Annotated in this window: 40 protein-coding genes and 2 pseudogenes (2 of these 42 running past the window's edge); 26 read left to right on the forward strand and 16 right to left on the reverse strand. The window is 35.9% G+C overall.

Annotated features, from left to right (window positions below; all coding sequences use genetic code 11):
- A protein-coding gene (locus tag IPK35_05780; GenBank protein MBK8052784.1) for a hypothetical protein crosses the window boundary here: on the forward strand, window positions 1–222 show its 3' portion. Its footprint begins 42 nt before the window's first position; the window shows 222 of its 264 coding nt (coding positions 43–264); its start codon lies beyond the left edge, outside the window; the stop codon is at window positions 220–222.
- A 49-nt stretch (window positions 223–271) separates the two neighbouring features.
- On the opposite strand, the gene IPK35_05785 is transcribed toward IPK35_05780, so the two are convergent.
- Entirely contained in the window at window positions 272–1,441 is a 1,170-nt protein-coding gene (locus tag IPK35_05785) for a lycopene cyclase (GenBank protein ID MBK8052785.1), read from the reverse strand.
- A gap of 361 nt (window positions 1,442–1,802) precedes the next feature.
- Between IPK35_05785 and IPK35_05790 the strand changes: the two genes are divergently transcribed.
- From IPK35_05790 to IPK35_05800, 3 genes are all read left to right on the forward strand, one after another.
- Entirely contained in the window at window positions 1,803–4,205 is a 2,403-nt protein-coding gene (locus IPK35_05790; protein ID MBK8052786.1) for a hypothetical protein, read from the forward strand.
- 96 nt (window positions 4,206–4,301) lie between these two features.
- On the forward strand, window positions 4,302–5,852 hold the full coding sequence (locus tag IPK35_05795; protein MBK8052787.1) for a metallophosphoesterase: 1,551 nt from the start codon (window positions 4,302–4,304) through the stop codon (window positions 5,850–5,852).
- A gap of 138 nt (window positions 5,853–5,990) precedes the next feature.
- Window positions 5,991–6,395 (forward strand): hypothetical protein, encoded by a 405-nt coding sequence (locus IPK35_05800; GenBank protein ID MBK8052788.1) that lies wholly within the window; start codon window positions 5,991–5,993, stop codon window positions 6,393–6,395.
- A gap of 271 nt (window positions 6,396–6,666) precedes the next feature.
- On the opposite strand, the gene IPK35_05805 is transcribed toward IPK35_05800, so the two are convergent.
- The 5 genes from IPK35_05805 to IPK35_05825 form a co-directional block, all read right to left on the reverse strand.
- A complete protein-coding gene (locus IPK35_05805) occupies window positions 6,667–7,371 on the reverse strand; it encodes a hypothetical protein (GenBank protein ID MBK8052789.1) in 705 nt (234 codons plus the stop codon).
- Window positions 7,368–7,889 (reverse strand): winged helix-turn-helix transcriptional regulator, encoded by a 522-nt coding sequence (locus tag IPK35_05810; protein ID MBK8052790.1) that lies wholly within the window; start codon window positions 7,887–7,889, stop codon window positions 7,368–7,370. Before IPK35_05810 ends, IPK35_05805 begins: the two co-directional genes overlap by 4 nt.
- Before the next feature lie 136 nt (window positions 7,890–8,025).
- Window positions 8,026–11,775, reverse strand: coding sequence for a hypothetical protein (locus tag IPK35_05815; GenBank protein MBK8052791.1), 3,750 nt, complete (start codon window positions 11,773–11,775; stop codon window positions 8,026–8,028).
- A gap of 3 nt (window positions 11,776–11,778) precedes the next feature.
- Window positions 11,779–12,684, reverse strand: a complete 906-nt coding sequence (locus IPK35_05820; GenBank protein ID MBK8052792.1) for a tetratricopeptide repeat protein — start codon at window positions 12,682–12,684, stop codon at window positions 11,779–11,781.
- A gap of 1,369 nt (window positions 12,685–14,053) precedes the next feature.
- The gene (locus tag IPK35_05825) at window positions 14,054–15,229 is read right to left on the reverse strand and encodes an ATP-binding protein (protein ID MBK8052793.1); all 1,176 of its coding nucleotides are present in this window, start codon (window positions 15,227–15,229) and stop codon (window positions 14,054–14,056) included.
- 302 nt (window positions 15,230–15,531) lie between these two features.
- Between IPK35_05825 and IPK35_05830 the strand changes: the two genes are divergently transcribed.
- Window positions 15,532–17,058 carry a hypothetical protein gene (locus IPK35_05830; protein MBK8052794.1) on the forward strand — a complete coding sequence of 509 codons (1,527 nt, stop codon included), beginning with the start codon at window positions 15,532–15,534 and terminating at the stop codon, window positions 17,056–17,058.
- 138 nt (window positions 17,059–17,196) lie between these two features.
- Here IPK35_05830 and IPK35_05835 read toward each other — a convergent pair whose 3' ends face one another.
- Complete coding sequence (locus IPK35_05835; GenBank protein MBK8052795.1) at window positions 17,197–18,459, reverse strand: hypothetical protein; 1,263 nt, start codon at window positions 18,457–18,459, stop codon at window positions 17,197–17,199.
- Between the two features lie 246 nt (window positions 18,460–18,705).
- Here IPK35_05835 and IPK35_05840 point away from each other — a divergent pair, with 246 nt between their 5' ends.
- The 11 genes and pseudogenes from IPK35_05840 to IPK35_05890 all read left to right on the forward strand — a co-directional run bounded on the left by IPK35_05840 (window position 18,706) and on the right by IPK35_05890 (window position 34,170).
- Window positions 18,706–19,542, forward strand: coding sequence for a hypothetical protein (locus IPK35_05840; protein ID MBK8052796.1), 837 nt, complete (start codon window positions 18,706–18,708; stop codon window positions 19,540–19,542).
- 258 nt (window positions 19,543–19,800) lie between these two features.
- Complete coding sequence (locus IPK35_05845; GenBank protein MBK8052797.1) at window positions 19,801–21,117, forward strand: acetylxylan esterase; 1,317 nt, start codon at window positions 19,801–19,803, stop codon at window positions 21,115–21,117.
- 102 nt (window positions 21,118–21,219) lie between these two features.
- Window positions 21,220–24,141: an FAD-binding protein gene (locus IPK35_05850; protein ID MBK8052798.1), complete on the forward strand. Its 2,922-nt coding sequence runs from the start codon at window positions 21,220–21,222 to the stop codon at window positions 24,139–24,141.
- Between the two features lie 311 nt (window positions 24,142–24,452).
- Window positions 24,453–25,676: pseudogene (locus IPK35_05855) on the forward strand (IscS subfamily cysteine desulfurase).
- A 46-nt stretch (window positions 25,677–25,722) separates the two neighbouring features.
- A complete protein-coding gene (iscU, locus tag IPK35_05860; GenBank protein ID MBK8052799.1) occupies window positions 25,723–26,118 on the forward strand; it encodes a Fe-S cluster assembly scaffold IscU in 396 nt (131 codons plus the stop codon).
- Window positions 26,119–26,153: 35 nt separating this feature from the next.
- Window positions 26,154–26,480, forward strand: a complete 327-nt coding sequence (locus tag IPK35_05865; GenBank protein MBK8052800.1) for an iron-sulfur cluster assembly accessory protein — start codon at window positions 26,154–26,156, stop codon at window positions 26,478–26,480.
- Between the two features lie 609 nt (window positions 26,481–27,089).
- Window positions 27,090–28,385, forward strand: a complete 1,296-nt coding sequence (locus IPK35_05870) for an ATP-binding protein (GenBank protein MBK8052801.1) — start codon at window positions 27,090–27,092, stop codon at window positions 28,383–28,385.
- Window positions 28,370–29,089, forward strand: coding sequence for an RloB domain-containing protein (locus IPK35_05875; GenBank protein MBK8052802.1), 720 nt, complete (start codon window positions 28,370–28,372; stop codon window positions 29,087–29,089). Before IPK35_05870 ends, IPK35_05875 begins: the two co-directional genes overlap by 16 nt.
- A 110-nt stretch (window positions 29,090–29,199) precedes the next feature.
- Window positions 29,200–29,505, forward strand: a complete 306-nt coding sequence (locus tag IPK35_05880) for a helix-turn-helix transcriptional regulator (protein ID MBK8052803.1) — start codon at window positions 29,200–29,202, stop codon at window positions 29,503–29,505.
- 146 nt (window positions 29,506–29,651) lie between these two features.
- Window positions 29,652–32,939 (forward strand): HAD-IB family hydrolase, encoded by a 3,288-nt coding sequence (locus IPK35_05885; protein MBK8052804.1) that lies wholly within the window; start codon window positions 29,652–29,654, stop codon window positions 32,937–32,939.
- A 229-nt stretch (window positions 32,940–33,168) separates the two neighbouring features.
- Window positions 33,169–34,170: an NAD(P)H-dependent glycerol-3-phosphate dehydrogenase gene (locus IPK35_05890; protein ID MBK8052805.1), complete on the forward strand. Its 1,002-nt coding sequence runs from the start codon at window positions 33,169–33,171 to the stop codon at window positions 34,168–34,170.
- Between the two features lie 339 nt (window positions 34,171–34,509).
- Here IPK35_05890 and IPK35_05895 read toward each other — a convergent pair whose 3' ends face one another.
- A complete protein-coding gene (locus IPK35_05895; GenBank protein MBK8052806.1) occupies window positions 34,510–36,390 on the reverse strand; it encodes a U32 family peptidase in 1,881 nt (626 codons plus the stop codon).
- A 168-nt stretch (window positions 36,391–36,558) separates the two neighbouring features.
- On the opposite strand from IPK35_05895, the gene IPK35_05900 reads away from it, so the two are divergent.
- On the forward strand, window positions 36,559–36,897 hold the full coding sequence (locus IPK35_05900) for a ribose-5-phosphate isomerase (GenBank protein ID MBK8052807.1): 339 nt from the start codon (window positions 36,559–36,561) through the stop codon (window positions 36,895–36,897).
- Between the two features lie 2 nt (window positions 36,898–36,899).
- Here IPK35_05900 and IPK35_05905 read toward each other — a convergent pair whose 3' ends face one another.
- From IPK35_05905 to IPK35_05915, 3 genes are all read right to left on the reverse strand, one after another.
- A complete protein-coding gene (locus tag IPK35_05905; GenBank protein ID MBK8052808.1) occupies window positions 36,900–38,090 on the reverse strand; it encodes an intradiol ring-cleavage dioxygenase in 1,191 nt (396 codons plus the stop codon).
- Window positions 38,091–38,173: 83 nt separating this feature from the next.
- Entirely contained in the window at window positions 38,174–38,959 is a 786-nt protein-coding gene (locus IPK35_05910; protein MBK8052809.1) for a LytTR family transcriptional regulator, read from the reverse strand.
- 16 nt (window positions 38,960–38,975) lie between these two features.
- Window positions 38,976–39,512, reverse strand: a complete 537-nt coding sequence (locus tag IPK35_05915; GenBank protein MBK8052810.1) for a GNAT family N-acetyltransferase — start codon at window positions 39,510–39,512, stop codon at window positions 38,976–38,978.
- Window positions 39,513–39,956: 444 nt separating this feature from the next.
- On the opposite strand from IPK35_05915, the gene IPK35_05920 reads away from it, so the two are divergent.
- Complete coding sequence (locus tag IPK35_05920; GenBank protein MBK8052811.1) at window positions 39,957–40,481, forward strand: DUF4833 domain-containing protein; 525 nt, start codon at window positions 39,957–39,959, stop codon at window positions 40,479–40,481.
- Window positions 40,482–40,622: 141 nt separating this feature from the next.
- Here the strand turns inward: IPK35_05920 and IPK35_05925 are convergent, their stop codons facing one another.
- Together IPK35_05925 and IPK35_05930 are read right to left on the reverse strand one after the other, a co-directional pair.
- Window positions 40,623–43,250 (reverse strand): TonB-dependent receptor, encoded by a 2,628-nt coding sequence (locus tag IPK35_05925; GenBank protein MBK8052812.1) that lies wholly within the window; start codon window positions 43,248–43,250, stop codon window positions 40,623–40,625.
- Window positions 43,251–43,351: 101 nt separating this feature from the next.
- The gene (locus tag IPK35_05930; protein MBK8052813.1) at window positions 43,352–43,729 is read right to left on the reverse strand and encodes a hypothetical protein; all 378 of its coding nucleotides are present in this window, start codon (window positions 43,727–43,729) and stop codon (window positions 43,352–43,354) included.
- 314 nt (window positions 43,730–44,043) lie between these two features.
- On the opposite strand from IPK35_05930, the pseudogene IPK35_05935 reads away from it, so the two are divergent.
- The 3 genes and pseudogenes from IPK35_05935 (at window position 44,044) to IPK35_05945 (ending at window position 47,773) form a co-directional block, all read left to right on the forward strand.
- A pseudogene (locus IPK35_05935) lies at window positions 44,044–45,148 on the forward strand (50S ribosome-binding GTPase).
- Window positions 45,149–45,195: 47 nt separating this feature from the next.
- Window positions 45,196–46,290, forward strand: coding sequence for an aminopeptidase (locus IPK35_05940; GenBank protein MBK8052814.1), 1,095 nt, complete (start codon window positions 45,196–45,198; stop codon window positions 46,288–46,290).
- A 169-nt stretch (window positions 46,291–46,459) separates the two neighbouring features.
- On the forward strand, window positions 46,460–47,773 hold the full coding sequence (locus IPK35_05945) for a cation:dicarboxylase symporter family transporter (protein MBK8052815.1): 1,314 nt from the start codon (window positions 46,460–46,462) through the stop codon (window positions 47,771–47,773).
- Between the two features lie 468 nt (window positions 47,774–48,241).
- Here the strand turns inward: IPK35_05945 and IPK35_05950 are convergent, their stop codons facing one another.
- The 3 genes from IPK35_05950 to IPK35_05960 form a co-directional block, all read right to left on the reverse strand.
- Window positions 48,242–48,865, reverse strand: coding sequence for a response regulator transcription factor (locus tag IPK35_05950; protein MBK8052816.1), 624 nt, complete (start codon window positions 48,863–48,865; stop codon window positions 48,242–48,244).
- 81 nt (window positions 48,866–48,946) lie between these two features.
- Window positions 48,947–51,808, reverse strand: a complete 2,862-nt coding sequence (locus IPK35_05955) for a hypothetical protein (GenBank protein MBK8052817.1) — start codon at window positions 51,806–51,808, stop codon at window positions 48,947–48,949.
- Window positions 51,805–52,416 carry a hypothetical protein gene (locus IPK35_05960; protein ID MBK8052818.1) on the reverse strand — a complete coding sequence of 204 codons (612 nt, stop codon included), beginning with the start codon at window positions 52,414–52,416 and terminating at the stop codon, window positions 51,805–51,807. Before IPK35_05960 ends, IPK35_05955 begins: the two co-directional genes overlap by 4 nt.
- Before the next feature lie 879 nt (window positions 52,417–53,295).
- Between IPK35_05960 and IPK35_05965 the strand changes: the two genes are divergently transcribed.
- The 5 genes from IPK35_05965 to IPK35_05985 all read left to right on the forward strand — a co-directional run.
- Window positions 53,296–53,514 carry a transposase gene (locus tag IPK35_05965; protein MBK8052819.1) on the forward strand — a complete coding sequence of 73 codons (219 nt, stop codon included), beginning with the start codon at window positions 53,296–53,298 and terminating at the stop codon, window positions 53,512–53,514.
- A 67-nt stretch (window positions 53,515–53,581) separates the two neighbouring features.
- Complete coding sequence (locus IPK35_05970; GenBank protein ID MBK8052820.1) at window positions 53,582–54,412, forward strand: IS3 family transposase; 831 nt, start codon at window positions 53,582–53,584, stop codon at window positions 54,410–54,412.
- A gap of 449 nt (window positions 54,413–54,861) precedes the next feature.
- Complete coding sequence (locus IPK35_05975) at window positions 54,862–55,623, forward strand: hypothetical protein (protein MBK8052821.1); 762 nt, start codon at window positions 54,862–54,864, stop codon at window positions 55,621–55,623.
- Window positions 55,624–55,722: 99 nt separating this feature from the next.
- Window positions 55,723–56,154 carry a hypothetical protein gene (locus tag IPK35_05980; protein ID MBK8052822.1) on the forward strand — a complete coding sequence of 144 codons (432 nt, stop codon included), beginning with the start codon at window positions 55,723–55,725 and terminating at the stop codon, window positions 56,152–56,154.
- 310 nt (window positions 56,155–56,464) lie between these two features.
- Window positions 56,465–57,671, forward strand: partial view of a DUF3421 domain-containing protein gene (locus IPK35_05985; protein ID MBK8052823.1) — the 5' portion only. It continues 122 nt past the right edge of the window; only the first 1,207 of its 1,329 coding nucleotides appear in the window; the start codon lies at window positions 56,465–56,467; the stop codon falls past the right edge of the window.

A 57,671-nucleotide genomic window follows, 5' to 3' on the forward strand; every position in this document is an offset into this window, starting at 1 on the left:
CAATATCCTTTAATGCTTTCAGCTGTAGGTTATTTTTATAAACCCTTTTTTACAGGGTTTGATTCTATGTGGAATGATTATAACTACGGCCTGATTTTTATGGGTTTGGCTTTTAGTTTTGCCACTTTACAGGATACTACTAAAAAGCAAAAAGAGTTTTCAAAAAAATTTTATAAAAATCCGGTTTGTTCCAGAAGATTTCTGATTTATATTATGCTTTAAGTTATAGTCTTTATTGTTGGGGGTTTATATTTTTTATATTTTATCAATCTTATCTAAGCTTATCTAAAATAATTCCTTTAAGTGATAATAAAGCAGACTTTAAAAATATAGCTTTGGGCTGTGTAGACATGATTAACCTGAGATCATTTTCAAAGGTATTTTCTTCATCAAGAAATTTGAAGACATTCTCGATACTTTGACCTTTAAATATCGAAGTAAACACTTCATGTCCTGCATCATTATGGTCTGCAAGCACCTTAATAAATATAAGATCGTAGTACCAGTACCTGTTTTTGAAAGAAAATTTGGTCAAATCAGTATGGGATTTCAGAAATTCAACCATTATTTGTGATATCTTAGTACTTCGTGCAAAAGTATAGCCTGTACTGGGTTTTGTCCACCCACCGGCACTACCTATGTACATGATGTTGGGAGTATTATGGTTTTCAAATGGATAACACGTCATGGGGATATTGCCGGACTCTTTTTCAATAATGGTGTAGTCATTAATTTTTAACTTCTCCTTGAGATAGACATTAATTTCTCTTTCATACTCATCCGGATGGAGTAGATTTTCTGAAAAAAGTGTATATTCTATCAATGCTTCATGATCTGAAGTAGGTAAAACATACATAAACCGGGTATTTCCTTTTTGGGGCAGATCAAAATCCATAAACCCTGCCACATTAGCATCAAATAGAGGACTTTCTGTCTGAACAAACCATCCTGTAAAATGTTGTTTGAGATATGGGAAATCAGTATTGTCCATGAGCCATGCAGGATTGAAAATACTGGAAAAGACTTTCCCTGCAGAATAGGAAGCCATATCTGTGATGACTTGAACCGATGACTCCATATCCTTAATGGAAAGGATATTTTCGGTACTAATTTTAATATTCTTTTTTTGAGAAAGCCTGGCATGTATATCATTATAGAAGTCCTTACTTCTGATCATTTTGTAGGTATAGTCTTTTAAATCTATAGTTTTAGCCCAATTTTTACTTCCAAAATAGATCTTCTTCCATTGTTTGGTCAAAATATGATCCCAATGACCTTGCCCTCTTTCCCAATAACACCAGGTGCGGTCATTTTGATTTTTTTCATCTCTGTCAATGATCAAAATTGATTTTGAATCAAAATACGGATCACTGCTCATGAAAAAAGCTGTCATCATTCCTGCTGCGCCACTGCCCGCGATGATAAAATCATAATGCCCCATAATTTCAGAAGTATTCAGTGGCAAATAACAAAAAAAAGAAGAAGTAGTTCTGACCAGATGGGACAGCTTGGACTACTCGACGAGTCGCCCTACGGGATACATCATATGGGTTGGTTCTTAGTAAGGAGAGAAGAAATCAAAGCCACCGAGTCTGAAAGCCTACGCATTTCAGGGCAAAGGTTGCTACATCGTATTAGGTAAGGTAGTCGATGATTTTGGCTTTGAGAGTCTGAAAGTGAGCAAGATGGAGAAATTGCTTTTTGTTATGGATGGGAGGTATTGAGGGAGGATGAGAAAAGAAGTGAAGGTAAAAATAAAAAAATTATTATTACTTTTGCAGCTTTTGCAAAACAATATATCCATGAGTAGTAAAACTACAACTGATAAGTATAATGCTTTTGAATTTTCCCCATGGCCAATACATATAGCGTTGTGTACTTATCCAAACCATGAGAATACGTCATCAACTCCTAGTACGAAAGATTTTGTGGACACTAAAAAAGATATGTATGCCAAATATAAAGACAAGACCAAAGGTTCAGCACAAAACCATCTCTACAACCCAAAAATTTATCATATTTTCGGCGCTTTTGACTTAGCTTTTATAACACTGAGAGATAGCTACAAATTTGCTCAGCGGCTTTATGAAGATAGAGACATGGATAGCACAAAAAATAAACCTGTAAGTTATCAAGTCATCGCGGGAATTGCTCCGATAGGTAATAATAAGAAATTATCAGAAATATTCCCTGCAGAACCAAAAGGAAATATTGATGAAAATTTCGTACTTATCTCAAATCTCAAGCTAAACAACGCTTTCTTAATCGGTGCGGGACATGATTTTCTGAAAGTAGTAATAGATAAAATAGAATCAATCCTTAAAAATAAAAAATTTATAGCCTTTTTTTCATACAATTGGTGTGAAATTACACTCATACAATTTGGCGCAACACCAAATGAACTATTTGCTCAACTATTAGAAATAAGAGAGCTTCACTTTTCAGAATTGGCTGATTCGAAAATTTTAAAACCAATACATAAAAAATCACTGTATGGGCTATCTGAAATGACTTATGAAATTTGTAAGGCCAAAAATGTATTTTCTGACACCAATTCATACCTTGGTGCGGAGTATTACAAATTTAAGGAAGGAAAACTTAATGATTATGATTGTATGACCGATGTAGAACTGCACATCAAACCAGGAGCCCTACATGATATTACAAAGAATACAAATTTCGAGACAGCAATTAAAGATACACCTTATTTTATAAATGGTAAGATGGATTTGCTATTTAAAGGCACTACAAGAACCAAGGTAGGCGCAAATCACATCATATATGAAAATCTACGAACGAATATAAAGGGATATGTAAGGAGACTAAAGACAAGTCCAATTTATAATAAAATGCCCACCACGAAGAAGAATCTCAATATCACTAACACAATATTCGCAAACCTGAAAGATCTCGAAATTGACTTAATGGACTTGAATGACAACTTGAGTAAACTTAAAATATCTAGGCAAATAAGAGAGAAGATTATTAAAATGTTTACCAATTATAACAATGGCATCATAGATCCTATCTCGTATGGCTACATGATCGATTTGCGTCCTACTTTATGTTGGTTTAAGAATGATATCGCCCATAATGCGGAATTAGTACAAAGCAATTTTAATAATGGTCGATCAAACTTGATAGTATATAAACTTGAGAATGAGTATAGTGAAATTATAGACATATTTGAGAGCGCTTTTACAGCACGAATATTTAATAATTACAATTTTGAAGAATTTAATGACTTCCAAATTGATTTTAACAATTCCATCACTCAATTGACATGTACTTATGACTCATTGGTGAAGATCATAAACAATACTTTTTTTAAGAACAAACAAATGATTGTTACCCATCAAAATGAGACTACTATTTCAAATTTCATCAATGTAAACTACAATGCATTTGACTTGCTGGAGCCAGCCATTGTATTTAATGCACTAATAAAAGAAGTATTTAATTTGTCAGAAAATAAGATAGAAAATACCGCCTGCAAAGAGTCTCATGATGAAGTAAAAACGCTACTTTATAAAGATTTTCCTTTTCTTGAAGTAATAGATTTTGATGTTAACTACTTCCTTTATGATTTAGTCAAATATGAATATGTCTATAACAAGTCAGCAGAGAGCTATGAATTTTGGTCTTGGGTGCACATGCTACAGCATTCCAAAAACTACGACTCTAATGGGAGTATCACAGAGTTGGCGTTTCTTAAAGAATATTATAGAATTCAGTTAGTACTACAGTATAACAATATACAAACTCAAACGTACCCTAATAAAATTAAAAAGCTCTTTAATTACTATAGTGCAGTTAAAGACCTAAAGACCATACAATTTAGCGAATCTTCAAGGGAAGAAATTGGTAAGTTTGTAAATTTGATGAATAATTATACAAACACAGCCGACACGGTGCATCAATATTGTAAGGTAAGGGAAGAAAAATTGAGCATAAACAAGTTGTCTGATGGCTATAATTATATAATATCAGGGACATCAAGCAACTACCCTGAAAAGTATTACCTTAATTTGATGTGTCATTACCTTGAACATTTAAAGATTAATATTTTCAAAAACGAAATTCAACTTCTACCTCGTTGTGCTAGTTCAGGTAAAATATTGGATAGCTTACTTTCAGAAGAAGCTACCGTATATGTAGACCCTTTTGGTGGATTTTATATTAAAAACATGAAAGTAAAAGAATAGTATCTGAAAATAAAAAATGCAACGATCTACTCATTGTGGGATGCGTCGTTGCATTTTAAACTTGATTTATTTAAAAACAATTAAACCTTTATAATTATGGTTAAGTCTTATAAAATATTATGGCTAAGTGACATTCATTATCAAACAATTTCTGATACTTCCAAGCTTGGTAAAATGTTTAAAAATTTGAATAAGTTCATTACTGAGATAAAAGATATTGATATGTGCATCATTTCTGGAGATATCGTTATGAATGGCGGCGTTTCAAAGTATTACACAGAGTTCTTTCAACAAATAAAATTTATATGTGACACCATTCCTGTCGTGGCTATTCCTGGAAATCATGATTTAAGGTGGAAAAATGCAGAAGGAAATATGCTTGAAAGACCTGAGTTAATTAATGAGATTAAAAACTTAAAAACTTATAGCAAATTTAAAGAAAAAATCGAAGGCCTTGCTGGCACAAGTTATGACTATAATTTATTTGGGTTTTTCGAAAGAGAATTCAATAATACATTAAAAGAAACTCTAAAAAGTAAATATAACAATAGGTTTCTAATTACTGAAATTGGTAATTATTTATCAAACTATTTGGTGTATGATAAGTTATATAATGTAGTCTATGTACTCATTAACTCAGCTTGGATGAGTCTGAGTAATCCTATTGCCAAAGTTCAGAAAGAAGATTATCCTTCATATGAGGAAAATGGAAATCAGTTTTATTTTAGCGAAACAGTTGAAGAAAGGCTAGAAGCGTTCCTTCAGGATAATAAGATTAGTAATGCATTTAAAATATTGGTTGCGCATCATCCACCTTCTTGGATACATTGGACGGAAAGATATAGTGCTGCTGCAAGTGAGCAAAGTCCAATTGAAATGCTTCTAGATCACATTGATTTAGTTCTGGTGGGCCATGAACATACACAACCTATGGCTGGTGATTTTGTATATGGCAAGTCATTAATGATGAGAGGGCTTAGGTTGATGCATCATAGTATTAGAGATGGCGAAACTGACATCTCAAACAATGGCTTCAAATTACTGGAGATTTCCCATGAGCGGATTATACATGAGACTAGTTACAACTACACTGATAGCAAATGGAAGGAGCATGGTAGAAAATTTACTTATGACATTCCAAACATACAGCATGTATTTGGGAAAAAGTCTACATTTCAATCTTTGACCGTAGATGATGTTTTTATGGAAGGGAGTTCATTTGTGAATGTTATAGACAATCCTGCAACCTTTACAAAGATTTGGGATGGTATTTTTTTGAAAGAGGAGAACGGTACCCAAAAAGGGCAGGAAAGAAACCTTCACATTGTTGTATTAAATCGAAAGTCATTTACGCCTGATGGTATTGAGAAATTAACTAAAAAAATGTTAAAAGAGAATACGCCGGAGCTTAAGCATATTGAGATAGAATTGCAAGAATCTTTAAAAGTCTCTGTTTGGCATAATGGCAGTCAACTGATAGAAGAGCTACATCAAAGCTCAAATAATTATCTAGCTAGGATGGAACACGATCTTTATCAAGCACTCAAATCATCAGAGCAAGACTCAGATCCCGATAAACCAGATCCTAATGCTGATGCTGTTTTTAAGAAGTGCTTCTTTAAGAATAAGTTAATGTTCGATGTTTGAAAAATTTAATGGCATAAAATTTGTTTAATAACCTAACTAATAATTATCTTTATGCGTTTTTCAGAATAGTAATAAATTATATATTTTTACAAGATTTAAATAAATGATACACAGCGTTTTACATATAATAAATATTTTATGAGTACTGAACTTACCTTAATAAGCACTACTCCTCTAGATAAAAGTTTTGAAAGTGAGGTCAAGAGACTATTAAAAGATGCGTCTTCTCATGTTAAATCACCAGCTAAAGCACTATCTGTAGAATTTGACAAATATGGTGATGCATTCTATCTTGACAAGCAAGGGTATACTACTCTATCTGACCACACCTTACTACTTGATAAATTTTTGGCAACTAATGCAAATAAGGTTAATGAGATTAAAAGGGTTCAAATAATGAGGTACTATGATTTGTTTATAGCTCACTTGTACAAAAAATCTGGTAAAAAGTATTTTGATTTGTCAAAAGCTTTAGGTTATTCGTCAAATAATGACTCAAAAGTTATTGAAGGTAAGACTTATATGATACACACAAGTAGATAAGTCTAGTATAAGTTTTTTTTCAATTTCGTTTTAATATCTTATATTTAAGTAGTTTAGTTAATCTTTCTTAGTTCTATCGATCATTTGTTCTTTCAAAAATGAAAGGTGCTATATAAGCAAAGTAGTCGATGGTTTTGGCTTTGCGATCTGGAAGTGAGCAAGATGGAGAAGCTGCCGTTTATGAAGGAGGGAGTATTGGTTTTAATTACGAATTACGAATGTGTGAATTGGGAAGGGGAAAGTATCGAATCGTTTTTGATTGATTGTATTTTTACAACACATCTGCAATCAGAATTATTTTATCTATGATGAGTTCAATGTCACGATCTGTGTAAAACGGAGGTCTTAAGTTGGCCGAGATGGCTTCTTCAAGAAAATTTAAGTCCTTGCGAAAACTGTCAAACGCGGATTTGATGAAGTCTTTCAATTCTTTTGACATAAAGGTGCTTTCATCAAACAGATCAATTTCTGAAATTATTTTCATTATGTCCTCAAAATCTCTACTCCATCTCCAATCAAACAATCGATCACCATCCAATCTTGAATGCAGTGCCGCTATCTTGGACGCTATAAAATACGGGGCGGTAAAAATTTGTATTTCCTGATCCCTTACAGATGTTTTTATTCGGTTTCTATATCCTTCATCATACCATGGGTTGGAAAAGCCAAGTATGTCGGCATCATTTGGCATGATATCAACAATAATACCTTGCACCTTCCATCTGCAAATTATATTTGACTCAGCATCTTCAATAAACCCTAATGTTCTCAACCTTTCCTGCAATAATACATATTTCCCTCTATTTGCAATTTCTATTATGACATCAATATCATCTGTCACCCTTAAATCCATAAGGTGTGGCTTTTGACTGTACAAAGAAACAACAGCTCCGCCCACAAAGACTACATCATTATTTAGTTCAGCCAAAGCTTGTGCCACTGTAGCAATTCTCAACAAATTGTGATGGTGACTCATTTTATTATTTCCTTTAGCCGACGATATGCTTCCACTCTTTCTCTCGTATGGCCTATTCTTATAGCATCTATTAATGAACATGCTTCATACATTCGGGCGTCACCAAGCACTATTGCAGGAATAGATGGATATAACGGTTCTATATTTATTCCAGTGTGCGTGGCCCTATCAGTGGCCCATACATATCCTGGTTCATTAGAAAATAACTGATTGAGCGGAAATGCACTTACACCAGTAGGTATTCCTTTGACAATACTACCTATTACTGCAGGGTAAATATATGGCAAACCATAAAATATAAACTCCAGCAACGCTTGTTTCCTTACCTGATATTTCTTTCTATCCAATAGATTTAATTCAATACACCTTTCGATTGCATATGACACCGCAGCACGGCTAATATCCAATTTCTCAGAGATTTCCTTTTGTGATGGTTTTTTGTCTTGCAAACAAAGCCAAACTAATATCAATATATCTTGCCTTTTCATAGCACAAACATACAATAATTCACAATTCATGATTCATGAATTGTGAATTATTTTTTAAATTGCAAATTCATTAGACCTAGTAGTGGATGATTTTGGCATCGCGAGTCTGGAGGTTAGCAAGATGGAGAAGCTGCCGTTTATTAAGGATGGGAGGTATTAGATGGAGTTATCTTTCTAATTTCATTTCAATACTTCTTTGTTTCCAATGATGAGCAGATCGTTCAAAGCTATCAGCTGTTTTCTCAAAACAAGATGCCACAACGCTATATTCAAATCTAATTTCGTCTGCTAAGTCTCGGTATTTTTGAGCTTTTGACAGCTCTGTCTTTCCTCCGTCCATTGCAGTAAAATAGGCTCCTGAAGGACCGTTATATAATCTTCTTTCAATTGAAGAAATCATATATTTTGAATTTATTTCCTGAATTAAGCCCATTACTTCTTTATTAAGGCTGCCATCAGGGTTCAATAATAAACTAGCCAATATTTCTCCGAACTTTGAATCTAAATATCTAAGGCGATTTGCATTTTGAGCTAATTTCCTAGACTCGAGAATAAATAACTTAGTTTGATCATTTACACCTATCAAATTACCATCTTCATCAATTAGCTTGTCCCAATTAGTCCATATTCTATGAGTCTTAGCTGCCAACTCTAAGTTAACTTCAGCTTCCTCAATTTCTGAGTCTTGACTCGAATCTGGGTCTTGTTTGAAAGTAAATTTCAGTAATTCTAGCACAAATAATGGATCAGTGCTTAAAGCATAATTTAAAGTCTTCGGCATTTTATCTGAATAACCATCAAAGAGATCGAAGAACATTAGTTCAAGTTTTAAAAGCGATTGATTATCTTTATCTTCTCTTGATCGGACCTCATCTAATAGCCATTTAATTTTAAATGGATCAACATCTAAATTATCAGATGATATCATTTTGCCATATCCAAATTTTAGTAAATTTTCAATTATTAACTTGGTACTAATTCCTTTTCTATTATTATATATAAAGAAAAATAAGTGATGAATTCTACCAGTTTTTTCAAGTCCATTTATAATAAGTAATGATTGTTTTTCATCTGCTTCAGGATAAATTGGACTGCAATATCTCCAAAAGAAATCTTTGTCTTCATCCGTTTGATCTTCAATAAAGTCAATAACTTCTGTTTTAGTGTGAAGCCCTGATAAAATTGCATAAGAATCTACAAATCCAAGATTCATTAACTTCTTAAAATATTTAAAAGCCCACTCAAGTCCTTCATTGTATACTTTTCTGTAAGTAAAGCCCGAGACAGCTTGGGGATTTAGGTTATCTCCTAAGTTTGATTTAAAGTAGGTTATTATACTATCATCAGTATGTAATAGGTTAGCAATGGTATTTCCAACATAATATTGTAGTTTGTAAAGGTTACTTTTTTTTACAAAGGTATCTAATCCATGTGAATCAATTAATTCTTTAACAATACTAACTCTAATCTTATGTTTTACATCTTCGTCATATATTTCATCTTCTTTTAAGTCATTTTGTTCAAATAAAATATAAGTCCATGGATCATTAAACCATCGCTGTACTTTTATGAATGGATCTTCAGGAGATATATACTCATGCAAATCTTTAAGCATATCAATAATATCTGAATCCAATTGATCTCTTTTATGTCTTTCAGATAACTCACTTGCCAGTAATTTCCCAATAGATTCCCATAGCTCGATCATTTCTTTATTAGCTCTTTCCTTAATCAGTTGGATAATTAAAATTTTTGTTTCTTTGAAAACCCTATAAATTGACCATAACAAAGAAATCAAATCATTTTCAGATATGTTATCAATTTTACTAATAATCTCCAAAGCTCCTTTTTGTGACAAATGCATATCAGCATAAGATTCAGAATGTTTTTCTGAATTATAAGATTCAAAGTATGGTTTTTCATTTGGAAAGACTGTGTCATTATAGTTTAAAATACTTTTACAGATTTCAAATACCTCATTAGAAAAATCAATAACAAAATTTGACAACACCTTTATTCTTACATCAGCATTCACGAATGTTTGTGGAAGCCGAGGAGAATAAATGCCTTTCAGACTATTTATAGGTCTATTAATTGTGCTACCACCAGGGTCAATCGATGCCAGTTTTATTAAACATGAAATACTTTTTTCAAAATATCGAATACTCCAAGCAGTTTTTTCAAGAGCCCATAATAAACTATTATGATAGTGATTATTGAATAACCCAAATGATTTCTCATCCACGAAAACACCTTTAATACTTGTTGAATTATTATTGAGATGATGATCCAGAGAATAAAGGAAAATTTCAGGTGAAGCTTCTACAAGAAGGTCCAATACATCATCAAGCGTTTTCCATAGATCCTTATTATCACTTCGTAAAACTTCAGCAATAATATTGTCAACCCACACTTTCGCTTGTACTTCACTAATTATACTTTCAGATTTTGAAATAAAAATTAAAGTATGACAAAGCCCTTTTTTAATATTTCTTGAACAATTAGCCTTTTTCCCATAATATGGGGCCATAAATCGTTCATTATCAGACATTTTTACAAAAGGATTAACATAAGTTAGTATATTTACAGCAATCTCTTTAAAATTTTCGAAGTAAAAGTTTGGTATTTTATTCTTTAATAAATGGAATACCAACTTTGGACTTGAAACAAAATGTTTGCCACCCGCTTTTTTAATAAGTGTGTCATTAAATCGTGCTACAACTTTAGTGATATCTTCTTTATAATTTCGCTTTGATAATTCTTCTAATGCCCATTGATCAATCTCATAACTTTCATCCCATGAATTTATTAATAGGAATGGGATTATATCATTTAAATTATCAGTAGAAGACCAATCAGGTGGTGTATTTTCATATTCTAAAATATACCTGAGTACATTTACATCTCTCAATGATTGTCCAGCTAATAACCTCACTTTTTCTCTGTTGAATCCACTTAATTCTAAAGCATTGTCAAATTCTCTTTCATCAATTGATTCTATGTCTATACTTATATATCTTTCAGGTTTTGAATTCTTATCTATAGGAATTATCACTGTGTGACCTACTGAAATTAATGCATCTATTACTTCTCTGTTATAATAAGTTGGAATTAATATCAGCCTATCTTTAATACTTAGCAAAGAACTTATATGCTTTTCAGAACTAATTATGACAGTTCTTGATGTGAACTTTTCAGATTCGTCACTATTTATAAGAGTCGCAACAATAAAATAAATCGATTCATTTGAAGAATCACTTGATATAATTGTAGCCCCTTCAAATGAACATCTTTCAAGCAATGCTAAAGTTTCATTTTCTCGACCTCCTAAAACTATATTTGGATGAATTTTTATATCTGTATCATTTGGAAATTTACTCTCCCAAAAGGTATTCAAACCAATTACATCTGATGGAAATTTTAGAAGCAATTCTTTGGCCATCCATTCTCCGACTGAAGGGCTGTATTCAAGCCATTGCTCAAGTAAAGTCGCATTAATTACCCTTACATCAGCCCAGATTCCTTCCTTTCTTTTTTCGTCAGCCCAATTCCTTCCATTCGAAAAGAGTCTTGGGGTTACAAAAATAAAAGTTGTTTCCGATGGTATTATTTCCCCCGGGTTATTAGTCCTTCCATTATAATCATTATCTGCTTTTCCCTTTATTGCATCATTGGTACCAATTTCAAACACTATCCTACCTGACGGTAAAAATTTATTACCTTTAACAAGATTTACATATCCATCATATCCACTATATGCTACTGAATCTCCACCTGTAATATCCAGTTCCAAAATGTCTTCTTTTTCTATTGATGCATATATTAGCTTTCTTAGTAAAACGGGGACATTTTCTTCCGAATGTTTTTTTTGATTAACTGGCCATTGTCTAATGTCATTTGGCGTTATCCATTTCATTTTCTAATTATTTTTACTTGTCCCATAATAAAATACCTGTCTTTCCTTCACGTAATCTATAATATTCTGCACTGTTTCTAGCATAGACTCTGGTATCATTAAATTTATATCCAACTTTGGATCTTGAAGCATTATTGCAGCAAAATACAATGGTTCATGTTCTTCTTTTAATTCTGTATTTCCAATTAAGAGATCCACAACCCAATCATATTGATAGTGGACTAATGATTCTCTTAAATAAAACTTAGGCTTGTCATTAATGTCGTGTAATGTTAGAGAATTTCTAACTTTATGGTATTCAGTTAAATTGCCTAACCACAATTGTAAGATATCATTCAGTAACTTTGGATAATCCATCCCTTTATACTTTAATAATAAATTGATTACTTTCTGTCTATTGCCATCAAAATAATAATTAAACAGAAGCATTTGGAATGCATCATTGTTCCCTTTGTCAATTGCCATAATAAAATACATTTCCGCTTTATTTCTATCATCATTTTCACTTAATAAATTTGCATAATTATATATCGAATTTGGAATATCGTGCTGAATAGCCTTTAAATACAATTTTTCAGCCTCTTCAATCTTGCCTAATTCAGCAAGTAAAATAGCATAGTTATTTAGTGCTTCGTAATCTCCATTGTCTATAGCAACCTTGTAGTATTTTTCCGCTTCATCTTTCCTATTTAAGTCCGACAGTATTGATGCATAAAGATTAAAACCGTTTGTATTTCCATTTTCTATTGCTTTAACTATAAATTTTTCAGCGTCATTTAAATTTCCAATTTCGTAGTAACATTGGCCTAAAAATCTATATATAATTTCTGATGTTTGTTCTATTGTTAGTAAGGTATTTATAGCTTCATTGTATTCATGCTGTTGATACTTTTTGAAGGCTTTTTCCATCAGTTCAACTGCCTTATCAGGCAACATACTAGTATCAGTGCCATAAAAAGATGGAGATTCTTTTACTATGTCCAATATATGATCTCTTTCTTCAGCTGAAATATATTTGCTATGTGCTAAAGCTTTTGCCCTTACTAACGTATTTGTACCAGACACTTTTCCAAACTCTTGGATAGTTTTGTAATAATAATCCTTTATTTCTTCCCCATTATACCAAACTTCCAAAAAATCAGTCAGATACCTTGCTCTTTTTTTCTGAAGTGTACCAGCTTGTGTCATGATGAGATATAGGTTAAACATGCGTTCTTTGAGTCGATAGACGGTCTTTCCTTTTTTTGGTTTTAGAGCTTCTACGATTCTGCCTTTCTGGAGTTTGTTGAGCTGGGCTGAGATGAGGCTGCTTGGCATGAGACAGGTGTGTACGAGCTGCTCCACGTTGGCTGGTTGCCAGATAGATGCAAGTTCGACTACGATTTTGCGTTGTTGTGGTGTGAGTTGTTGGAGACGTTCCTGATAGATGGATGTCGTTTTGTCTATAATGTCTTGGAGATATTCAAAACCTTGTGCGTGCGCATTATCCACCAGCAATCTGATAAACATAATCATCGTGCGTGGATTGCCACCTGTCATTTGGCGGATGGCTTCCACTTTGCCGGGATTAGTGCGAAGTATATCCTTGATTTGTGGTAGAACATTGGCTTCGCTCCAGTGGGTAAGTAAGTCTTGTACTTCTGTTTTGGATAGGTCTTCGAGCCTTACCACCTTAAAAAACTGATAAAACGGATCTCCATAATCCCAAAAATCTTCTGACATCTCCGTACTGCCACCTATGATAATAAGGTCTTTATGGTTTTGCAGCAATTCCCTCAAGAGTGCCTTGTCTTCATCAATATTCTTAAAAACCCGATCAATATTGTCCATCAAAAGGATGATTTGTTTGTTTTCCTTTTTGAGAAAGTCGCTGATGACCGTGTATCCTGTTTTTGAAAGATAAGAAAAATCTTCTTGCGATGTGTCGATTTCAGGGCGATGTATATCATAACCAAGCGCCATCATCTCATCTATGATCGCCAACCAAACATCAAATAACCTGTAAAGTCCTGGCTGCTCTTCAGGCAAATAAATTGGAATAAATCTGTCACTTTCTAAATATTCGACCTTGATTCGATTGAGCATGGATGATTTGCCACTTCCACGCGGCCCTACGAACACCGTATGTTGGATGGAATCGGTTCTATTGGTATGATTAATCTTGGTTAGTATTCTGTTCAGAAGATTTTTCCTAACGATAAATCCCTTTTTGATCTCGTCAGCTGAGAGTTGCGATACCTGATGCGTGGTAATATGATATTTTTCGACCATTATTGTATTATTTTGATAAGCTATAATGATACTTCCACCAATCCCTGAGCAATGGTGAAGCAAAAATCAATTTTCCACCTTCGTTTTTTGTAAGATATCCATCTGCCACTAAGACTTGGTGGATCATCTCTTCAAAATCTTCTACTTTGTGTTGATTGGCGATATTGAGTACTTCTTGCATGACCATTTCATCCCGATGAGCGATGGTGGTTAATACTTGCAATAAAAATTTAGAGTGATCGGAGAAGTAGGTTTTTATCCTATCTACCCAATCAATAAATTTATCATTTTCGGTGATGAGTTTTTGGTACATAAGATCCACATCAGCGACTGTGAGCATATCCCTATTATTGTCTTCGGTCCATTCGTCTCCTTTTTCGATGATAAGTTGAATATAATATGGGATAAGTTGTCTGAGTTTTGTTTGGATATGATTTCTGGTATCCATTGGTACATTCATGGTGGCTCCATCCGTTAGGAAAGAAATAAACTCATCGGTTTCTTCAGGCGTCAATGGGTCTAGTTCAATTACTTTCAGATCATTGAGCAACTTGGAGCGACCTATTTTTCTAACGATGTGAGTGAGCCCAACCGAACCAGAAAATACCAGACCAAAAGATTGCGAGAAATCTGAAGTTTGTCTCAAGCTTCGCAAAGTATGGAGTACATTTAGGGCTACTTCTGTACCTTCATTTTCAAGTATATTATTGATGACATCGGGAAACTCATCCAGAAAAAGGACTATTTTGATTTCAGATTGGCTGATTGCAGAGACTAAATCTAAAAATACTTGTTTGTAATCTATTTCTTTATCATCCAAATCAATACTTCCGTCAAGAACATTAATCCCTTTTATTTTTTTGGATGTGATGGTTGTCCATATTTTTTTGCGCCAGGTTGTGGATTTATTGATGGACTTTTCGATCAGTTTTATGAGTCTTTTGTATAAGTCGGCCGATGTTTTATCAGATTCGATATCTTCATAAATACATGCTAAGTCTTCATAAGTTTCATTGGCCAATTCTTTTAGTATAGAAGTTTTACCAGTTCTCCTTGGTGCTGTGAAGTGGACAAAATTTCCTTTTCGCAGAGCTCTCAATATGAGACTTTCGATTCTTTTTCTTTGGAAATATTTACTTCCTTCGGCAGCAGTACCGATGATTGTTTTGCATGGTATTCTCATTTTATTACAATTTACACTTATACAACAAATTGGTTGGCAAATTAGTTCACAACTAATTCGTTGGTAATATAAATAACAACGAATTTGTTGGTAAATTGAGATTTGGTCTCTATGATATATACTCCAACTTCCCTAGTCTAAAAGTGAGCAAGATGGAGAAGCTACCTTTTGTTAAGGATGGGAGGTATTGAAGCAGTATTTCTAGCATGCACCTATTATTCATATAAAATTGGTCTTGAAACTACTGCCTATTCACCCGAAACTCTTAGATTTGGACATTATTTCAAAACAAGAGGTCATCTATGTTATCAAAACAAGGGGTAGTTCAAACCATTGTGCTCATTGTCATCATGATGAGTGCTCGATTGTGCATTGGGCAATATGCAGCTACCAAGGACGAACGCGTCATGACGATTTCTGAATTTGTGCAACAAATGCAAAGTACCGAAAGCGAAAAAATTTATCTTCTAAATCTAAAAATAGTAGCTGATAGCGAAAAAGATAGCAGATACTTGCTTGGGGCAGGAAACAGCCACCAAAGGCACAACATGGATAGCCTGACGCAATCCTATCCGGTCATTACCGTAGAAAAGGAGATATATGTACAAAATGTGTATTTTACCAAACGGATGATTTTGCCCAAAATCATATTTAAGTCAAAATGTCATTTTGAAGACATCAGAGTTTATGGCGATTTGACATTCAGAACTTGTATATTTGATAAGGAGTTATATTGTGTAAAATTTGAAAGTTATTATTTTGACTTAATAGATTGCGTATTCAACGAAGCTCCGCTTTTTGAGTCTGTAGCAACTGAGCAAACCACTATTTCCAATTGCTCACTTAACGACGGGATACATTGTTATCAAAATGATGAACCACTAAATCTCTATTTTTACGGCAATGACGTGTCTGGCAATTGCTCTTTTCAATCAATAAGGGAAGGTGGGGATATGGTGCTTTCCTCCTCGACATTCAACCCTAAAAATGCAAATTCAAACGAATCCGTGCGTATTGGTGGTGGATTCGGATCACTGGATAGACTTAATATTGTTAATGATACATTCAGCTTGCCACTCAATTTTTCAGGATCAAAAATTTCAAATAATTTTATCATTTCAAATAGTCTGCTTCATGAGACCAATTCATTCAACAATATGAGTATTCCCGAAGGAAGCACTAATATCAGATGGAAATATATCAAATCTTTCAAACTTGGCGTAGAAACTAAATATGGATATTTTAATGGTACTCATGCCATAACTGATACGACAGAAGAAAATTACTTTGACCTGATAAAAGTATATTCGCAATTATTAAGGTCTTATAAAAACAATGGTGATCAGGAGTCATACAATGCATGCTATATTGAAATGAAAGATATACAAACCCAAAAAGCCAGGTATAATTTAAATAAATCGCCTTCAATAAGTAGTTTTTTTGAGTTGGGATTGAATAGGTTTTTGAAACTTTTTTGTGACTATGGTACTAATCCTGTAAAAGCCATTTTGATGTCAACCTTTGTTATTTTCTTGTTTGGAATTTTATATTTCATTTTCCCATCAGAAGGACAAAGGGTTCAATTCAGATTGATCTGGAAAGGTATTTGGTCCAAAAGAAGTCGATCACTTTTAAAAACTCAGTTGGTGCATGGTTCCAAACAATTTTTAAATGCCTTTGCACTAAGCATGAATGCGTTTGTGACTTTAGGTTATGGCGATATGCCTGCTCGGGGTGTGGCCAGATATCTTGCTGTTTTGGAAGGTCTGACAGGTTGGTTTTTACTCTCAATTTTCAGTTCCAGTCTTATAAGCCAGATTTTGCAATAATTTTAAAAGAAGCCATGTTCAGACTTGTTCTCTTTTATCGGTGTAAATTTACGAAAATTAAACATAAGGTCCATTTTTGTAAGGTTTCCTGAAATGGTTTTTACTTCTTGGTATTCGAGTTAAAGCCTCATAATTTTTTCACCTATTTGTACCTGAAAAACTATTCTTTTTCCTGATAAAGTAGAACATAGAAACCACCACCATCAAAAAGTACGCGGCGGATAAAAAGTAGGAAGCGTACATAAAAAAGGTCACATTTGGCGTGTCCGTATGGAAGAAATTTTTATAAAACAGCACAGTCAAACTACCGAAATAGGCATAATAATCTGCCAGGGTAATCATAAATCCTACAGTGGCCGTATACTTAAATGCTGCCAGCATGCGCTCGAAGTAAAGACTATTGCACATCGAATAGGCAACATAAGCTCCAAAACCTACTCCAATCAACCAGAATATCGGATTGATGATTTGCATCTGATATAATAGAGTAGACAAAGCTATAATCACGGCACCCATCAATAACAAACTCTGAATGATTAGAAATGCTTTTGTGTGATTGGTAACCCATCTCATCGAAGCCATCAATAGCAGGACAATGATGGCAATAGGCAATTCTGTTTTGGTAAAGAGAGCAGTTTGCCCACCATAACCCAGCTCATTCAGGATTTCGGGCATAAAGTTATCCCTGAATTCTCTGTATGCTGTCAGCAAAACATACGACACTATAAACAATATAAGACCCAAACCAAATTCCTTGACAAAAGCTTTCCTTTCAGCCTTATACATCGGCCGGCGTTCCACTCTGTCATCTATGTCTTCAGCATTGGGCGGAGGCATCTGATACAATAGCCAGACAGAAATACAAAGGGGTATGTACATCACGACGTCAGCTGCAAAAGGCATCATAAATTCTGAAGTGCCTAGGGCATTCATTACCCATTTGCCGATAGTTTTTGCAAAACCTGACCCTATAATAAATGAAGCTGTCAGTGCTGCTACCAATATGTCTGTATTGACTCGACCTTCTAAAAAACCAAGTATCACACCATAAAACAAACCTAATGGCAGACTGGCGAAAAATATGAAAATCAAATTGTAAGGTGCAGGAGTAAGTCCAAATAAAAGCATGCTCAATCCCGAAAGACCTGTGAATATCAATAGATTACGTGCACGCTTTTCTGGTTTCATTTCAGAAACTATTTTGACTCCTATGCCTTTAGACACTGCAAAACCCAATACCTGTGCGGTGATCATTAGGATCTTGAAGTGTACACCCCAAAAGTATAAATCATCAAAAGTTGCAGCTGTGTAAGCTCGCCTGAATGGATAGAAACAAAGGTAAGTGCAAAAAGCAGCAATCCCCAATGCCAATGTTTGATAACTTTTAGGCCATTTGGCAATTGTATTTTTTAATGATATCTCCATTTTTTATAAGAATATGTCCCGGAAAAGAAAGTATGGCCCGGGAAAATGATTTTACTAATGTTAAGTATAAAAATTGACCAAGCAAATCTAATCTAAAACTCCGTATGTTTGTTGTTAATGGTAGATAATTTGCTCTGATGAAACGGAAAGCATACCAAAATCAATCATAGTGGAATAAAATAGGATGATGCTCAATTTTTATAGTGTATAAAATGATCTTTAATGAAAAAAATACTTTGGACAGAAATTGTCTATTTAACTTTTTTTCACATGCTTTGCATAGGACAAACGACATGGAATTTTACTCATGACATACAAAAAAATAATTTTTATAAACTTTCAGGAACGATAAGTGGTAAATTTCCCATTAAAATGCATCTGGAATTGGATACTTTTCTGTGTGGAAATCCTTATGATGATGACAAAAGTCAAACACTAAAAGGATGGTATTTTTACGAAAAAACCAAAACAAAAATTCCTTTAAAAGGCGCTTACAATACGGCTGAAGGTCGCGAGTATATCGAACTGTTTGTTCCCACAAACAAAAATGAAAACCTAAATATAAAGACCTGTAAATTAAAGGAATATACCGAAATATTTATCAACAAGAAGGCATTTGATTTGACAAAGATGCAGTGGAAAATGAAAAAATCAAGTACTTTCAGCCCGGTGGATCTCATAATGGAGCATCATTCCAGCACTGAAACAAAAATTACTATTTCATTTTCTAATGGAGGCAAAAAACAAAATACAATCGACATCAGCCAATTGTCCGGGGCAAAATATTTATCCGAATTCCGTTTTTTCGATACCAAATATAAAGGCAAATTTTATTATGCGACTTTTGAATTCCAGGAATGGTCACGTCAGGATGATAATGCTAATGCGATGTGCGGAGCCGGCATCGAAAGATATTTAGGATACGTAAAATTAGACAGTTCAGGTAAGGTGGTTGATTTTAAAATATGCCTTAGAGAAAGTTGCTGGCATCATGATAAAGTGGAGGAATTAATGATAGTACTTGGTTTTCCTGAGTATGGACTTGTAAAAAGCGACTGAATTGCTGGCATCAAAGAGTCAATCATGCATTTCTCAACTAAGTCAAATTGGCAAAATACGCTGGGCTGCGTAATCATTGAGAGACAACTTGATCATGAGAATGGAAGCAAATGCTTCTGAAATGTCAAGGAGTTTAGATAAAACCTGAAAGATAAATGGAATTGTACTCCCTGAAGATAAAATTTAGGTGATATTGATATGTTTTTTGTACATACAATCAGTATTTTTTTAGACCTTTACATTAAAAAAATAGATATTATGCCTTTACAATTTATCAAAATACCCAACCGGGTTATTTCTGTTGCCTTTTTATTTTTTATTATTGTATTCAGTTACGCCCAGCCTTCAGAACAATTTGTAAAAGTTGTGGTTGCACCTGATCATAATGACTGGACCTATAAAACAGGTGAAAATGTAAAATTTACCATCAGCATCCTTCAGAACGGAAACCTCTTAAAAAATGCGGTAGTTAAATATGAGATAGGACCTGAAAAAATGGAGCTGCAAAAAAAAGATTCACTGTCCTTACCGGAAGGAAGACTGGTCGTGGATGCAGGCACCATGAAAGAGCCTGGTTTTCTGCGTTGCGTCGTTATCGCCATGGTGAATGGGAAATCTTACCGCGGATTAGCTACAGCTGCATTCAATCCATTGATGATAGAACCCGCAGTAATAAAGCCTGATGATTTTACAGCATTCTGGGATAATGCAAAAGCTGAGCTTTCTAAAATCCCTATGGACGCAAGGATGACCTTATTACCGGAACGCTGCACCGAAAATGTAAACGTATATCATGTCAACCTTCAGAACTACAGATTCAACACAAGATTGTATGGTATTTTATGTGTACCGAAAAAAGAAGGAAAGTATCCTGCTGTATTGCAGGTTCCGGGCGCTGGTGTAAGGCCATATATGGGTGATATTTCCAATGCTGAAAAGGGGTTTATTACTTTTCAGATAGGCATACATGGCATTCCTGTAAACATGGATGTATCAGTGTACAACAACCTCATGGCTGGCGCCTTGTCAGGTTACTGGAATTATAATCTGGATGACAAGGACCGGTTTTACTATAAAAGAGTGTATCTCGGTTGTGTTCGGGCCAATGATTTTATTGTTAGCCTTCCGCAGTATGACGGAAAAAATCTGGGTGTGGTAGGTGGCAGCCAGGGTGGTGCATTATCTATCATTACAGCGGCGCTCGATCAAAGTGTAAAATACTGGGCAGCCTATTATCCTGCATTGTCTGATCTCACCGGTTATCTAAAGGGCCGTGCCGGTGGCTGGCCGCATTTGTTTGACAAAAACAATCTGGCATTTAATAACACCAGGGAAAAGATAAATACTGCCGGCTATTATGATGTAGTCAACTTTGCAAAGCAACTAAAAGTACCGGGATTCTATACGATGGGATTTAATGATGAAACATGCCCGCCTACTTCCATGTATGCTGCATATAATGTCATTACAGCACCAAAAGAACTGTACATCGCACAGGAAACCGGTCATTGGACCTATCCCGAACAGAGTGAAAAATTGACCAACTGGCTGATGAATAAGTTGAAGGGGCAATAAGAACAGCATTTTACGCTATTCGGCAGACCCCAAATATCGTGAATTCGGGTAAAGCACAATTAAGAAATATAGGATGAAAGACTTTATTTTAGATATGTAATCATGTTTGATCAAATTAAAGCAAAATTTACCGGCGAATTGTATTTTAATAGTGCTGACAAAGACAACGCTATCAAAAGAGTATATGCCACCGATGCTTCTGAATATCAGGAACTTCCCCTTGCAGTAGCTTTACCAAAAACAGAAAATGATATTAAAACTTTAGTCGAATATGCTGCACAATCAGGTACTCACCTGATACCACGTGCCGCTGGAACATCACTGGCAGGACAGGTCGTGGGAAATGGGGTAGTGGTGGATATTTCAAAACATTTTACTCAGATCATCGAATTAAATCCAACAGAAAAATGGGTTCGGGTGCAACCGGGAGTCATCAGGGACGATCTCAATGTTTATCTGAAGCCCTTTGGACTCATGTATGGCCCTGAGACATCCACATCCAACAGGGCAATGATAGGTGGTATGATAGGAAACAATTCATGTGGGCTGCATTCGATCATTTGGGGTACTGCACGGGATCATTTATTGGAATGTAAGGCCATTCTTGCTGATGGGAGTGAGGTTGTTTTCAGAGATTTGACCGAAGCAGAATATTTTGAAAAATGTAATCAGAAAGACTTTGAAGGCGAGATTTACAGGAGGATAAATGGTCTTCTTACAGATCACAAAAATCAAACAACCATCCGAGAAGGTTTTCCATCAAAAAATATAAAGAGGCGCAACACAGGATATGCGCTGGATTTTTTATTAAATCAGGTGAGCTTCGATCATGCTGAGCCATTTAATTTGTGCCAACTCATCGCCGGATCAGAAGGTACGTTGTGTTTTATCACCGAGGCAAAACTACAATTATTGGATCTTCCCCCTTCGGCAGTAGCCATGGTAGCCGTACATACAGCAAGTATTCACGATGCATTGTTGGCCAATCTGGTTGCTATGGAGCATCATTGTGCCGCTTCAGAACTCGTTGACCATTTTATTCTTGAATTTACTAAAACCAATCCGCACCAGTCAAAAAACAGATCATTTATAGAAGGTGAGCGCAATGCCATTCTGATGGTTGAATTTTTTGGAACGGATGAAGCCAATCTTATAGAAAAGTGTCAACAATTGATCAGTGAATTAAAGGATAAAAAATTGGGATATGCTTACCCAATTCTGCAGGGTGAAGAGAGCAAAAAGGCTTGGGAAGTACGTAAAGGAGGCCTTGGATTGTTAAGGAACCTTCCCGGAGATGCCAAACCGGTCAATCTCATTGAGGATTTTGCAGTAGTTCCAAAGGATTTGCCGGAATATATTGAAAAATTGGAAACATTATTAAAAAAACATGGATTGCAGTACGCCATGTATGCCCATGCAGGAGCCGGAGAATTGCACGTTGAGCCGATTATCAATTTAAAAACAACAGAAGGAGTGGTGCTGTTTCGGACAATCCTGACTGAAACTGCCACTTTGGCCAAATCATATGGTGGCTCATTATCAGGAGAACACGGAGATGGCAGGCTGCGCGGCGAGTTTATACCATTTATGATGGGGCAAGATGTGTATCGGCTTTTCAAGGATGTAAAGTATGTTTTTGATCCCAAAAATGTATTCAATACGGGAAAAATTGTCGATGCTCCACCCATGGATCAGTCCCTGAGATATCAAACGGAAAGCAAAGTTAAAGAAGTAAAAACAACCTATAATTTTTCAGATCAGGGTGGTTTTTTGCGGTTGGCAGAAAAGTGTAGTGGTTCAGGCGACTGCAGAAAAACAGCCGTCAGTGGCGGTACCATGTGCCCCAGTTATATGGCGACAAGACATGAAAAAGATACCACACGTGCACGGGCGAATATCCTGAGACAATTTCTGACAAATCAGGAAACCAATGTGGTGACCGATCATGAAGTAAAAGAAATTCTCGATTTATGCCTTTCCTGCAAAGCATGTAAATCAGAATGTCCTTCCAGTGTGGACATTGCTAAAATGAAGGGTGAATTTCTTCAAAACTATTATGACCGTCATGGAGTACCTTTCAGAGCAAAGCTGATAGGTAATTTTTCAAGACAAATGGCTCTGGCATCTTATTTTCCCGGTATTTTCAATTTTTTATTTGGCACTCCTTCATTGCGAAAAATCATCAATAGAATTGTTGGATTTCATCCGGAACGCTCCATGCCGTATCTTTCACAGGAGACATTTCACCATTGGTATAAGATAAACAAACCTGAAAAAGATAGAATATCAGGCAAAAAAGTCTATGTTTTTTGTGATGAGTTTACCAATTACAATGATGCTGAAGTAGGCAAAAAACTGATACTACTCTTGCGTACGCTGGGATATAATCCTGTCATCCCTGATCACACTGAAAGTGGTCGTGCATATATGTCCAAAGGTATGATCAAACAAGCTAAAAATATTGCTGTCACCAACGTTCAAATGCTTAAAGATATCATTTCTGCCGATACACCTCTGATAGGAATAGAACCATCGGCGATTTTATCTTTCCATGATGAATATCCGGATCTGGTCCCCGAAAGTGAAAGGGAATCAGCAAAAAAACTTGGAAAGCATAGTCTTTTGTTTGAAGAGTGGTTTGCCAATGAAATAGATAAAGGAGAAATCTCAAGAGAACGATTTACAACTGTAAATAAAAAAGTCATCCTTCATGGCCACTGTCATCAAAAAGCAATAGTCGGAACAGACGCAACAAAAAAAGTGCTCTCATTTCCACAAAATTATCAGGTGATCACCCTCAATACGGGATGTTGCGGTATGGCAGGTTCATTTGGATACGAAAAAGAACATTATGATCTGTCGATGCAGGTGGGAGAGTTAGTATTATTCCCTTCTATCAGAGCAGAGGATCAAAATGTAATAGTAGCTGCTTCTGGTACCAGTTGCAGACACCAGATCAAAGATGGTACAGGGAGACATAGCCAGCATGCTATTGAGATTCTTTATGATGCTTTAGCCATCTGAACATAAACCGACTGGTAGCTTAAGAGATTAATGCTGAAAAGGCTAAAATAGGAGTATGTGTAAATTTTCAAGTTTGAACTGAACGAAAGCGAACAAATTTTATTTTTTACAAAGTGTATGGTATTCAATTTGAAGAGATAATGGTTCCTTTATGTTTTTTAGGGTTATTACAAAGACATTCAAGAACTTAAAATTTTTGGATCTATTTCCATCTATTATAACCTTATAAAAAAAAGTTTAACATAAAGTTTACTTCAGTTAAACAAAATAGGTATATCTTTGTATTTAGATTAAATATAAACAAGCTTAAAATGGCAGACAACAGACTTATATATTTGGACAATAATGCGACAACGCCCACTGACCCAAGGGCAGTAGAAGCTATGCTTCCATTTTTTTATGAAATTCCCGGCAATGCTGCCAGCAGGAATCACCCATTCGGATGGAAAGCAGAAGAAGCGGTGGATTATGCAAGAGAGCAAATCGCTGATCTCATCAATGTGGATTCAAAAGAAATCATATTTACATCAGGAGCTACAGAGTCAGATAATCTGGCTATAAAAGGTGTTTTTGAAATGTATGCTTCCAAAGGAAATCACATCATCACTGTAAAAACGGAACACAAAGCTGTACTCGATGCTTGCAAACGTGTAGAAAAAATGGGTGGAGACGTAACTTATCTTGATGTAAAAAATGATGGTTTGATAGACCTGGCTGAGTTGGAAGCGGCCATCACAGATAAAACAATTTTAATTTCTGTCATGTGGGCCAATAACGAAACCGGTGTCATCCAGCCTATGAAAGAGATCGGAGACATCTGTAAAAAAGCATGGAGTACTGTTTATGAGTGATGCTACTCAGGTGGTCGGAAAAATTCCGATTGACCCTAAGGCTACCGGTGTGCATCTGATGGCATTTACCTCACACAAAATGTATGGTCCTAAAGGTGTAGGTGCACTTTTTGTCAATAGGAAAACCCAAGAGTTAAAGTTACCGCTCAGATGGATGGAGGCGGACACGAAAGAGGAATGAGATCAGGTACGCTCAATGTTCCCGGTATCGTTGGTTTTGGCAAAGCAGCTTCCATCGCAAAAGCTGAAATGGCTCAGGATGCTGCAAGACTTTCAGTGTTGAGGGACAAACTTGAAAATGCTTTCAAAAACAGTCTGGAAGAAGTATATGTCAATGGCAATGTCGATCATCGTATGCCGCATGTGACCAATATATCTTTCAAACACGTAGAAGGAGAAGGGCTCATGATGACCTTCAATCAAAATATAGCTGTGTCATCAGGATCAGCATGTACATCCGCTTCTCTTGAGCCATCTTATGTACTCGTAGCGCTGGGATTGGGTGATGATCTGGCACATTCGTCCATCAGATTCAGTTTGGGAAGATTTACGACAGAAGAGGATGTGGATTATGCCATCGAAGCTGTATCAAAAGGGGTAAATCATATGAGAGACCTGAGCCCAATATGGGAAATGTACAAAGAAGGTATAGATCTCAGTACTGTAGAGTGGGCAGAACATTAAAAACAAAAAATAGTAATTTTCAATATCATAATTTAAAATAAATAATATGGCTTATTCAGATAAATTGTTGGATCACTTCAAGCACCCTAAAAATGTAGGAACACTTGATAAAAGTAAAAAAAATGTAGGTACAGGATTGGTAGGCGCACCTGAATGCGGTGACGTCATGAGACTTCAGATCGAAGTGGATGAAGCAACGGACACTATAATTGATGCCAAATTCAAAACCTTTGGTTGCGGATCGGCTATTGCTTCTTCATCTCTGGCAACAGAGTGGCTCAAGGGAAAAAAGATCGACGAAGCTCTAAGCATAGATAATATGGCCATCGTCGAAGAGTTGGCATTGCCACCTGTAAAAATACACTGCTCGGTGCTGGCTGAAGATGCGATCAAAAGTGCGATAGCAGATTACAAAAAGAAAAATGAAGTTGTTACTGCATAGTATTGTTGTAGTAACTTTTTAAAATTACATTATTTATGTTATTTGTAGCTGACAGTGCAAAAGAAAGGATAGAAGAAATCATCAGGACGAAAAGCATAGCAGATGATTACTTTATCAGGGTGAGTGTCACCAGTGGCGGATGCTCAGGATTATCTTATTCGATGGATTTTGATAATGAAAACAAACCCAACGATCAGGTATTTGATGATAATGGTGTTCGCGTGGTAACAGATCTTAAAAGTTTTTTATATCTATGCAATACCACCCTTGAGTTTTCAGGTGGATTGAATGGTAAAGGTTTTTATTTCAATAATCCCAATGCAGCCCGTACTTGTGGCTGTGGAGAGAGTTTTGCGGTTTAATAGAGGAGAAAAAATTAGCAAAAACAAAAGCGGTGCTCGATGTTAAATGGAGCACCGCTTTTTTTTTGGAAATTTTCAAGCATGTACATATACATTATCTGATAGAATCAGTTTATATCATGCACAAAATTGATTGTAAAAAATTATTAATTGGCGCATTTACTTATAGTTGTTGGTAAGAGTAAAAGACAGCAGGGTAATTATTTTTACTACTTTGTCAAATTATAAGGACTTTCCGATTTATTGGAAACTGTTGGGTTAACCCAACAGTTGTTACCTAATTTACCCATATATTTATTCCGACGAGAATTTATTTTTCTAAAGACGATGATACACATGTCTTTATTATAAAAATAATTCTGTCGCCATTATAAGGAATCTTTAACTATAAAAAAATATCAGGTTTCCGGTTATTTACATTTTGATGAAAGTGTCAGTGAATTTGATTTTTGAAGGTGACAAAGTAGAATTAAGACAATTAGACAAATAAAACTATTCTCTGAACATCATAGAATACGTGTTCTCTTATTTTGAGAAATTATCTCGATTTTTGATATTTATTCAGATTTAATACTTATATTTGCGAAATATTCTCAAAAATAAGCAATTATGTTACTTGAATTTAGTGTCGCAAACTTCCTATCTTTTAGTGAAAGAAAGACTTTGAGCTTAGTTGCATCAAGCATAAGTGATTACAAAGAAACAAATACTTTTACTTCTGAAAGGCACACGCTTTTAAATGGAGCTATAATTTACGGTGCTAATGCCAGCGGCAAATCAAACTTCATTCGTGCTATGAGCACTATGAAAAGAATAGTGATGCAGTCATTTAACCAATCTTCCACAAAGACATTAGACGTTACTCCATTCTTATTAAATACTGAAACTGAAAATAGTCCATCATATTTTGAAGTTCTATTTGAAATACTAAATGTCAGATACAGATATGGATTTGAAATAACAAACAAGGAAGTAGTAAGTGAATGGTTATTTGAATCAAAGAAAAATGCCGAAAAATTATTATTCGTTAGAGAAGGTGATGGAATAGAAGTGTCGCCTTCTTTTAAAGAAGCAGAAAACCTTGAAAGTAAAACAAGAAATAACGCTTTATTTTTATCAATTATAGACCAATTTAATGGAGTTACAGCTAAAAGAATAATGAATTGGTTCAATAACTTAATTACCATTTCGGGACTAACGCACGAGAACTATGAAATGATAACTTTAAAATTGTTGGAAAAAGGAGATGTTACACAAACAATGGGTGATTTTTATTTTACTTTGGAATTAGGATTTGATGGAATCAACGTCAAAAAAGAAAAATTAAATTCAAAAAACCTATTAGAAATAGGTCAAGAATCAGTGGCAAAATCCTTTATTAAGGATATCGAAGATGGTTATCACTTTGACATTAAAACTTTTCACGATAAATATGATAAACATAATAATAAATCAGGTGAAATAGAGTTTGATATGCGTAGCCAGGAATCAGCAGGAACTAATAAAGTATTTAATATTTCAGGACCTATTTTTGATGTTTTACACAATGGTGGTGTTTTGGTAATTGATGAGCTTGATTCCAGTTTGCATCCACTAATGACGTTAGCAATAACAAGACTCTTTAATTCAGAAAAAGACAATTCTAAAAATGCACAATTAATATTTACAACTCACGATACCAACTTATTTTCATATGGAAAGTATCGAAGAGACCAAATTTATTTTGTAGAAAAAGATAAATACGGTGCATCTGATTTATATTCATTGGTTGAGTATCGAGAAGAAGATGGTAATAAGGTTCGTAAAGACCGATCATTTGAAAGTGATTATATACAAGGCAGATATGGTGCAATTCCTTACATTGGAGATATTTCTAAAATTGTGGGGGAATGGCAAGAAAAGTAAAAATACCCAATCATATTAAGAAAAGACACGAGCGAACTGAATCAAAACGTTTAGAAGAAACAAAATCTAAGCGTAGGTTTTTCCTGATTGTGTGTGAAGGCGAAAAAACAGAACCAAATTATTTCGAATCTCTAAAAAATGATTTACCCAAAGGTGTGTTGGATGTTTATGATTTTAAAATCTTAGGCAATGGACATAACACAGTCTCACTAGTTAATAGTGCAATGGCTTTAAGTAACAAATGGCAAGCACAAACAAATAGAACAGTTGACAAGTTGTGGGTAGTATTTGACAAAGACAGTTTTTCAGACCAGTCTTTTAACTCAGCTATTCAAACCTGCATTGCAAATAGTCCAAGTGTTGATTGTGCTTGGACAAATGAAGCTTTTGAACTTTGGTATCTATTGCATTTTCACTATTACAACACGGGGATAAGTAGAAAGCAATATCAGGATTTGATAGAAGACAATTTTAAGAAAAATGGTTTAAAAGATTATGTTTACAAAAAGAATAGCACGGAAATGTATTCCTTATTGGAAACCTACGCAAGTAGAGAAAATGCTATAAAAAACGCTGTGAATCTCGAAAAACTTTATATTGAACAACAAAACTATTCGGTTCAAAACCCTTGCACTAAGGTTCACAAACTTGTAGCTGAACTTTTTGGGCTAGAAAAAATAATTGAAGAAGAAAATAACAAATGAGAGAACGCCAGCACCCAATGAAATCAGAAATTCGCTAAAATAATTGTTCCAAATATAGAAACATTTTTATCTTTGTAAAAGGAATCATTTAAACAAGGAAAAAGTAGAAAATGAAGACAATAACATTATCGGAACTTGAAGATAAAACACTTGATATAATGGGAAGTCCAAAACGAGATAGATATGAACAGGAACTAAGAGTAGAAATATTGGCAGAAAAGATCAAGCAATTGAGAATAGAGCGAAACTTAACTCAAGAACAACTTGGTAAATTGGTGGGCGTCCAAAGAGCTCAAATTTCAAAAATGGAAAACAATACCGGCAACGTAACAATCTCAACTTTGATGAAAATATTTGGAGCTTTAAAAGCTAAGGTCAAATTTGAAATTGAAAAAGAACAATTTGAATTAACATAAAATCACACAGCAAGTAACTACGACTTTGATGATAGATTTGCTATCGCTACATTCACTACATAGCCTGAACGAAATAATTTTTTAGTGAAGGAGTGTTTATTTTTTAAACTTTCTATATCTTAGCGAATTAAAAAATTATCCGGGCTTTGAGCAACCAGACAACCAATGCTAAAATAAAAAAAATCTTAAGCAACAACGATTTTCAAAAGATCCTTGCAAGATTGTCTGTTCAGAAAGGTATCAGTCAGGTTCAGGCAAATATTGAAGCAGAAACATACTTGCAGGAATTATTTGCAGAACACGATCCATCAGTGAATTTTGGGTTTATTGAGATATTTCAGTATCTCATCGGTCAGGGTTTTGATAAAAACATAGATACTGACACTGCAGAACTGAAGGCTTTATCCAGATTGATGCGACGGCATCCGGTGGCTTTTGTCCTTACTCATAAGTCTTACATTGATCTGGTAGTGCTCATGATAGTATTGGCACGACACGGTCTTCCGTTGCCATTTCTCTTTGCAGGTATAAATCTGGATATGCCCGGAGTAGGAAAAATTGTCAGAAATAATGGTGTCATTTTTATCAGACGATCTTTTAAAGATAACATCATCTACAAAGCTGCGTTGAGATACTATATAAGCTGGCTTCTGAAACAGCAATCTCATTTTATGTGGGCGATAGAGGGCACACGGTCCCGCACAGGAAAGCTGGTATGGCCTCAGATGGGAATCCTGAAGTATATAGCTGAAGCTGAACAGGATATCAGGCAACAGGTAAAATATGTACCGGTATCCATCGTATATGACCTTATCCCTGATGTGGATGATATGACCACTGAAACGCGAGGCAAAAAGAAAAAGCCTGAGACAGTAAAGTGGATGATAAACTATCTGAGAAAAATGAGTTCAGAAAAGCTGGGAAAAATTTCACTCAGAATTGGTGAGCCTGCAGATATGTTTGAACGCGGTGATGATCTGTTGAATCTTCCAAAGGATGCTGAAGTGCTCACAGACTCTACAATTTCGAGACTTGCATTTAGATTGATACATAAAATCAACAAAATCACACCTGTTACTACAGTATCTTTGATTTGTAATGCTCTTCTCAGTAAATTTTCACTAACCAAAAGAGGTGTGGAAAGCAATGTATCAGATTTGATGCGAATAATTGAAAACCACAAAATAGATGCTCTTGTAGACCGTGGTATGCCTATCGGAGAGAGTGTACAGAGAGCATTGAATCTGCTGGTGCAGGCTGGTATAGTCAAATTTCAGGGTGACGGACTTCATACAAAATATACAGTCAACAGGGACAAATACCTTCAGGCTACATATTATGCCAATATGTCTGTACATCACTTAGTACACCGGTCATTTATTGAATTAGCACTATTAAAAATTATTGACTCAAAATCTGGTCAGTCACAAATCGATTTTTGGAAAGAGATTATGTCTCTCAGAGATTTTTTTAAGTTTGAGTTTTTTTATTCTGAAAAAGACAAGTTCAGCTCTGAAATAGAATCAGAACTTAAATACATGCTGGGAGAAAAAGTCACCAATGAAATCTTTAATAAAAAAACCAATGTGACGAGTATACTAAGGACACAAAATTTACTTGTTGCACCTGTGATCCTCAGCAACTATCTGGAAGCGTATAAGGTAGTAGCTGAAGGTATGCTGATATGGGATCCTACTGTTGACTTTGAAGAGCAGGCATTTGTAGAGTATTGTTTGTTTTTAGGTGAGGAAATGCATTGGTTGGGACAAATCAACAGAGTCGAAGCTGTCTCACTTCCTTTCCTTCAAAATGGCATCCGGCTTGCAAAAAATCTGAAAATCTGGCCCGAGGAAGGTTTTGATAAAGATAAAATCATCGAGTTCAACAAATGGGTAGATAATATCACGGCAAGGGTCAATGTATTGCTTAATTATACTTTAGAGCAGAGAGTAAATCAGGACTATCACATTCCTGTCGAGAGAGAAATTATTCCGGGTACAAAAACAGAAAAAATTACCATGGAAATCCTCGAAGGTGAACGTGGTCCTCATATAGGAGCGTTTTTCGATCTGGATAGGACTTTGATCAATGGATTTTCTGCAAAAAACTTTGTCGCATCCAGACTACTTAGCGGAAGATTTACTTCTCAGGAACTCATAGCCCAGTTTGCAGGGGCTATTTCTTATGCAAGAGATACAGGAAATTTTGGAAAAATGGCCGCCATCAGTGCCAATGGAGTAAAAGGTATAGATGAACATGTATTTATTCAGGTTGGCGAAGAGGTGTATCGTAAAAAGTTGGCTGAAGCAATTTATCCTGAATCCAGAGCACTTGTTTCTGCTCATATAGAGATGGGACATACTGTTGCCATCATTTCTGCAGCTACTCCTTATCAGGTTGAGCCCATTGCCAGAGACCTTTGTATTGATATCGTGGAATGCACGAGACTGGAAGTGATCGATGGAAAATTTACCGGAAAAATTATTGAACCTGCCTGTTGGGGGGCTGGGAAAGCTATTGCCGGTCAAAAACTTGTAGAAAAACACCATCTAAACATCCGTAAAAGCTATTTCTACACAGACAGTGCCGAAGATATCCATCTATTGGAAATAGTAGGAAATCCCAGACCTGTCAATCCCGATACAAAACTTTCTGGCATAGCATTTCAGAATGACTGGCCTGTATTGAGATACAATGATGCACACAACTCCAGGATAGCAGGTATGGTTCGGACGGGTTTGTCACTTGGAGTGGTCATTCCTGCTATACTCAATGGTTTTTCCAAAGGCACCACTAATATGTCATGGAACGAAGGAGTGGAATCGATGATGAGGTCTATAGGTGATTTAGGGACATATGTTGCTGGTATTACACTGAGTATCAAAGGAGAAGAGCATCTATGGTCGCATCGTCCTGCGGTCTTTATACTCAACCACCAGAGCAATGCTGATATGCTGATAGCGATCAAACTGATAAGAAAAGAAGCCAGAGGTGTTGCAAAAATGGAACTTAAAAAAATGCCTGTAGTTGGACAGATTTTAGAAGCTTCCGGGACCATTTTCCTCGACAGGACAGATAAAGAAAAAGCGATCGAAGCTTTAAAGCCAGCCATAGATAGTCTGAAGAGCGGAATTTCCATTGTGATATTTCCTGAGGGCACACGGAGTTATGATTATACGCTCGGTTCGTTCAAAAAAGGAGCATTTCATATTGCAATGGAAGCCGGTGTGCCGATAGTGCCGATAGTGCTGAAAAATGCTCATGACGTCATGCCAAGGGGAAAAAATATTTTTAATCCTGCACTTGTAGAGGTCATCATTCATCCGCCTGTACTTACTCATGACTGGAATAAAAGTAATCTTGATGTCAAAATACGAGAAATTCGCAATTTGTATCTGAAAGACTTAAAACAGCCATTAGACGAAGTTGAATGAATAGTTTAATTGTGTAATTAAAATTTTATCAACTGGATTTCCTATTTTGAACACGATTTTATACCGACGAGAATTTAATTTTATAATAATTCTGTCGCCAATATACTCAAAATGAATACCATAGTAGACGAATTTTTCGCAAACCAATTTATTTTGAGTATAAACATACTCCAAGAGTCACAATATTCATTAATGAATTTTCAAAATCATCATTAACAATCCTAAAGCAATGAACTTAAATATAGCCGTACTTGGTGGTGGATCATGGGGGACTACCGTAGCATCATTAATTGCCACTAATTGTCCTACCACACTTTGGGCCAGAGACAACAGCACTGTCAGAGATATCAACAAGCACCATAGAAATGACAAATATCTCAAAGGTCTGCATCTAAATCAAAACCTAAAGGCAAACCATTCATTAGAAAAAACCCTCAGAGAGGCGGATGTAGTGGTAATGGGTATTCCTTCTCAGCACTGCCGTAGTGTGCTGGAAGAAGCAAAACCATATGTAAGACCCTGGGTTCCTTTTGTGAGCCTAACAAAAGGGATCGAACAGGGTACCCAAATGCGCATCACACAGATCATAGAGTCTATATTCCCTCAGCACCCTGTAGGGGTCCTCACAGGACCAAATCTGGCGAAAGAGATCCTCCAGGGTCAGGCAGCAGCAGCCGTGATAGCTATGGCAGACAGCAATATTGCCGAAGCACTTCAACAGGTTTTCAGAACAGGCTTACTCAGGGTATACACCAATAATGATGTAGTAGGTTGCGAACTTGCAGGTGCTTTGAAAAACGTAATTGCTATTGCCGCCGGCATGGGAGATGGCGCAGGAGCAGGTGACAATACACGAGCTGCAATCATCACAAGAGGACTGGCTGAGTTGTCCCGTCTTGGCATCGCTATGGGTGGACAACCTGGTACTTTTGCCGGTCTTGCAGGAATGGGAGACCTTATCGCCACGTGTATCAGTCCACTGAGTAGAAACAGATATGTAGGTGAGCAACTTGGCAAAGGCAGAACAATCCATGATATCATTGCAGAAATGTCCATGGTAGCCGAAGGCGTCAAAACATGTGGTGTTGTGGTACAGTTGGCTGATATATACGGTGTCGAAATGCCTATATCGCAGGAAGTCAACAAAGTGATCAACGAAGCCGCCACTGTCCGACAGGCTTTCCGGGGACTCCTTTCTGCCAAGACGGGAACTGAAGCCGATCCTGGATAAGACAAAGTTATACCGACGAGAATTTATTTTTCTAAAGACGATGGATGGTACTCATGTCTTTATTTTAAAAATAATTCTGTCGCCACTATAAAGACGATGTTTTACATCCTTTATTTTACGTTTGTTCGTCGTAGTTTCCAGCTACGATGCAATATAGACAGGCATCTTGCCTGAATCGCGAAATAATAAAATGGTGATTTTTGCAGATATCGAGCTCAGAGATCGACTGATTCAAAGCGGAAAACTTAGTGATGGGTAAATGGGGAAAACAACAGGCTGGATATAGTAATGCACTACTAAAAAGCTTAACTAATGTGAAGCGAAAAAATGAAATACAACCTAAATCATCATTTGCTCATCTTCATCCACAAACTCAAGTTCGGCATCTTTTTCCCAGATTTCCATTTCACAAGGTTTGCAATTGAATTTTAGTTTATATTCGATGTCCCCATGTTTAAGGGTCAGTGGTTCGACTACCTTTTCACCCATCGAAGCACGCTGAAATCGGGCACATTTTCCCAATTCATATTTGACACAATATTTTGTGGTCATCACCCTAGACTTTCCCGGATCCCACTGCAGTTCAAAAGCTTTTTCTATTTCTTGGACACCATGTCGCTTATAAAAGTTTCTGGCCAATTGATTGGAAACATTATAAGTAAAATCCAGTTTTTCGACAGGGTATGGATGATCAGTCTTAATGATTTGGTGAGTTTCTCTTTGGTATCGTGCGATCCGAATTTCTACCAATTGTTGCAGAACATCCCTTCTGATTTCATTGACTTTGGAGATAGGCAAAAACCAGTTTTCAGTAAGTTGTACATCAATTTCATCTACTACGAATACGGTATTGCCCGTTTTTGAAAGGTTCTTTTTGATATTTGGTATGACTGATTCACCGCTATTGGCCAATGCTTTTTCCATGCCCAAAATCATTTCACTTTCATAACCGTCTTCGTCTATAGCTACTAAACGGAATCCTCCTTGAATTTCACTAAAATGTAAATGCACTCCTATCTTACGGATGGCACTTTTTTCCTGCTCTACCATTTTAATAAACTCTGCGTCAGAATTTCTATAGATTGTAGTGCCCACTGAGATGGACTTTAGTGTATTCAATACGACGATATCATTGACGATGATATTGACTTGAGCACCATCAGCTTCTCCATTTGAATTGACAAAATACAAACCGTCACCATTATTGAGCTTTTCAAAATTTTCTATTACATAACCATTGGCCTTGGCTTCGAGTACTTTGCCTATGAACTGACCTTGTGACTTTGGAGTGTCCCAACTCCCGATTTTTTCTTTACGTTTATTGACAAAATAGTCAGTGTATCCTCGATTAAAACTTCTGTCCATTTCCGGTTCGAAATGATAGAAAGTCCTTCCCGAAGATGCTTTTTGGTATATATCTGCATTATTTTCCAAAAATTCATCCAATCTTTTTCGCAAAAAGGATGTATTGTTTTTAACATAAACTATATCCTTGAGTCTCCCTTCGATTTTGAAGGATGTGATTCCCGCTTCTATCAACGCAGGTAACTGATCACTCAAGTCGAGATCTTTGATAGATAGCAGATGCGCTGTCTGAATCAGGGTGGTGCCCGTTCCGTCAATGAGTTCGTAAGGCAGTCGGCAATTTTGCGCACAAGAGCCGCGATTGGCACTGCGCTCCCCATTGGCAATACTCATATAACAATTGCCACTAAATGATACACAGAGTGCGCCTGATACAAAAAACTCCAACTCTGCATCTGTTGCTTCATGTATTTCTTTGACCTGATCGAGATTCAATTCTCTTGCCAATACTACTCTTTTGATACCCGCTTCTCTCAGAAATTTTACGTGTTTCGGATCCCTATTATTGGCCTGAGTGCTTGCATGCAGAACGATTGGTGGCAGTTTCATCTCCAGGATAGCCATGTCTTGTATGATGAGGGCATCTACACCAATGTCATAGAGTTGGTAAATCAATTTTCTGCAAATTTCCAGCTCATCATCATACAAAATCGTATTGATAACTACAAAAACCTGAGCCTTGAACAAGTGCGCATACCGAACCATTTCGGCTATATCTTCCAGTGAGTTAGTGGCATTGGTACGTGCTCCAAATTGTGGAGCGCCTATATAGACAGCATCAGCCCCGGCATTGATGGCGGCAATACCTTGTATGAGATTTTTGGCAGGAGCCAGAATTTCTATTTTTTTTCTCATAGGAGAAACTAAAGTTATTGTGATGGTTAATCCACCACAAAGGTAGGTATATTTATATTACACAACCATACTGAATTATCTGAGTCTCAGTGTTTATTTGTTTTTTATTGGGCTAAACCCGTTATAGGTATAGTTTTTGAATGTTCTTATTTGTCAAAGTTGCTTAAAATGTACCAATTGTATGTCATAGAGCTAAGAAAAACCGTCTTTTCAGAAAATAAAAAATTTCGTGAGGCCAACCCACAGTTCAACGGAGTGCTGGAATGTCTTTATGTGGGAATGAGCAGTAAATCTCCCAAAGAACGTTTTGATCAACACAAAAATGGTGTACTTAGCAAAAAAGGAGTTGATATTTCTGCTGCTATTGTAAAAAAATATGGGATTTTCCTTCGACCGAGTCTTTATGCTCATATTCAGTCATTTGCTGTAATGGAAGATGCATTGAAAGCAGAAAAAGATCTTGCATCAAAACTTAAAAGACAGAGATATGCAGTATGGGTCAACTGACATTAATGATGCTGCATACCCGGCAGTTGAAAATATAAGCCCTGTGTGTCGTCGAGTACTTTTTTGATCATTGCAAAGTTGTTTTCATCAGGGGTTAAGTCTATAAATTTATGGACGATGGTACGATTTTTATATATGATCATGGTGGAATGTACCTTAGGATTGATGTAATTGAGATGAGCTTCAGTTTCTTTATCATTCCATGATGGGACAAAGGTCAAAGCGGTATACTTTATATTCAATTTTTTGCCCAAAGATACCAGTTGTTCTCTTCTTTTTTGTTCGTTATGTTCCTGATCATCGCCATAGACAAAATAAGCTTTCAGATATTGCTGTCGCAGATTACTTTGTTCTTCGAGAAATTCAAGCCATTTTTCTATTTGTATCCAGTTAGGATCATTACCAACAAACATGACTATACCATGATAACGTCCATATTTGCATACGGGGCACGTCCTTTTACCGGCATCAGGACCGTAAGCGTGGTAAGGTATAAATGATGGCTGGTCCTCTCCGATATGTAATCCAGAGTTGGTGGATGGTTTGGATGGATAATCAGGTATGTTCAGACCAAGAATGACATTGTGTTCTACAATTTGTGTATCACCTTGTACCAACACCCTAAGAACCTCTGTTCCGCCTCGGTCAAATTTACCATATTTTCTACGATGACTGAGATACAATTTATCATCATCAAAGTACCAGTCGAGATAATATTCATTCGGGATACCAGGCTCTTTGACAGAGATATGAATATGGCTTGGTATATCTTCATTGGGATATGGTGCCGGCCTGGTTGTTTTGATTTGATACGATCCATCCTGACCCGTTTTTACCCATCCTCTGAGTTTACCATGTTTTACAGCATCAGTTGCAGTATTATTATCTGATCGGTATAGGCCGGTTTCGTCAGTATGCCAGTAATACAGAATGATATCTGAAGCCGGAGTGATGCCGTCCAGTTTATATACAAAACCTTCGATCAGAAGTTTTTGACCTTTTCCATTCCATCCTACACTGGTGTGAGTGTTTGATATATGTTTTGGCATGGATACATACATCAATTCACAACCATCACATCCGCCACCAACCAGAGAGTTTTGTTTTATTGCACTCCGGGTAAGTGTTTCGTTTTGCCCCGAGCAGGAAATAAAATATATTAAGAGAATAAGCCAATAAAATACATCCTTCATAACCATTAAATTTTTTGACAAAAGTAGATACTAAACCATTGTTAATCAATCTAAAAGTGGTGACATGAGTATTTTATACGGTATCAAGATGTTGAAGCATCCTGTTTTACTAATTTTTTAAAATCCTGAGTATAATTTCTGCTCATTCTGACTTGTATACCATTATCCATAGTGATGTCATAGTCGCCATTCATGCGTGAAGTATAAGACTTAACTCGTTGAAGGTTGATGATGGCAGATTTGTGTACCCGAATAAAGATGTTTGGATCCAGTTGTTGCTGAAGTTCTTTCAATGAAGTCTGATCAAGATACTTTTTATCATTGGTGACTACCTGTACATACGGCGTGTTGGCATGAATTGAAATAATGCCGGAAACAGGGATGATGTCGTTGCTGCCATTTTTTGTAAGCACTAGATTTTGAGTATAACTTGCAGGTACTTCAGAGATGATGTCTTTGGACGAAAACAGTTTGAATAATAAGATGATCAAAAAATATATAATCGAAATGATCAAAAAGTATTCTAATAAACCAAACTTAAAATTTCGAAAAATGATAAAAGGTTGATTCATGAAAATACCTGAAATAAACCAAATCAAAAGTGCATAAAAAAAAATATGACCCAGCGTTAATAGCGGAATCACTATCAAAATCCAATTTTTTGACAAATTGAACCACTCCCTTTTCCAGATTCCATAAGTTATGGGTATAAAAACCAACCAAACAATACTAAAAAGGGCAGATTCTGAAAAATAATAACTATAACCTTGCATTTCAGACTCAAAATAATCTTTAATCAACTGGAATGTGTAAAATCCACCTGACAATATTGCAACCCATATGATAACGGAACGTGATGAAAACTTCATGGAATAAATATGATGGTCAGCTTTTGTCCTTTTTTAGTAATGAATATAGTACTAAATCTGTAAATCTGTCTCCCAACCATTCTCCATCTCTGATGATACCTTCTTTGGTAAATCCCAGCTTTTCAGGTATAGACTGACTTTTATGGTTTTCTGTGGCACATCTTATTTCTATACGATGGAGCCCGAGATGGTCAAAACTATAATCAATCAATGCGTTGGCTGATTTTTGTATGATTCCTTTTGACTGTGCAGCAGGTATCAGCCAATATCCTATTTCGCCGCTTTTATTCAAATGATCTATTTTATAAATACCTATCCGACCTACCGGAGTATCTTCATAAAAGATGATAAAAGCAAATTCTGTACCGGTCTGATTGCGGGAGATAGTACCTTTTACGAAGTTTTCAGCAAATGAGACGTCTTGCATACGGTCCACAAACGGAAGCCATTGGCGGAGATGATCCCTGTTAATATCCACCATTTCAAATATGAGCGGTGCATGCGATGGTTTGATGAGTTCAGCAAAAATATTTTGGTCAACTTCTATTTTCATTATTTAAATTTTATATGGCCTTTGGATAATAATATCAAACCACAATATAAGCAACAGAAACATAATTGATCAAAGATTTATATATAGTTAACTTTCAGGTAATATCTAAACGGTTTTTTTGCATTCAAATAATAGTCTTATGTCAAAAAAATTTTTATATTGTATGATTATCATTTTGATGGTGATGTTTCCTGTCAGTATTATATTTCATATCATAAAATATCTGGTATCAGAATGTCTGAATCCTATGCTAAAAAGAAGTGCATATGAAGATCAGCCCCAAAATTATTTGCCTCCGAATTTTTCCTGAATAAGCATTTCCTAACTACGTCATTTTATGGAATTAATATGACTACAACCATATTTGGCTAAAAAAATTGAATTTTTATTCAGATATAAAGTAAAATAGACTAAATTTACGCTACTTATTTAAGCAACCCGATCATGTTTTTTGTCCAATCTGAGCAATTCAAAGTAGTCAGTCAAGGCCAGGATGGCAGACCAGACAATTATCCTATTATCGAACCATATCCGGAATTATTATTTTATATTCAGAGAAATCAAAATTTCAACACAGTCATTTATGAAATAAATCAGCTACCTGGAGGAATACTCAATCTTAATGAACCAATGAAGATTAGTTGGGTATATTTTGAAGATAATAACACCAGGAAAATTCAGGAAATCAACCCGATACAAAAGAAGTTAGCCTACGGATACCGGCACAAGCTGATCAGTAATGAGATGATAGATTTTAAGTTTGTATCATATGACGGTATGACGTTTTATTTAGCCAAAAATGATCATGATCAATTCTCCGTATTCACTAAATTCAAAAATGAGTTTATTGAGCTTGATCACATTTATGTTTATGCTGAAGATCTGGGTGTTTTCCCACAGGTAAAATTTGTTGAGTTCTTTGGAAAAAGCAAGTCAGGATTATTTTACAATAAATTAGTTTTGGATTAATTTTACCTTTGGGTGTGTTTAAAATTTATCCTTTAGAAATAAACCCTACTTGGCGTCAAATGTTAAAAGTTTAAACATACCTAACTAAAAAAATACACATCAACCATTCATTTATAGTTAATGTGTATTTTATTCAAGAGATTATTTCAAACTATACCGCACTCCCGCATAGATATTGACTCCCATGATAGGTCCCCATGCCAGTGAACTATCAAAATACTGGCTGAAAGGCGCATGTGCTGAGATGATAGGGTGATCCAGTCTGTAATCAAAGATGTTTTCACCTCCGACGTAGACTTCAAAGTTGTTCTTCCACTTTTTACTTACCTGAGCGTTGCTGAGAAAATAAGATGGTGATGCGTCAGGCCATCTGTGTTTTTCGTCATTCGCTAATGTAGAAGGAATTCTTACCGAACTCAACCTGTTGATGGTATAATCTATCATCCACCCTTTCCCGGCATCTATGGCCACGTTGGCAAATGCTCTTTCTGGTGATATCAATGGCTTTTGCAAGAGTTGTTCGCCATAGGTAGTTTGAACATCGTTGTATCTGTAGGCAAGTCTTAGATCCAGCCAAGTGAAGATGTCTATTTCGGTCTGAACTTGCATACTATTGGAATAGGATTTGCCCCTGAGATTGTAAAATACAACCTGTCTGGCACTTCTGTCAAGATCGACTACGATCTGATTTTCAAAATCTATTCTGTTGAGGTCCAATGACAGGCTCAAAAGTCTTTTACCAAGCTTTATTTCTTTAGTAGCACTGAAACCCAGATTCCAGGCTACCTCAGCATTTAGTCCATAAGGGGTCTTATCGTTTCCTGTGCCTTCAACTATGATCTCTCTGTTGCTGGCAAATACACCGATATTTTCTGAAAAAATACTCGCTGTTTTTTGCCCTCTTCCGGCTGCGATCCGGAATACCGTGGATTGGTCAGGAGCATACCTTATATTCAGACGAGGAGTAAAAAATAAGCCAAAATTATTGTGGTAATCAGCGCGGCCACCAAGAAGCAATGAAAATTTCTCTGATCCTTTGTAGGTATATTCTCCAAATATTCCTGGTACCAATTCATTTCTTTTAAAATGTTTTGTAGCTACGGTTTCATGAAAATTGTCATATTGAAAACTGGTACCCATTCTCACCTGATGATCGGTATTATTGATGATACTTTGATAGATCATATTGAAATACAAAGATTTTTGGGTGCCATCATACCTCCTTAGCCCAAATTGAGATTTTTGATCATGATATACTGCTGACGCTTGGAATCCCAGCGTTTTATATGGTTTGTCCAGATTAACGATACCTCTCTTAGCCCAAACTTCTGCACGATTGGTCGTCATATCAGCTCCCCAGACCTGATTTCTGAGAGAAGTCAGCGGATCAAATTCTGTCTGACCGCTGATATTATCCATAAATGTCAATTTTATTCCCAACTGGCCTTCCTGACCTGAGCCATCAGACCATTTCCAGCGGTTGACAAACCCGATTTGTTTGCCTAAAGGCATATCCAAAAATCCATCATGATTATGGTCTCTCCTTTGAGCCCGGTTGGACAAGTGGAGCAATGATGAGGTAGTCCATTTTTCATTGATCTCCTGCTTCATCACGGTATTGAGTTCAAGCCTTGCGGCCTGACTTGCATAGGCATTCAGATGTAATCTCTCATCGTGACACGGTTTTTTGATCTCCACGTTGATCTGACCGGTGATGCTTTCGTAGCCATTGACCACTGATCCTGCACCCATATTGAGCTGCATTCCTTCTATCCATGGACCAGGAGTATATGCCAGACCCTGGAGTGCCGCCAGTCCTCGTACGTCAGGCATGTTTTCGCGTGTGATCTGTACATAAGGGCCGGCGAGGCCAAGCATTTCAATTTTTCTCGTGCCTGTGACAGCATCGGTTGAAGAAGCATCTATTGCAGGAGTGGTATCAAAGCTTTCTGCCAGATTGCAGCAAGCTGCCTTTAGCAATTCCTTACTTGAGATTTGATGCACTTTTACAGTCTCAAGGTAGGATATTTCTGTACTTCTTTTTTTGTGGACGATTTCTATGGCGTCCAGCACGTTTGGAGCACTGATGGTAATGCTGATATTTCCGGCTTTTTCTATGAGAATAGTATCAGGACTATAACCAACGTAGGAAACCACAAGATAATCTTTCTTTTTCCCAAATGGCAACTCAAACTTACCGTTCATATCGGTTATGGTTCCGGATTTATTATTGAGCCATCTCAAGTTAGCTCCTATCAAAGGCAGCATAGCACCCTTTTCTGTTCGTTCGAAAACAGTTCCTGTAATGATATTACTGAAAGTGCCTGTACTGTGGTCGTGCCCATCATCCACTGAATGATCATGCCCATCATGAGCTGAGTGGTCATGCCCATCATGCTCCGAGTGGTCGTGTTCATTTTGACCGGATACATCCACTTTATCACCGCGATAGTGACAACACCCATGTAGTGCTTCATATGCTTCATCTTCTGCCTTTTGTCCGTCAGCGTCATGTCCTACGGCAAGCAATGCATCTACAAGTTCTTTTTTTACAAAAATGGATTGTGTTTCGACCTTCAACTCCTGTTTTTTAATATTATAATCTGCCGAGTTGACACCTATCACTTTAGTAGCGGTCTCTTCAATTCTGTCCTTACACATCCCACAAGCCCCGCTGACTTGTATTTTGACTGTATTCTGACTAATACAAATATTGACTATTGATATATTTGCGATCAATAAAATGATCCACATTTTTAATTTATTCATGATATTTCAGGTTAAAATATAATTTAAAATGGTGATATCCAAAAATGTCAGTTAAAAAAATATGAACTGACAGGACACACTAATCCAATGAATTATAAATATTAAACCTGAGGCGGATTGGTGAGAGAAAGATGAAAATCAAATGAGTGGAACAATACGGGCATATTGTTTTTCTCATGATAAATTGTATTTTCTGATTCCTTGAAGGAGTAGTATTTTAACGTATGTAAGAAAATTTTGGCACACGTGAGACACTTACAATCATCACCACAACATCCTTTATGCTTCTTTTCTTTTTGGTTTTTGCCTTCTTTTTTATGAAGCTTGGAGCAACAACTTTTGACAGGAGCATCATTGTCCGGCACTAAATTGCATTCTGTGCTTTCCTTGCCCGTCTGGGTAGGCAACAACTTTGGTCCACAGACACTCAGTGACTGATGGAAGATGATAAAGGACAATATTAATGCGACTATTTTCATAAAACAAATGCAAAGGTACGCTTTTTTAAATCATTTGTCAAGAGGAGTATTTTTTTAACTAAAGATTATCAATTTGAATGTGTGGTATAACAACTTGCAAAAATGCTCTTCTTTACCCATGCCTGACACTATAGGACAGGCTCATTCCTAAGGGGAGAGCAGCGCTTTGATTAGAAGAAGAGGGTGGGTCGTCCCTTCAGGGAATGAGGGTAAAGAAGGGCTTTTACTAATTTGTGCTTAGTAATAGACAAACTAAATAGAATGTAGGGTAGTAATAGATTAAAAGTAGTTACATTTGTATAAAAATTTAAAATATGTCAGACGCCTGGAAAGTAGGGAAAGATGGGAAAAAAGGAATCAGAAAAACGGAAGAATACTGTGTTTTGGTAGGTATCATCTCTAAGGATGAAGATGAAACTCATGTGATGGAATATCTCGATGAGCTGGAATTTCTGGCTACCACAGCAGGTGCAGTGACTCAAAAAGTATTTACCCAAAAGATGCCGCACCCCAATGTCAAAACTTTCGTAGGTTCCGGTAAATTGGAAGAAATAAGGATGTATATCGAAGCCAATGAAGACATCACACTAGCCATCTTTGACGAGGACCTTACGGGTAAACAAAACAGTTTTCTGGAAGAATATCTCAAGGTCAAGATCGTGGACAGAAGTACATTGATCCTGGATATTTTTGCAGACCGGGCTCAGACTGCTCAGGCAAAAACACAGGTAGAGCTCGCGCAGATGCAATACATCCTGCCAAGATTGAGAGGACTGTGGACGCACCTTGAGCGTCAGAGAGGCGGTATAGGTATGAGAGGTCCGGGTGAGATGGAAATCGAAACGGACAGAAGGATTATACGTGATAAAATTGCTTTTCTAAAAAAGAAGCTGGAGAAAATAGACCAGCAAGCCCAGACACAACGAAAAAATCGAGGTGAACTCATACGTGTAGCTCTTGGTGTGTGATTCTATGCCTTTTCTTCTTTCCGATACAGTAGGTTTTATCCGTAAATTGCCACATCATCTGGTGGAGAGTTTTAAATCTACCCTGGATGAGGTGCGAGAAAGTGATATCCTGGTGCACGTAGTGGATATCTCACATCCACAACATGAGGATCATATACTTACAGTACAGAATACTCTCAATGATCTGGGTGCATCCGACAGGACCACTCTTATGGTATTCAATAAAGTGGATCTGTATCGTGAAAAATATTTTGATGACTTTCTGGATTCAGACACAAAAGCAGAAATCATGCAGGAGATCAGAGATAAATTCAGCAATACATACAATTTTCCCAATGTGCTCATATCTGCCACCAACAAAGAAAACATAGATGAACTGAGAGAAGTACTTAAAGAAATGATCATCAGAGAGTACGAGGTCAGATATCCTTTTCAAACTAAAAGCTGGTAATTGTTGATTGCTGAAATCTGTAACCCGCCACCTAAAAGTTATTTACCATGAATATCCTCCAAAAATACGCTCATCTTCTCGTACACTACTGTCTTGAAATTAAACCAGGAGAAAAATTGTATATCACTACCACAACTTTGGCGGAACCACTGCTTAGGGAAGTCTACAGAGAGGCCATACATGTAGGGGCATATGTAGAGTATCACATGAGTTTCAAAGACCAAAACAGCATTTTTATATCTGAAGCCAATGATGATCAACTGGACTACATCTATCCTGCTTATAAAGAAATAATGGCAACCTTTGATGCATATCTGGTCATCAGAGCACCATATGATGTAAGGGAAGATCAAGGTAATGACCCTCAAAAAACAGCAAGAAGGCAGAAAGCATTATTTGTAGTCAATCAAATATATACTGAAAGAATTGCTGATCGGAGTCTAAAGAGATGTCTGTGTCAATATCCCACCCGGACAGCGGCACAAGAGGCTGGTATGAGCCTGGAAGAGTATCAGGATTTTGTGTATAATGCATGTCACTTATCAGCTGAGAATCCTGCTGCAGAATGGAGGAAGGTCGGAGAAATGCAGCAAGGTGTCACTGATTATCTCAATCATTGTGATCAGATCAGGTATATCAACAAAAGATCAGACATCAGTTTTAGTGTCAAAGGAAGAACGTGGATCAACTCAGACGGAAAAGCCAATATGCCAAGCGGTGAAGTGTTTACCGGACCTATCGAAAACTCTGTAAATGGCTTTATTTATTTTAACTATCCTATCGTCTATATGGGGCATGAGGTGGAAGGGGTCACTCTGGAAGTGCAAAACGGAAGAGTTGAAAAGTGGAACGCCGGGAAGGGGCAACTTTTTCTTGATGAAATATTTAAAATAGACGGTGCAAGATATTTTGGTGAAGTAGCCATAGGCACCAATTACAACATCAATAAGATCACAAAAAATATATTATTTGACGAAAAAATTGGCGGTTCTGTGCACATGGCAATAGGGCAGTCGTACAAGCAGACCGGAGGCGTAAACCAGTCACCTATACATTGGGACATGATCACTGACATGCAGGATGGTGGAGAGATATGGGCTGATGGAAAATTAATTTACCAAAATGGACAATTTTTGATATAATCATTGTAATTTTTTACATATTTGTTGCTCATAAGATCAAAGCAATGAGTGATTATCATCATTTAGTCATTTTTCTTCATTTACAATCTATCTTTCTGGTACACCATGCAGAATGTGTGTTTTCACTTGAATTCCATCCAACCAATCACAAGGCAAATTAAATAAACACATGAAGCGTCTGCTAACAAATCTTACATTTTGGGTATTGACAGCCATTACCATAGGTATCTTGCTTGGACATTTTGCCCCGGAGATAGCACTCAAACAAATCATGGCCAATGACTGGAAAGCTCATTTTATGGGTCAGGAACTCAAGGTGGGAAAAACATTGAGTGAATTTTTTGGGAGTGGCTTTATCTCAGTAGTAAAAATATTTATCAATCCCATCATTTTTCTTACTATTACTTTAGGCATCGTATCGATGGGAGACCTGAAAAAAGTAGGAAAAATCGGGGCTAAGGCATTGATATATTTTGAAGTAGTGACCACACTTGCGCTTATCATAGGTGTAGTCATAGCTCATTTTATCAGACCGGGAGTGGGTGTAGACGGTGCTCCGGCATCAAGTCAGGATGTTAGTACTTATACGGCAAAAGCACAGGGCTTTGACTGGTGGAAATTTTTTATGGACAATACTACCTTGCAGGTACTCATCATAGCTTTGGTATTAGGTGTGGTATTGAGTAAGGTGAAAAATAATCAAAAAATCATAGAATGGCTTACCATTGCTTCAAAGTACGTGTTCAGAGGCTTGCATCGGGTGATGCTTTTTGCACCAATTGGGGCATTTGGAGGTATGGCATTTACCATCGGAAAATATGGTATTCATACGCTTTTCCCACTTGCAAAACTGATGATCACTGTATACGCCACTATGGCTGTTTTTATATTTGTGATACTATGGTACATTCTGAAATATTATAATGTGAGACTTTGGGGATTTCTGAAATATATCCGTGAAGAATTACTTATCGTACTGGGTACCTCATCATCGGAGTCTGCATTGCCAAACCTGATGGAAAAACTGGAGCGTGTGGGTTGCTCAAAATCAGTCGTGGGACTCGTCGTGCCGACAGGATATTCTTTCAACCTTGATGGTACCACCATCTATCTGAGTATGGCTATCATCTTCTTAGCGCAGGTGTATGGTATAGAATTGTCTGTTGGTCAGATGCTGTCCATCATAGGCATCCTTATGGTGACTTCCAAAGGAGCTGCTGGTGTGACCGGAAGCGGATTTATCGTGCTGGCTTCTACACTTACGGCTCTTAATGGAGTGATACCGGTAGAAGGGCTGGCTATGCTGCTGGGTGTGGACAGATTTATGTCCGAGGCAAGATCTATCACCAACTTTATAGGGAATGGTGTAGCTACTATCTGGATTGCCAACAATGAGAGAGAGTTTGACAGGACGAAGATGGACTATGCCTTTGGTCATGTAGAAGAAAGCGAAGATATTTTATTGGACAATTTGGGGGATTGAATTTGACAAAGGAGTATTCAGATTTTACTGAGATAATACTTGGTCTAAAAATTCACATAAAAGAAGGAGCGGTAGCTCTGATATCTTTGTAAAATGACTTAAATAATTGACGATAAGGGGCGTAGCCCTGACATCTTCAATGACGTTGAAATTGTTTTATGATTACAGGGCTAACGCCCCTGATGATATGTTTTGGGACTCTGATTACAAAGATTACAGGGCTACGGTCCCTATTATTTAAAGAAGTAATATAATATATGTTAACCCGAATCACGTTATTTTATAAAGTGACTAAAATGTACCTGTTGATACAAGTAAATAAGATTGAGACTTGTCTCCAGAATTTCGATAAAATCAGATTTAGAATGATTGAATGGTTAAAGAATAAAGATTTCTTATTTAAAACTTATATTCTGAGCTTTGATGATTTTCGTTCCTCACAAATTTGGGTTTTTAAAAGTATTGCATTTATTTCTTAAGAAACACCTTTGAAATAGCCTCAGTGACGGAGTGTACATTTAATTTTTGGTAAACCCGGGAGATCATGGTTTTTACTGAGTTTATACTGATGTTGAGGTGATTTGCCACCATTTTCTGACTATAACCCATGGAAATCAGATTGAGAATTTCTACTTCTCTTTCAGTAAGTTCAGGGATATTTTCAGACTTTGTCGAATGAGGCAGTGCTGACAGTATTTTTTTTGCAATCTGAGGAGAGATTGGTGCACCACCATCTAAAATTTCGTGAATAGACTCCAGAATTCTGTCCGGTTTTGTGCCTTTTAGTACATAACCTCCCGCCCCGTTTTGAAGAGACTCAAAAATTTTATCATCATCTTCAAAAACGGTAAACATAATAACATGGGTTTCTGGTCTGAATTTTTTAATCACTTTGAGTCCTTCTATGCCATTCATACCTGGCATATTGATATCCATAAGTACTACATCCGGCTTGTACGCTTTGATGTCAGACTCAACGTTACAGCAGTTGGAGAAACTACCAGTCAACTGCAATTTACCATCTAACCTGATCAAATCGATCATAGCATGCCTCAGTGAGTTGGAGTCTTCATATATAATTATTTTAAGCATGGTATATCTTATACAACTTTTGGCAAATATACAAGTGATTTATCAAATCGTTTGTAGTACTTTAGGGTGACAAAATTCTATTTACATGATAGGTACGGTGATTATTAATACATTATTACTGTCTGTTCTTTCGGAATATATATTACCATGATGTGTCAGAATTCTGGTGTTGATATTGGTCAGTCCGTTGCCTTTTCTTTCTGAAAGGGCATTTTTGAAGTCAAAAGGAATTCCATCATCCTGCAGTATGAATGATAATTCTTGATTTTGAAGCTTAGAAGTAAATTTTATTTTTTTGGATTTCGAATATTTGGCAATGTTGTTGAACAATTCTTTGAGCGTCAGATATATGTCTTTACGTAATTCTAAAGGCAGATTTATATTAAGGTCCTTTTCAAATATATTATTATCCAACTCTAAGGTAATATTGGCTGCGTCACACATTTCAACAGCAAATCCGGAAATTTTCAGTAATAACTTGTCCAATTGATCGTTTGCAGGATTGAATGACCAAACAATGTCCTGCATACCCTCTAATGCTTCCCTGGATTTTGATTCGACTTGTTTTAATTTTTTATGAGCTGAGTTTGCTTCTTTGGCAATATCTGTATTGTGTGTTATCATACTGATGGCAGAAAGAATACTTCCCACTTCGTCATGTAAATCCTGAGAAATCTGAACCCTGAGTTTTTGATTGGCAATCAATTTGTCCAACTCCGCTTGCTTAAGTTTTATCCTATTTTCATTAATCTTTTTCTGAATGTATGCTCCTGTAACTGTTAAAAGAAGGGCTGAAAGTAATAAGAACCAAGGCCTTTGCCACAAAGGACTTTTTATGTCTAAGGTTATTTTAAGGGTAGTTTGTTTAAACAGGTTTCCTGACAAAACAGCAAATTCAATATGATGCAGGCCCGGTTTTAGGTTGTAAAGCTGCAATTTGCCGTCTGAGATAGGTTGATAAAAGTTGGTTGTAAAGTCCGATTTGTAGTACACAGGATAAGCTTTAGCATCAATCGGGTTTTTTCCGGATACTGCAAATTCGACTAATTTTGTGGATGCTCCTACATTTATATAATCTTTCTTGTAATCTACTTGCTTTTTGTCTAGCATAATGGAGTCTATCCTCACATCAGCTTGTTCATCCAAGGATAAAACAATGTTTTTATCAAAGCTATATAAATTTTTCTCAGCGGTGAAATTAACCCTACCATTGAATATACTAATTTTTTTATTATCGCAAACTATGTCAGGCGGAAGCGGTATTTGATATAAGATGTTTTTATTAGGATTGAAATAATAAATGCCGTTTTCAGAATTAAACCAAATGGCATCTCCATCTTTAATGGCACTATACACATTTTTAAAATTGAGAATTTCGTGCTTTATCAATGGTTCAATTCCTGATTCTTGCATGATAAATATTCCATTTACACTGCAAATCAAACTACTATCAGTATTAATGTATTCAACATTATGGACCACTCCAGGATTTTGATGAGTATGCTTTATACCTTTAACCCCTCCGGTAGCATTGATTGGATAAATTTTATCATCAATTTTGACGATGTGCTTTACAAATTCTGATGTTTTAATGGTGGATTCAGATTTAAGCTTACCTTGATTAATATAAAATTTGTGAATAGTAGTTAAACCCGGTATATATAAAGTATCCGGTGTTAAGGTAGGCAAACCAAATACTTCATTCTGATTTACTTCAACATTCTTAAAATGTTGAGATTTTATGTCTCCGAATTTAAATACCTCATCGCTTTGTAAAAAGATATAATTTTTGAAATTAACAATAGACTCGATGGACTTTGAAACATCCTTGACTAATTTTTCCTTGCCAGCTAATAGGGATAAACTTCCACCATCTGAAGTTACGAGTACCCTATCATGATAATTAAAAGCCTGAACATTTTTACGAATTAATTGCAGGTCTAAATTGATTATTTTATTGAAATTATATAAAATCGGGTGCTCTTTTTTTTTACAGGTGATCAAAATTTGATCGTTACTATTAGTGTAAATTGTACTGATAAATCCTGTTTTTTTCAAACCGCCAATATTTTGTTCTGCAAACAATTGTCTGATGCTATTTTCGATTGTATTATATAGTAGTAAACCTTTGTCTATATTTGAGATCAATAATCCATGTTTTGTTTTTTCGATTTCATGGAGCGAGGTACTATTTCCCTCTATATAAATCCAACTATGGGTAAAGTCACTTATATTTACTTTCAAAATGCCATAAATGGATGCGAGATAGGCATGATTACCTATGATTTTGACATTTGTGAAGTTGGGCTCTATCCATTGATTTTTCCACCTTACTTTTTCCAATAATCGTTTTGTGGTCCAGGAGTTATTGGATTTCTTTGTGTAAACTTGGATACCAGATCCTAAAAGCCACAATACACCAATAATGGTGTTATTATCATCATCTGTATCAAATCTCACGCTCAAATTTGAACCGGTGATTTTCTCATCAATTCGGTGGGTAATATAGTTATAATAAAATATATCATCATCTGCAGTCATCAACAAACACTGTCTCAGGCTATCTATCTCAATAATTTTGTAATTGGTTTTATAGATATGTGTATCTGAAGCTATCTGACAGGAAGTAAACAAGTCATCAGCAGGTAGATATGCTGTCAGATATTCATATGTGGTAGAAAAAAGTGTACCCTTTGAGGATGGATAAAGGTGAGATTGAATAAATGATCCCGCAAGACCTTGTTGATTCAATAAGAAATCTTTTTTTGATCGGCCGGCAACATGCTTCCATCCTTCTCCACAGCTGGCTATCCAATAATCATTAGCAGATTGAAAATGAAAAAATTCGTTGTAGTTTGTGGAAATAGAAGGTAGTGGAGTTTGTGAGTTTAATTTATGAAACTGAAGTAAGATAAATATAATTAAATATTTAGTAAACTTCATTTTTTAAAAATGTTAATTAGATGTCTAAAATTATCTAATACTTTAAAAGGAATGTCTCTTTTTTCTCTATGTAGCTTGGTTCTATCAAAACCCAAATAAAAGAATAAAATATCTTGATCCCACTCTGGTGGACACGGTGTACCCATTGAAACTTTAGAAACTATTGAGTGTCCAGTTTCAGTTCCAGTTCTTCCTAGTAACGTCCTTGGACTATATGTAGCCTCGCATTTTACTGTAGTATAGGATGTGTTATATCTTAAACCTAATTGTGTTTGACCAAATGAGAGTGAAGCAGATGAGAATTTAAACAACTTTTCTCTATCAGATTCGGAATTATTATCAAGAATAAATTTAAAAAATACAAATGGAAAAAAAACAAATTCAATTAAACCTTCCAAAGTTAAACTATTCTCCACAAATGGAACATCCAGAATTTTTGGACTTTCAGATGAAATTAATACTAAATATAAACTTTGTCTATTATTTTCAGGAACAGTAAGTCCAAATTTATCTATTGCATTATGCTTGACTAAAAATATTGCTTCAGGATTTATGGCAGAAGAAATTGAATCTCGTAAAGCACCCTGATTAATTGTAATTATACCCATGGCAATTGATAATTTGTTTTATTGATGTAAAATTAATATATTTAATCTGAATTATTTGATTACTATTAAAATAAATTTTCCTCAAGGACTCTTATACCCTTTGCATTCCAAGCACTTCTGAAATTCCTTGATTGAGCATGCCGAATACAATCGTAACATCAAATAAGGTTTTAGAAAAACTAGTAATAACTAATTTTTTTTACTTTTTATTTTTTCGAAAACATCATGCAAATATATCCACTTCCATCTTTTGTCTTTGTCATACTTTAAGGTGACAGCATTCCTCCGGTTTGCAAGTCTTTGTCACCCGAAATCATGACAGGGGACTATGACTACCTAAGTTACCTTTGCACCTATCAATAATGTAACTCATTAATTAGAAAAAAAACTTAGTGTTGTACCCATCTATCCAAAGGAATACAATAAAGAATCATACAGCTATACCGGTTTTAGTATTTATTAGTTTAGTATTCTATTCTTTATTTATGTACAGCCATCAGGCATCAGAAGGAGTATTATTTCAATTTTCTTTCTCAAATTTCACCATTTTTGCACTTAATATTTTATATATTATCGTATTTATTCAGTTTCTGCTGATCAGAGATCCTGCCTTTTTGTATTATAAATATTACATAGCCTGTAATCTGGTTTATCTGCACGGAGCTATGTTTTTTGGTGAGCATAATTTAAGTCTACTTAAGCATTTTATTATTATACCTGAAGTTGTTGGATGCTCATTGATATTAAATTATTATTTCTATACTGTCTTTGCAATTTGGTTTTTGGATTTAAAAAAGTCAGATGGATATGTATATTATAGTTACCCCCAAAAATCGGACAGCAAGTTAAATAAATTTTTTTACACTAAATTTGCTGTTTATGACAAAGAGAAAATTAACATCAGTATTTAAGAGCAAGGTGGTTTTAGAGGCTCTTAGTGAGCGATACAGCTTATCTGAGTTAGCTCAAAGACATCAGGTTGCACCTACTCAAATTTCGACATGGAAGAAAGAATTTCTGAGTAACGCATCGGTGGTTTTCGAAAAAGTACCTCCAAGACCACAGAATCTGTGCCAACGGATCGGGATGAACTATTAAGGACAATCGGGGAACAGAAGGTTGAAATTGACTTTTTAAAAAAAAGTTTAAAGAGACTGGGTTGAACATGCTGCCATTAATTCAAAAGGATCATCCCGGGATAAGTATTTCGCACCAGTGCAAATTGCTTGGTATAAACCGAAGTACTTACTATTATACTCCAATAGCGGAAGCTGCACTGAATCTGGAGCTCATGCGGCTCATGGATGAGCACTATCTGCTGCATCCATACAAAGGCGTGCCACGGATGTATATATGGCTGAAGATGGACAAAGGCTACCAGATCAATATAAAACGAATAGAACGTCTGTATTATAATCTGATGGGACTTAGAGCCATAGTACCAGGTCCACATACTTCGAAACGGCATCCTGAACATGCTGTGTATCCCTATTTGCTTAGGAATGTGGAAATTACCAATCCTAATCAAGTATGGGCTACCGACATCACTTATATCCCGATGCTGTACGGTTATTTGTATCTGATGGCCGTTATAGATGTGCACAGTCGCTTTATTTTAAGCTGGGATATATCCAACACGATGGATGCGACTTGGTGTGCTGGTCTAGTTCAGAATAGTATAACACGTTGGGGAATACCGCAAATAATTAATACAGATCAGGGGTCACAGTTTACGGCTGCTGAGTTCACTGCCACGGTACTGGACAATGGTATCAAACTGAGTATGGATGGCAAAGGCAGGGCCATAGACAACATCTTTATAGAGCGATTCTGGCGGACACTAAAGTATGAACACGTGTATTTGAATCCGACAAGTGATGGGAAGGAATTATATAAAGGAATTGATACATATATGAATTATTACAATATGGAAAGAAGGCATGAGTCATTAAACTATTGCACACCTTATTCACAATACCAACAAAAAAACAAATAAAATAAAATGAGCAAAATAAGGCATTCTAAGAGTTATCCACATATCTTTGTTTTGTTAACAAAGAAAAGAAAAAAAGTAACAAAAAAAGAAAAGAAACATATAATAATAAATAATAATATATTTATTATAAATTAAGATTAAACTGTCCGAACATTGGGGGTAGCTATATATAATTTGTTTCTTAAATGTTCTTACTATTTCCTGATACTTTTTCTATTGAGGTTGTGTATTTCATTTATCAGAAATTCTGATTTGTTTAATGTTGGAGTGAATGTAATAATATTTGCATGCATACCGGTATCAATTTATTGTATATGGATAGCGTTTAGAAGATTACATGGACCATTACCACGGATATTTTTTAGTGGCACACTTTTTTATTTGTTTTTTCAATTTTGGGATTTTTATTTTCATCTGGTATAGTTAACAATCCATTTGACGGGCCAATAATGAAAAACTGGATTTTTTATACTGAAGTCGGAATTTTGATTGAAGCTATATTTTTCTATTCAGGACTTACTTACAAAATGAGGTTGATCCAAAATGAGCACTTAAAAATTCAAAAGGAACTTTTGATAAAAGAGGTTGACGAACTAAAACTCAGGAATGCTCTGATAGAACAAAAAAATCAAATTTCACAAGACTTGCATGACGATCTGGGTTCTAATCTTACTGCTATGGCCATTCAGTCCAGTTTTATTAAGAATAAAGTAAACAGAAGTCATCCTGAATTGTCAACTATCGTAGATAAAATCCAAAATGATATCTCAGAATCTCAGGATCTGATCACAGATACTATCTGGTCATTGCGACCGCAAAACAGTTCGCTTTCCAAAATTATTGAAAAGCTAAATAAATACGCAGCTGATTGTTTTGAACTAAAAAAAATAACCTGGACATTGGATGTTGACCCTTGTTTAATTACCAAGGAAACAAATATCAAATACAACAGAGACGTCTATTTGATATGTAAGGAAGTCATTCATAATGTTTTGAAGCATGCATCAGCAACCAGGGTGTGTGCAAGCATCAGGCAGATAAATGATAGGGTCATCATCACCATCACAGATGATGGCAAAGGTTTTGATACAAACGGCGAAACTGAAGGTAACGGGTTGACTAATATTAAAAACAGAGTAAAAACCAAAGATATATTCCTAAGTATAGAGAGTAAGCTTGGCCAGGGTACCAAGGTGGAGATTGTGGTATGATAGGTTCCGTTTTTTTTTCAGAATTGTCACCTTTATTGATGACAAATTGGCCAATTAGTAGCTATTATTTTTGCAATGCATTTTAAAACACAATATACTATGGATCGCATAGAACTCTATACAAGTAAACCTGACATTTTAGCAAAATTTATTGTCTTAATACTTATGGTCGGTGGGCTTTCATTTTTTTTTGCGTTTGGTATTTTTATTTTGTTACTGACAGATCATAGGTGGGTACTTTTTTTGTATTTCTTTATAGTCGTTTACCTTATATTTCATAAGTACAAAAGCATCGTTGATATCAAATACACACTATTGGACACAGGCATAGAAATCCTGGATTCAAAAAACGATATTCGTCAAATTCCTTATAGTGACGTTATTTCTGTCACCAATTTTTTTGAATTATTATCTGATTTTGGTTTTGGATTCCTTGTATTAAAATTTAAAGGAGATGGTGTACTCGTATTAAGGCTACTTAATGATGCTGCTTATATGAAATCAATGATAGAAGAAAGAATCAATAGCTAAAAATAATGGAAAAGACCGAGTAGTCAAATACTACAATATTGTTTGGTTTTAATACAGAAAATTTCAATTACTCTTTAAAAAGTGCCATCTCCATGGCTTTCGGTTCGTCACCCGTCGTTACTAATATCTTGAAAAATCTATCATTAAGATGTACTAGATGCAAAAACTGCATATGGCATGCCTCACACATGAAATGTATTTGGTCAATTTATTGCTCCACTTTTGTCACCCTTTTTGATGACAAAAGTTTGTTTTTAGATCTATTAATTTTGTGATTATTTATCAACACATAATTTAAATTTATTTTAAAATGAAAACAACAAAAAGATTAATTAAATGCACATTTAGTGTTTTGCTAATGATTCTTTCATATTCTGAAGTTTCATCTCAATGGGTAAAATTTAATGGTAGTTTGCCGGCTGGAGCATTTTTGGCAGGTAAAGATGGTGATGGTACCGAATTGTATATTGCAAGGGCATACCATGTAAATGGAACCCATATTGGGAAATACCGGAAAGGAGCTAGCAATGCATTCATTCCTTGGGGTGGTGTAGAGCATTCTAAAACTGATTTTGAAATTTTCACTGGTACAGGATCGTGGTCATCTACGAGTGGAACTCTGCCGCCAAATGCTATATCTGGAGGAAACCAAGAAGGCAAGACTTTTTACATTGCACGAGCAAATATGGCTGGAAATTGGCATCCTGGTAAAGCTACTTTTGATGGTAAAACTTTGAAAGCTTGGATTCCTTATGGTGGTAAGGAGCATGTAGTTACAAGTTTTGATGTTCTCATGAATGATAGCATATCGGGAGGAATAAATACGACATCTACAAAAGTGCTTACTCATGGACTCTATAAAATAAAAAATGTAAATAGTGGGAAATATATTGGAGTGCCAGGCGGAAATCGAAATGAAAGTAGAGTGATCCAATGGAGTGATGTAGGGCAATTAGACATTGTTTGGAATTATACAATTAATAATTATGGAAATGGTTTTTGTAATGTACAGACAGATAATACATTAAGCAGTACAAATAATAATGTCGCTCATCTGGGATGGCCAAGAAATGAAGAAGAATCTGTTTATGATGTTTTAACAGTCGGCAATGCGTTTGTGATTTTGCATAAAAAGTCAAAGAAAATAGTAGGTGTTGAAAATAGTAGCAGTAACGATGGTGCAATTTTGAAACTATTTGACTACGTAGCTTCACCAAGTAAAAACTGCCTTTGGAATTTTGAGCCTTTTATTTTTGACAATATTGAGGTTGTAGTAAAAACAGGCGGCGATGATTTAAGAGGAGGTAACGAAGCGTTCTTACAAATTGATGGTACCAAATTTTCTTTGAATAACAAAGCAGGATGGGGCAATAATACAAGTAAGACAATAAGAATTACGCCATGCAAAATCACAGCAAATTCATCATTGAGTTTGATTTATGATGGAAGCCCAAGAAGCGGAAATCCTTTTGACTCCTATGATAATTGGAATCAAGATTATATCCTTATTCGCGCAT

It is taken from the genome of Saprospiraceae bacterium, assembly GCA_016713025.1.
GTDB lineage: Bacteria > Bacteroidota > Bacteroidia > Chitinophagales > Saprospiraceae > OLB9.

What these genes read in the sequence shown, in the direction of transcription:
- IPK35_05785 (MBK8052785.1), bottom strand. Translation starts at nt 1,441, where the DNA reads ATGGGGCATTATGATTTTATCATCGCGGGCAGTGGCGCAGCAGGAATG.
- IPK35_05790 (MBK8052786.1), top strand. Translation starts at nt 1,803, where the DNA reads ATGAGTAGTAAAACTACAACTGATAAGTATAATGCTTTTGAATTTTCC.
- IPK35_05795 (MBK8052787.1), top strand. Translation starts at nt 4,302, where the DNA reads ATGGTTAAGTCTTATAAAATATTATGGCTAAGTGACATTCATTATCAA.
- IPK35_05800 (MBK8052788.1), top strand. Translation starts at nt 5,991, where the DNA reads ATGAGTACTGAACTTACCTTAATAAGCACTACTCCTCTAGATAAAAGT.
- IPK35_05805 (MBK8052789.1), bottom strand. Translation starts at nt 7,371, where the DNA reads ATGAGTCACCATCACAATTTGTTGAGAATTGCTACAGTGGCACAAGCT.
- IPK35_05810 (MBK8052790.1), bottom strand. Translation starts at nt 7,889, where the DNA reads ATGAATTGTGAATTATTGTATGTTTGTGCTATGAAAAGGCAAGATATA.
- IPK35_05815 (MBK8052791.1), bottom strand. Translation starts at nt 11,775, where the DNA reads ATGAAATGGATAACGCCAAATGACATTAGACAATGGCCAGTTAATCAA.
- IPK35_05820 (MBK8052792.1), bottom strand. Translation starts at nt 12,684, where the DNA reads ATGGAAAAAGCCTTCAAAAAGTATCAACAGCATGAATACAATGAAGCT.
- IPK35_05825 (MBK8052793.1), bottom strand. Translation starts at nt 15,229, where the DNA reads ATGAGAATACCATGCAAAACAATCATCGGTACTGCTGCCGAAGGAAGT.
- IPK35_05830 (MBK8052794.1), top strand. Translation starts at nt 15,532, where the DNA reads ATGTTATCAAAACAAGGGGTAGTTCAAACCATTGTGCTCATTGTCATC.
- IPK35_05840 (MBK8052796.1), top strand. Translation starts at nt 18,706, where the DNA reads ATGAAAAAAATACTTTGGACAGAAATTGTCTATTTAACTTTTTTTCAC.
- IPK35_05845 (MBK8052797.1), top strand. Translation starts at nt 19,801, where the DNA reads ATGCCTTTACAATTTATCAAAATACCCAACCGGGTTATTTCTGTTGCC.
- IPK35_05850 (MBK8052798.1), top strand. Translation starts at nt 21,220, where the DNA reads ATGTTTGATCAAATTAAAGCAAAATTTACCGGCGAATTGTATTTTAAT.
- iscU (MBK8052799.1), top strand. Translation starts at nt 25,723, where the DNA reads ATGGCTTATTCAGATAAATTGTTGGATCACTTCAAGCACCCTAAAAAT.
- IPK35_05865 (MBK8052800.1), top strand. Translation starts at nt 26,154, where the DNA reads ATGTTATTTGTAGCTGACAGTGCAAAAGAAAGGATAGAAGAAATCATC.
- IPK35_05870 (MBK8052801.1), top strand. Translation starts at nt 27,090, where the DNA reads ATGTTACTTGAATTTAGTGTCGCAAACTTCCTATCTTTTAGTGAAAGA.
- IPK35_05875 (MBK8052802.1), top strand. Translation starts at nt 28,370, where the DNA reads ATGGCAAGAAAAGTAAAAATACCCAATCATATTAAGAAAAGACACGAG.
- IPK35_05880 (MBK8052803.1), top strand. Translation starts at nt 29,200, where the DNA reads ATGAAGACAATAACATTATCGGAACTTGAAGATAAAACACTTGATATA.
- IPK35_05890 (MBK8052805.1), top strand. Translation starts at nt 33,169, where the DNA reads ATGAACTTAAATATAGCCGTACTTGGTGGTGGATCATGGGGGACTACC.
- IPK35_05895 (MBK8052806.1), bottom strand. Translation starts at nt 36,390, where the DNA reads ATGAGAAAAAAAATAGAAATTCTGGCTCCTGCCAAAAATCTCATACAA.
- IPK35_05900 (MBK8052807.1), top strand. Translation starts at nt 36,559, where the DNA reads ATGTACCAATTGTATGTCATAGAGCTAAGAAAAACCGTCTTTTCAGAA.
- IPK35_05905 (MBK8052808.1), bottom strand. Translation starts at nt 38,090, where the DNA reads ATGAAGGATGTATTTTATTGGCTTATTCTCTTAATATATTTTATTTCC.
- IPK35_05910 (MBK8052809.1), bottom strand. Translation starts at nt 38,959, where the DNA reads ATGAAGTTTTCATCACGTTCCGTTATCATATGGGTTGCAATATTGTCA.
- IPK35_05915 (MBK8052810.1), bottom strand. Translation starts at nt 39,512, where the DNA reads ATGAAAATAGAAGTTGACCAAAATATTTTTGCTGAACTCATCAAACCA.
- IPK35_05920 (MBK8052811.1), top strand. Translation starts at nt 39,957, where the DNA reads ATGTTTTTTGTCCAATCTGAGCAATTCAAAGTAGTCAGTCAAGGCCAG.
- IPK35_05925 (MBK8052812.1), bottom strand. Translation starts at nt 43,250, where the DNA reads ATGAATAAATTAAAAATGTGGATCATTTTATTGATCGCAAATATATCA.
- IPK35_05930 (MBK8052813.1), bottom strand. Translation starts at nt 43,729, where the DNA reads ATGAAAATAGTCGCATTAATATTGTCCTTTATCATCTTCCATCAGTCA.
- IPK35_05940 (MBK8052814.1), top strand. Translation starts at nt 45,196, where the DNA reads ATGAATATCCTCCAAAAATACGCTCATCTTCTCGTACACTACTGTCTT.
- IPK35_05945 (MBK8052815.1), top strand. Translation starts at nt 46,460, where the DNA reads ATGAAGCGTCTGCTAACAAATCTTACATTTTGGGTATTGACAGCCATT.
- IPK35_05950 (MBK8052816.1), bottom strand. Translation starts at nt 48,865, where the DNA reads ATGCTTAAAATAATTATATATGAAGACTCCAACTCACTGAGGCATGCT.
- IPK35_05955 (MBK8052817.1), bottom strand. Translation starts at nt 51,808, where the DNA reads ATGAAGTTTACTAAATATTTAATTATATTTATCTTACTTCAGTTTCAT.
- IPK35_05960 (MBK8052818.1), bottom strand. Translation starts at nt 52,416, where the DNA reads ATGGGTATAATTACAATTAATCAGGGTGCTTTACGAGATTCAATTTCT.
- IPK35_05965 (MBK8052819.1), top strand. Translation starts at nt 53,296, where the DNA reads ATGACAAAGAGAAAATTAACATCAGTATTTAAGAGCAAGGTGGTTTTA.
- IPK35_05970 (MBK8052820.1), top strand. Translation starts at nt 53,582, where the DNA reads ATGCTGCCATTAATTCAAAAGGATCATCCCGGGATAAGTATTTCGCAC.
- IPK35_05975 (MBK8052821.1), top strand. Translation starts at nt 54,862, where the DNA reads ATGAAAAACTGGATTTTTTATACTGAAGTCGGAATTTTGATTGAAGCT.
- IPK35_05980 (MBK8052822.1), top strand. Translation starts at nt 55,723, where the DNA reads ATGGATCGCATAGAACTCTATACAAGTAAACCTGACATTTTAGCAAAA.